The organism is Stenotrophomonas sp. STEN033 (genome assembly GCF_056856655.1).
In genome coordinates this window covers 1-57,270 of record NZ_JBXFWM010000006.1, presented here as the reverse complement: position 1 = coordinate 57,270, position 57,270 = coordinate 1, and the positions used below count along the sequence as shown (strand labels likewise).

Here is a 57,270-nt window from a genome sequence, read left to right as displayed (position 1 = left end):
CCATGAGCAGGCGAATCGTACCGCTGGAGGGGCTGGGTACCGGCCCGCGGGGACAGACGTTTCTCTACATGTTTCCGGTTGCTGGTGAGGATTTTGGCAAATTGGGCATCGCGCGGGATCCTCTGGTTCGGTTGCAGGCATTCTCCCGCAGGTATTACGACTTCTTCGATCTGACGCAAGGCTGGTTGGTGGAGGCCGAATCCATAGGCGAAGCGCGCAGCTGGGAAACTCGCTTGAAGCGGCTGTTGAGACTCCATGCAGCACCTGCGCCGATCGAAGTGCCTTCGCGCGCCGGTGGCAGGACGGAATGGTTTCGCGGCGCCTCCCCGCAGTTGGTAGAGGCGCGGGAGCAACTGGCGGCGCAGGGATTTCAGGTTCACGCGCCGCTAGCGAACTGGATTGCCGACCAGTTATTGCCCTGGCGCGATCAACTGGATGGGCTGGAACGTCGCATGATCGCAGAGCTTGGAGCCGTGGAGAACTGGCCTGCGGCATGGGCCCACCCGGTATTGGCCGCGCTGCGGGACGCGTTGGACGCCTGCGCCGTGATGCGGCTTTCGCTGGACGGCGTTGTCTCGCCATCCCTGCAGGCGTGGCATAGGCGCAACAGCCTTTCGCCCTCATGATCGAAATTCGTTCAAACGCCCAATCAGCCACTTTGTCGGCATTGGTTATCGCCAACTATCTGGGTGACCCCCATATTCCGAACCTCTCACGTTGTTTCTGCGTGACGCGCGAAAGGCAGGGCCTCATGAAGCCTTACCATCGCCATGGCACATTGTGGTCAGCTCAATCGTAGGAACGCGCGTGGCTAACGGCGATCTCATCGTACTGAGACCTGAAGGCATGTATTGCCCGGCAGGTGATTTTTACATTGATCCGTCCAGACCGGTCGGGTGTGCGGTCATTACGCATGGGCATGGCGATCATGCGCGGGCAGGCATGGGGTGCTATCACCTTGCCACCGCCGGCCTGCCTATCCTGGAGTGGCGCCTCGGTGTCCAGCACTACATCTGCCATGCCTACGGCGAGCATTTCAGGTTGGGGGCGGCGACGGTGTCCTTGCACCCGGCGGGCCATGTACTGGGCTCTGCCCAGGTGCGGATCGAGGTGGACGGGCAGGTGTGGGTCGCTTCGGGTGACTACAAGCGTCAGCCTGATCCGACCTGCACGCCGTTCGAACCGGTGCGCTGCGATACGTTCATCACCGAATGTACGTTCGGCTTACCGATCTATCGCTGGCCTGAAACCGCCGGGGTGGTCGCCGAGATCGCTGCGTGGCGAGATGAATGTGCTGCGCATGGAGAAGCGGCGATCCTGTACTGCTACGCCTTGGGCAAAGCACAACGGGTGCTTGCCGAACTGCTGTCCCTCGGTGAGGCAGCGCCGGTGTGGTTGCACGGTGCAGTGGAGGCGGGCGTGCAGGTTTATCGACGCGCCGGCGTTGCCATGATTGAGACCCAACGCGTGGCCGACGCAGCACGCGGAGCGGAGTTCGCCGGGCGTCTGGTCATCGCACCACCGTCAGCAGCAGGCAGCAGCTGGCTGCGTCGTTTCCGCCGCGCCCAGCAGGGTTTCGCCTCAGGGTGGATGCAACTGCGCGGCAACCGCCGCCGCGGCAGCTATGACCGCGGCTTCGTCCTGTCCGATCATGCCGATTGGCCTGGGTTGCTGCAGACCGTGCAGCAATCCGGTGCGCGCCATGTGATTGCTACCCACGGCAGTACCGATGCCTTGGTTCGTACGCTCAACGAAAAGGGACTGACGGCGACCACCTTTGCCCTGCCGCGTGGCGAGGAGGACTGATGCACGCATTCGCTTCGCTGTATCAGCGACTGGACCGCAGTACCTCGCTGCTGGAGAAACGCGCCGCATTGATCGACTACTTCCGCGTTGCGCCGATTGAAGATGCGGTATGGGCGTTGTGGTTGTTGACTGGGGGAAAGGTCGGCGGGGCGAAGGCGCGTATCGCCAGCAGTGCCGAACTGCGGCAGTGGGTGGCGCAGGAGAGTGGGCTGCCGGATTGGCTGGTGGAAGCCAGTTATGAGCAGGTGGGTGATCTGGCGGAAACGCTGGCCTTGTTGCTGGCTGATCCAGCTGCTGCAGCGGTGGATATGGGGCTTGGGCAATGGATCCAACAGCGCCTCCTGCCGGCGGCCAACGCGCCGCCGGAACAGCGCCGGGCGGTGGTCGTCGACGCATGGCGGCAGCTTCCGATGCGTGAGCGGTTTGTCTTCAACAAGCTGCTGACCGGCGCGTTGCGGGTCGGGGTGTCACAGGGCGTGGTGCAGCAGGCACTGGCGGAACTGACGGGGTTGGATGTCTCGTTGATAGCCCAACGTATGCTCGGCTTCAGCTCGCCAACTGTGGGCTTCATGCAAGCGTTGCTCGCGGGCGGGCCACAGCCCGGTGATAGCGCCTTGCCGTATCCCTTCTTCCTTGCCTCCGCACTGGAGGGCGAGCCTGCCTCATTGGGGGCCATCGACGATTGGTTGCTGGAGTGGAAATGGGACGGGATCCGTGTGCAGCTGATCCGCCGCGGCGCCGACATGGTTTTATGGTCCCGCGGGGAGGAGCGCATGGACGGGCGATTCCCGGAAATCGAGGCGGACCTGGCGCGGCTCGGCCAGGATGCCCTCATTGACGGCGAGCTGCTGGCCTGGCGGGGCGACGAGGACAAGCCGCTGCCATTCACTGCCTTGCAGACCCGCATACAGCGGCGCAAGCCCGGGCCGAAGGTGCTTGCGCAGACACCTGTGCGGGTGATGGCCTACGACCTGCTGGAGCTGGACGGGCGGGACCTGCGTGAACTGGAACTGCAGCGCAGAAGGCAGTTGCTGGCCGAACTGCTGAGCAGGCACGACTCGCCTCTGCTGCAACTCTCGCCGCAGATCCATGTTCAGGATTGGCATGCAGCCGCGCAGCTGCGCGATGAAGCGCGCCAGCGCGGAGTTGAAGGCTTCATGCTCAAGCGCCGACAGTCGCCGTATCGGCATGGGCGCAAGCGCGGCGACTGGTGGAAATGGAAGGTGGATCCGCTCACCGTCGACGCGGTGATGATTTACGCACAGAGCGGTCATGGGCGGCGCAGCACCTTGTACACCGACTACACCTTTGGCCTCTGGGATGGCGACAAGCTCGTGCCGGTTGCCAAGGCGTACTCAGGATTGAGCGACAAGGAGATCCTGGAGCTTGATCGCTGGATACGAGCACATACCACCGAGCGCTTTGGTCCGGTACGGGCGGTTGAGCCACTGCAGGTGTTCGAACTGGGCTTCGAGGCAGTCAATCTGTCGGCACGACACAAGTCCGGGGTGGCAGTTCGCTTTCCGCGCATCCTGCGCTGGCGCCGCGACAAGCCTGCCAACGAAGCCGATGTGCTTGAGAGCCTGCGTGGGGTGGCGCGGTGAGCGCCGGCCGCGTTGTCGGCACAAAGCGCTTCGAACAACCGTTGACGCAGTGGTTTGCGCTGCGTGGCTGGAAACCCGCCCCGTTCCAGCGGGAGGTCTGGCGGCGCTACCGCGAGGGTCAGTCTGGCCTGTTGGTGACGCCAACCGGTAGCGGCAAGACCCTGGCGATGATAGGCGGCCCCTTGCTGCAGGCGATGATGGAACTGACGGCGGTTGGAGAGAAACGGAAGCAACATCCAAGCACGGCCAACGCCCGCGTGCAGGTGTTGTGGATCACGCCGTTGCGGGCGCTGGCCAGCGACACGGTTCAGGCCCTGCGGCAGCCTATCGAGGGGCTGGGCCTGCCGTGGACCGTAGCCATGCGTACCGGCGACGCCAGTACCCGCGACAAACGCCTGGCACGGCAGGGGAAGGCGGATGTGCTGGTGATAACCCCCGAATCATTGGCGTTGCTGCTGAGCTACCCCGATACGCTGGAACAGCTCGCTCATCTCCAGGCCATCGTTGTCGACGAATGGCATGCGTTGCTGAACAACAAGCGTGGCGTGCTGCTGCAGCTGTGTTTGGCCAGGCTGCGTGAACGGCGGCCAGGCGTGCGCATCTGGGGGCTGTCTGCGACGCTGGGAAATCTTGAAGAGGCTCGGCAGGTATTGCTTCCGCATCTGCGCGATGCCGCGCTGGTGCGCGCTGCGGTACCGCGGACCCTGCACATGAAAACCCTGCTGCCGCCGCAGGGTGAACACTTCCCGTGGGCAGGCCACCTTGGTCTGTCACAGGTGCAAGCAGTGGTGGATCAGATCGCGCAGGCGCGCACCACCTTGTTGTTCACCAACACCCGCGCCCAGGCAGAGCTGTGGTACGAGGCGTTGCAGGCGGTATGGCTTGACGATGGCCAGGCGCTGGCGCTGCACCATGGCTCGCTGGATCCTAGCCTGCGCCAGCAGGTGGAGCAGGGCTTGCGGGAAGAGCGCGTCCGCTGCGTGGTAGCTACATCGAGCCTCGACCTTGGTGTTGATTTCCCCACGGTGGACCAGGTCATACAGCTGGGAAGTCCCAAGGGTATGGCACGGCTACTGCAGCGCGCTGGACGTTCGCGGCACCGGCCGGGTGAGGCAGGGAGCATCGTCTGCGTACCCACGCATGCGCTTGAACTGGCCGAGTTCGCGGCCGTGCGGCAGGCGCTGCGTGCAGGCGACGTGGAGTCCCGGCGGCCGTTGACATTGTCGCTGGACGTGCTCGCCCAACATTGCGTAACCCTTGCGTTGGCGGGTGGCTTCGATTCTGACCAACTACTGGCAGAGGTGCGAACAACATATGCTTTTGCCGATCTATCATTGGATGACTGGACGCAGGTGCTGCAGTTCATTACCCAAGGCGGCAACGCCTTGCAGCACTACCCTGAGTACTGCCGCGTCATCCGCGATGTGGAGGGTATCTACAAGGTGATTGATCGCCGTGTGGCGCTTCGACACCGGCTTTCCATTGGCACGATCAGCAGTGATGGTGCGTTGCTTGTACGCATGGCACGGGGTGGGGCACTCGGTAGCGTGGAAGAAAGCTTCCTGTCCCGTTTGCGGCCGGGTGATCTGTTCCAGTTTGCCGGCCGTACCCTGCGCCTGCTGCGCTTGCAGGACATGACCGCCTATGTGCGCCCAGCCAGGCAGAGCGGCGGCGTGGTCCCACGATGGCAGGGCGGGCGAATGCCGATGTCCACGGACCTGGCTGCACATGTGGCGGAGGTGCTTGCCAACCCGCCAGTGACGCCCGAGCTGCGCGCCTTGCGCCCGCTGCTGGCACTGCAGTCCCGCCTGTCTGCAATGCCAGCCCATGGCCAATTGCTGGCAGAGCAGATCAAGACGCGGGAAGGTTTGAACCTGTTCCTGTATCCGTTCGCGGGCAGGGCCGTGCACGAGGGACTCGCTGCCGTGCTTGCCTTGCGCTGGAGCCGGCGAGTAGCAGCTACCTTTTCATTCTCGGTGAACGATTATGGGCTGGTGGTGACCGCAACTTCGGTGCATGCGTTGGATGAAGCGGCCCTGGCCAGTCTATTGGAGCCGGACGCGCTGCTGCAGGACCTGAGTGAGGCAGTGAACATGAGTGAACTGGCACGAAGGCAATTCCGGGAAATTGCCCGGGTGGCGGGACTGTTGCCACCGTCCATTCCGGGGCGCGCCCTGCGCAGCCTTCGCCAACTGCAGGCGTCGAGCAGCCTGCTTTACGACGTGCTCCGTCAGTACGATCCCGGACACATGCTGCTGCGTCAGGCCGAGCGCGAAGTTCTGGAGCAGCAGTTGGAGGTGGCGACGTTGCAACAGGTCGTGGCCGAGTGTGCTGCCCGCAAGCTGTTGCTCACCAAACCACGCACGCTGACGCCCTTGTCTTTTCCGCTCTGGGCCGAATCCAGGCGTGGCAGTTTGAGCAGTGAGGATTGGAAGCAGCGGGTCCGCCGCGCAGCGCAGTTGCTGGAAGCGCGGCATGGTTGAACGCCTGCAAATGGTGCTCGCAGGCGAGGCGGTTACGCTGTTGGCGGACCGCGCGCTTTATTGGCCAGCGCGACAACGGCTGATCGTAGCCGACCTGCATCTTGGCAAGGGTGCGGTGATGCGGCGGGCCGGAATCGCCGTGCCCAGCGGCGGTACCCGCAGTGACCTTGCGCGTCTGACCACGTTGCTGGACGCTACCAGGGCGGACTCGCTATGGGTATTGGGTGATTTTCTACATGCTGCACGCTCGGAGGGCAGCGACGCGGCCTGGCAGCAGTTCCGTCAGGCGCACTCGCAGCTGGCAATGGCTGTCGTGCCCGGCAACCATGATCGTGCCCTGGATGCCGACGCTGCGGATGTGGAGCTGATTCCCGACGGTACCTGCGATGGTCCTTTCAATTTCCGCCACGCGCCTGGGGAGCCGGACGGAGCGTCTGGTTACACGCTTTGCGGCCATCTGCACCCGGTGTTCAAGTTGCCAGCGATGCGTGCGCATCCGCTGTTCTGGATCGGCGATCGATGTACCGTCCTGCCAGCGTTCTCGCTGTTCACTGGCGGATTGCGGGTCGAGCGCCGCCAGGTGCTGGGCAGCGTGCTTTGCAACGGACGGGATCTTCTGAAGCTGGAGTAATCGTGTTGGCCAGAGCACTGATCTCGATCACAGGGCAGCGGCCTGCCGTTTGTTCAAGTCTCCATCGAAGCAACTGTCGTTCGCCGCTGAGCACCTTCGCTTGACGCGAGGAATGTTGAGATAGATCACACATCGAGGTTTTTTCCAGCCATTTTTGCTCGACCTTCACATGCGCGATCCTATATACGACCAGCCGGAAAACAGGGGCAACATCAGGAGACTAAGCTGTGAAAAGCATGAAACTCTATCTGGAAGGGCCAGGGCGAGAGAGGCGTCCTGTCAAGGTCGTTTCGACAGAGAGAAAGAGCTTGAGAACCATGCTGGATGTACCCGGCAGGCGCGCAGTGGCCGCCGGATTGGGTCGCATGGTCGAGGTGAACACCTTGATGGACGACGAGGGAAACCTTGCACAGCAGATTGATAGCGAGGGCTTCAGATACAGGTTCAATGGATCTGAATTGCCTTGGTCATTGATCGTCGGTTGATTCTGGCGGGCCCCGGGAGGGGCCCGCTTTTCTTGCTCAGGTTACCAGCGTCGCAACGCGGAAGGCGATTGGAACTACAGATTGAGGTAGCTGAGTCCGAGTGCCAGCGCTCCCACATGAACGGCAGCCCTTTCTAAACGACGATATCCCGGTGATCGCAGTCCGGCGCTGAATTCAGGCGCGTGTTTGCTGTATACCAGTGATGCTAGTACAGGGTGGATCCCGCATAGGGAGAAGTATCTTGAACGGATTGAGCATGTTCCTGGAAGGTCCAGGGCTGGAACGTCGCGCGGTGCAGTTGCTGCGAACTGAACGCGTTCCGCTTGATACCTTGCTGCATCACGCGACAAGCAGGGCGGCGGTAGCGTTGATCGATCTCCATATCTTGATTGACAACCGGGGCAACGTCGCCACGCAGGTCGACCATGAAGGCCTGCGCTACCGCTTTCCCGAATCCAATGCCCCGTGGGCGTTGATTGTCGGCTGAAGTCCATAGGTAGCGGGTGGGATCCGCTACCGCTACCGCTGACGCGTTCAAATGCCGGGAGACCACCACCTGTCTTTACACCAAGGTTTGGGCCCGCGAGCTTTGGCTGCGTCGCCGTCACTCGGGCGTGTTTCCTTCATAGACCCGTTGATGGTGTAGAAAGCCATCGCCGCATCGCGCTGTTGGTAAGTGACCAAAGACTGGCGCGGGTCGCAGCCCCGACCCACGCCAATCTGGTCAATCGGGCGCCTTCGCAGGAACAAACGGAGACACCGGGTCGCTGGCCGGGAAAGTTTTCTCCAACGCCTCATCCTGATTTGAACTCTCATGATCTTTGCGCTTGCGACGCTCATGGCTTGACTCGGGGCAGTCACGTTCCTCGGAAGGCTCTGGCGGGTCCTTGCGGTCTCGTATCATTTTGATGGCTCCTGGCGTTGAACGGTGCCTGCAATGAGGTTGCGTCGCTGGCAACGCAGAATCTGATCTACGTGCTGCTAGCAATGTGTGGAGAACTGGCAGGGCGTTGTGAAGAGATCGCTCATTGACCGCAACCGGCCTTTATTCAGGGTTAGCACCTGACCGCGTAGGGTGGCAGCAAGGTCAATCAGAGGATACGGCGATGGCGCGTACGGCACCGCGGGTTCATACAGCTCAAGCAGACATAGAACAGCTCAAGGCCTTGCAGTTGCTGCTGGATGCAGAGCTGGTCGTCGAGCTCCGCATGAAGGACGAAAGCGTATTGAGCGGCACGGTGACGGAACGACCCGCCGTGCAGCAGTTTCGCGGCCCCGATGAGCAGGAAGGAACGAATGGCCAGGTTTCACTTGACGTGCCCGGTGAGGGCGTCAGGTTGCTATGGCTGGATGAGATTGAGCACGTAACGCGCTTGGGGAGCAATTGATCAAATGGCTCCGTCATCGGCGAACTGAGGTGGCGGAAAATTCCACGTTTGATATCTATCAGGTTGATCTATAGACGGACAATACTGATTAGACAAAGAGTGCCGTTTCGGTGACACCGAACTGCACTGCAAGCCTGGCCAGCTCATTGGCAGCGGCAGCTGCGTCACCATGCTGCGATACGGTATCAAGTATGTCGCGATAGGCTTCCCAGAACTCTGGCCCGCTTCCATGCTGTTTGTAGGATGCATGCAGATGCATCCACTGCTCGGTTGAAAGTACCTGTGCGCAGAGTCCCATGATCAGATGGCCTGGATGATCGATGCCAATGCTGCGCCGAATACGAAACACAACAGTGCGATTCTTCGCGGAAGGGTCCGTGCAGCAATCATGGTGCTGGCTCCGTTCGGGTTTACCAGCATGCTGCCAAGTGCGGGGTTAAGCGCTCGTCCCCGGCGCCCTCTGTTTTGCGAAGGCTTCTTCACACCTGGCGGCTGCCGACGAAGGCGCGGGTGGAGGCTAACGCTGGAACTTCACCCGCTCAGGACGATGCAGGCCAAAACCCTGGGCGTAGTCCACGCCCAGGGAACGCGTCGCCTCGCACAGATGCCCGGAGCTCACCCCTTCGGCCACGACCTTGAGGCCGCGCTGGTGGCCGATCTTGGCGATGGCGCTGATGATGGTATGGCTGATCGGATCTGTATCCAGGTCAACAATGAAGCTGCGGTCGATCTTGATCAGGTCCAAAGGCAGATTTTTGAGATAGCCGAAAGACGACATGCCCGCGCCAAAATCATCCAGGGCGATGCTGCATCCGGCACAGCGCAGGCGCTCAACGATGCTCGCCACTTTGACCAGGTTGCGGACTGCGACGGTTTCGGTGACTTCGAAGCAAAGCTGCTGTGGTGGTACCCCGTGTTCTGCGATGCAGCCCAGGATGAAGTCTGCCAAACCTTCGTCCTCGATGCTGGCGCCTGACAGGTTGATTGCACAGCTGCCCAGGGTCTGCGCGGTGGGGTGGAGGTTGCTGAAGTTTGATAGGGCTTTGCGGATCACCCAGCGGTCGATCGCCGGCATCAAGCCATAGCGCTCGGCGGCGGGGAGAAAGACGCCCGGCAGCACGATGCTGCCCTCTTCATCACGCAGGCGCAGCAGCAGCTCGATGTGGGTAGCGGTGTCCGCGCCGGTGAGAGAGATGATCTCCTGGTAGTCAAGCAGCAGGCGGTCCTGTTCCATCGCCCAGCGCAGCCGGTTGACCCATTCCATTTCCCCCTGGCGCCTGCTGGTCTCGTCGTCCTCACGGTAGACGTGGACGCGGTTGCGCCCGTTCTCCTTGGCCAGGTAGCAGGCTGTGTCTGCCCAAGCCAGCAGATCCTTCAGTGTGGGCAACTGCTGGTCGATCACGACCATGCCGATACTGCAGCTGACCTTGTAGCTGCGCTCCTGCCAGGCGAACAGCAGGGTTTCGATGCTCCTGCGGATCTGTTCTGCCAACTGCAGTGCCCCGTCGGCATTTGCGTGGAAGGTCAGCAATCCGAATTCATCCCCACCCAGACGAGCGAGGACGTCGCCGCTGCGCAGCTGCTGGCGCATGATCAACGCGAGTTGCTCCAGCAGCTGGTCGCCGGCCATATGCCCGGACACGTCATTGATAAGCTTGAACTGGTCAAGGTCGATGTACAGCAATGCCCACATGCCGTTGATCGCTGTTGCGGACCGGCTCTTCAGTATCTCTTCCAAACGTCGCTCGAACTCGCGGCGGTTGTAAAGGCCGGTCAGCGCATCGTGTGCGGCCTGGTAGCTCAGACGATCGGTCAGTTCGCGCTGTTCGGAGTTGTCGGTTGCCACCAACAATAGATGTGGGGTCCCATCCACATCCACTTCGGCCATGGAGGCATTTGCCCAGAAGCTGGCGCCATCTGCCCCTCGCAGCTCGGTCTCAAGCCTGTTCCAGCCGCTGCGCAGATCCGCCGGATCTAGGGCCCTGGCCTGCAGTTGTTGATCAAGAAACAGCGAAGACAGTTGCGAACCGGTGGGGTCACCCAGACGCTTGCGTGCTGCCTGGTTGGCGTACACGATCTTCCAGTCGCGGGCATCGACCACCAGCACCAGCGCTGGCAGTAGTTCATTCAACGCACGAAAGCGCAGCTCGCTCTCGCGGTAGCGGGAGCTCATCTGCGCCCCCAAGGCCAGTGCCTTGCGTCGCGTTACCGCCAGCGACCACAACAATGCCGCCAACAGCAGGCTGATGATGGTTCCGGCGATGATGATGGTATCCAGCCGGCCGAGGGCGAAGGGCTGCGGGCGGGGCTGCATCTCCAGATGCCAGCGTCTGCCGCCGAAATCCAGTTGACGGTGCTGCGCAGGCAAGCCGGCAGCGACCATCGTGCCGGAATCGTAGAATGGCAGGGCACGCACATCGGTATCGCGGATTCTTATCCGGAAGCCATCCAGGATGGGGGCTTCCAGCGCGCTTTCGATCAATGGCTGCAAGCGGATGCCGATGGCCAGTGCACCGATCTCCCGAGCCTGGCGCTCACTTGCCGACGCCGGCGTTGGACCTTTGGAATACACCGGCAGGCGAAGCGTAACACCCAGCGGACTCTGTCCTGGAGACGCGTGTTGGCGCAGGGCAAACGGGGCTGAAACAGTGACGGTGTCGGTATCCCTGGCGCGCAGCAGGGCTGCCAGGTTGGCCGGCTGGGTGACCATGTCAAAGCCCAACAGACTGGTATTGCTCTGATAGGGCGATACGAACTCGTAGCGGTAAGCCGCGTTGTCGGTTTGCGGTCGGTCGACCTGGGCACGCCGCGCAAACGCGATGGAAGTGTAGGCCTCGCTACCATCGTGCAAACGCGCGTAGTACTGGCTGAAGCCGGTCTGATCCATCCTGTCGTTGGCCAGAAAGACGGTCTGCATCGCGCGCAGGATCGATGCTGCACGTTCAAGCGGTACCTGCAGTTGCGCAACGCTGGTGTCGGCCAGTGCTCGGCGCGCGTCTGCGGCCCGATGCTGCAGATCGGACCATTCGCGATACGCGATGATCGCCGTGCAGGTCAGGCCGAACAACAGGCCTGCAACCGCCCACGCAAGCGGCGTAAAGGTGCCGCCACGAGCGGGCAAGGCATGCGCGGGTTCTTCTTGTTCTGGCTGGATGAAGTTCACTTGCCCGTCCGGCTCCTGCGCAATGTTGTGCCATGAGGAACATGCGGCCTGCCGTTTCCCGGCCAGCTGCAAAAAACAGTCAAAACAACGCGAAAGCCACTGTGACGAAACGCCCGGCCCGTCCAGGCCGAGTATGGATATCGGCGCAGGTCCGGCGATCTTGATGGAGCGACGGAGACATTTGCTACGAAGGGGGGGGCGTGAGGTCCGGGAACAAGGTAACGCAATTTGGCTCAAAGGCAGTCATCGCGCAGATACCTGATTTCACACCACCATAGCCACTCCTAGACTCGGCGCTGACGTTGAAGGCGTAGATTGCCTATCAAAGCATCCATCCAACCTGGATCGGACACCGTCTGGAGCGCCCCATGAGCGATGACAAACACGTCTTTGCCCGATCAGCTGGAGTCAGACCCACCCCAATCAGGTTGGTGAGGTCAAACAGGGGCGCAGCGCAGCGGATCCTGGCTACAAACGGCTGTGTCGAATTGTGGAGGCATCGAAACCCGGTGCTGCTGCAGTGCAGCGTTGCCTGCGCGAGATGGGCACCAAGATGAGCTTGATCGACTACCGTCGCAAACGCCGCTTCGAACATACGCGTGAACCTGAACCGGGCAAGTCGTTGCCAAAGGGACGACGTGCAATCTTCGTCGTGCAGCTGCACCACGCGAGTCGACGTCATTATGACTTCCGCCTGCAGGTTGGCGACACGCTGAAGAGCTGGGCGGTGCCCAAGGGGCCCAGCTACGATCCCTCGGTGAAAAGAATGGCGGTCGAGGTGGAAGACCATCCCGTCGCCTATGCAGATTTCGAGGGGGAAATCGCCAAGGGCCAGTATGGCGGCGGGCATGTGGCGCAGTTTGACCATGGCATCTGGGCAACCGAAGGCGACCCAGAGACGCAGTTGGCCAAGGGACATCTGCGGTTTGAACTGTTTGGCAACAAGTTGAAAGGCGGCTGGCACCTTGTGCGCTCGGGCAAGCCTGCGCGTCAACCGCAATGGTTGTTGTTCAAGGATCGTGACGCGTTTGCCGGTGATCTGGAAGCCGACGACCTGCTGGCCGATGTGACACCGGCGCCGGAAAGCGACAAACAACGCGCCGGGCGCGGCAAGACCGAAAAGCAGCAGTTGGTGACCGTGCCAGTGAAGTCGAGTCGGCGCAAGGATTGGTCGAAACGTGCATTGTCCTTGGAGGGCGCTCGCAGGGGCAGGGTGCCGACAGGACCTTTCCAACCGCAACTGGCAAAGCTGGGCCAGACTCCGCCCAAGGGAGAGCTGTGGCTGCACGAGCTCAAGTGGGATGGTTATCGCATCCTGGTCACCGTGGCAGACGGCAAGGTACGCCTTTGGTCACGCAATGCCCTGGAATGGACGGATCGACTGCCCGAGGTCCGCGAAGCACTGGAAGGGCTGCAGCTCGACTCGGCATCGTTGGATGGCGAGCTGATCGCTGCACGCGGGGCACAAGAGGATTTCAACCTGCTGCAGGCGACCCTCTCGGGAGAGCGGCACGGCCGGCTCACCCTGATGCTGTTTGATCTACTGCACCTGCAAGGCGTAGATGTCGCCAACGCGCCGCTGATTGAACGCAAGGCACTGTTGCAGGACCTGCTGAAGGGCGCATCGCCGCTTCTCGCGTTCAGCGCGCATGTGGACACGGATGGCGAGACGGCATTCCAGGTGGCGTCAGAACAGCACTATGAAGGGGTGATATCCAAGCGTTTGGATCAGCCCTATCACCCAGGTCGCAGCGACGATTGGCGCAAAACCAAACAGCTGGCATCGGATGAGTTCGCCGTGGTGGGTTTCACCGCGCCGAAGGGAGCGCGCACTGGTTTTGGCTCCCTGCTGTTGGCCAGCCCGGATGCCAGCCACGGCTGGCGTTATGCCGGCAGGGTAGGCACCGGGTTCGACGATGCGCTGCTGAAGCAACTGATGCGCAGACTCCGTGGAGGTGGCAGCAAACCGACCGTCCATGTCGGGACCACCGAAACCGATCTGCGCACGGCCAAGTGGTTTGCCCCGCGCTTCGTGGTCGAGGTGTTCTACCGCGGAAGGGGAGGCCAGACCTTGCTGCGGCAACCTTCGTTGAAGGCACTGCGGCTGGACAAGAACGTGAACGATCTCCTCGACAGTGATCGAATGCCCATGACGCGACAGAAAACCACTGGAGCCAAGCGCAGCAAACCGGCGACGAAGGCTGCGAAAGCCATGCTGCCAACGCTGTCCAGCCCCACCAAGCGACTGTTTCCAGCCGACAACATCAGCAAGCAGGACGTCTGGGACTACTATCTGGCAATTGCCGATCATCTGCTGCCGGAAATCGTCGGGCGCCCGTTGTCGGTGATCCGCTGCCCGGCAGGCATTGAACGCCAGTGCTTCTTCCAGAAACACATGACTGCCGGCATCGAGCGTGTATCCACCGTCAAGCTCAAGGAAGAGTCGGGATCACAGGCCGACTATCTGGTAGTCGAGGATCTTGCCGGCTTGATGGAGCTGGTCCAGTTCAACGCCTTGGAGTTCCACCCTTGGGGAGCGAAGGCCGACACACCGGATATCGCCGACAGAGTGGTGTTCGATCTGGATCCGGGGCCCGATGTGCCATTCGCTGAGGTCAAACGCGCCGCCGCGGACATACGAAAGCTGTTGCTTGGCATTGAACTGGAATCCTTTCTGCGCGTATCCGGTGGCAAAGGCCTGCATGTGGTGGTCCCGCTTGCACCGGGGTGTGATTGGGCGTTGACCAAGCGCTTCGCACACAGCTTCGCTGATGCATTGGCCCAGTCTCAGCCGGACCGGTTCCTGGCCACCGCCACCAAGAGCCGCCGAAATCGTCGCATCTTCATCGATTACCTGCGCAACGGGCGAGGTGCAACCGCGGTAGCGTCCTACTCGATGCGGGCGCGTCCCGGTGCGCCGGTGGCGCTGCCTCTTGCATGGAGTGACCTGCCGAAGCTGCACAGGGCCGATGCGTTCACCATCAAGGACGTGCCGACGAAGCTGAAGCGGCGCAGGAAGAATCCATGGGCCGACATGGATACGCTGAAACAAAACCTGTCGCGCTGGGCCAATGACACATAGCCGCAGGCTTCGTGTCACGTTTATCCGGCGCAAAGAGCAAAGAGACTGCGGCCGCTGCACACGAAAGCGCAGCACCTTTCAATCGAGGAAATCACAATGGCGAACAACAAGCCCGCCGTCGGACAGAAAGAGGAAAAGACGCGTGCCGACGGAACCCCAGGTACCGATGCAGCACGCGACCAGGACATGAAGGAGCAGGCCGACCAGAACAAGCAGGAGGAGAAGTTGCGACAGTCCAACCAGATCGACAAGGGGCCATCAGCGTGCAATTCAGGTGGGCGCCGATAGTCGCACCTGCAAGCGTGATCGGCCGGTTCTTGGCGGCGGGCCAGTGCGGCGGTGTTGAAGTATCCGGGAACAGGACGCTCTATTCCGGTTCGGCCAGATGCACCGAAGCAATCCAAACTCGCGCGGCTTCAAGGAAGGCTGACTTTGCCTGCGGATAGCTTGTTTACTTCTCAAGTGGGCTACGCCTCATGGTCAAGCACTGGCGTAAAAAACGAATGATCTAACGGTTCAGAACCGGACGTGTCGCACGCTGCTGGTCATCGATCGCCGGGTGGGGTTTTTTCCGGTGGAGTAGGGGCGGCAACCAATGGCGCGGGCATGCCCAGGACAGCGAGCACTGGCGCGGCAAGCATTTCAAGTTGAGGGCAGGTACACCATGCGATGTGGGTGTAGCGAGCGTTGAGAAGGAAAAATGATCGGGATTTTCATTCTTCCCATCAAATCGCAGCAGTGACAAATGAACTGCAGTGAGTTTTCTTCACATTGCATGACTGCAGACTAACGTTGGCGTGCGCAATGTAGGTGCTGCGATATCACCATCGCGCTGTTAGATGAGGTGAGTTGTGAGCACCCCCACGCCAACCGACCCGAATGCACCTCGCGAACCGGGCACTCCTGACCCGATGCGGGATCCTCGGAATCCTGATCGTCCGAACCCTGATCTGCCAGGCAACGACAATCCCGACTTGCCACCCGATGATCCGGAAAGAGAACCTCCAGTCCCGGACCATCCAGACAAAGACGGCGCAACTTGAGCCCCCTTCCGAGGCATTTGCCAACTGATGCCTGGAAGGCCGAATCAGGTCTGAGTCCAGGAAGTCCGCTGCCAAATCAGCTTTTAGAAAGATGTCGAAGAAGACACTAGGAACGCCCATTGCGACGCGCGGTGAGAGTGAAGGCGGCCGCCGTGCCGCGACGAGCCGCTGATCGACTATTCCTGGGCAAAGGTTGCGATTCATGCCTTCACCAAGGCGCCGGTAGCCGAGTTGCGGACGAGCGGAATGCGTGTGAAAAGGATTTTCCCAGGCCCGGTATGGAAGCCGGTGAACCCTGCTGATAAGCCAGCGAATAATGTCGCTGAGTTCGGTGCTGACAGTGACATGAAGCGACCAGCTCAGTGTGAGGAGTTGTCGCCGGTATACGTGTTTCTGGCCTCTCCTGTTACCACCAGCTACATCAATAGCGTTGTGCTGCCCGCGAAGGGTGTGCCGCATTGGTTATAGATTCTTGGGTATATCCTGTGTCAGGACGGTGCTTCCCACTTGATCGGCCAGCTTGGCACATTCCTTCGAACACTATCGAGAGAGCCGACGCACATGCAGATTCAGAAATACGAAGAGCGACTTCGAGTTGCCATGCTGCAAAGTGATGTAGCTGCGCTCGACGAGCTGATTGACGATGATCTGCTGTTCGTAGGGCCTGGAGGCCAGATCTATACGAAGCAAGATGATCTCCAACTGCATCGCTCGGGCACCCAGCGGATGTCTCAAGCCGACTGGTTGGCTGTCGAAGTGCGCCACTACGGTGCGGTTTGCATCACTGTAGTGACTGCGCAGCTCTCTGGCACGTTCTTGGCGCAACCTTTCTCGGGGCGGTTCCGCTACATCCGCACCTGGGCAGAGCGTGAGGGCATCTGGCGTGTAATTGCAGGTAGCGTGTCCGTCGTTACCGCGGAGAGCCCGTAACAGGTACCGGGGTGCAGCATCCTGCTGCAGTTGATCGCTAGTATTGACGACTTGGATAGTACTACGGGCAGGACGTCATGAAGAGCGTATTGGTGGTATTGCTGCGAGTGGGGCGGCGATGGCGGCGGCTGCGCAACTCACCGACCCGCAGCGATTTCGGGCTGCTCGCCAGGAAATATTCGAGCGGTTTCGGTTTCCATCGCGCGATGGTGCTGCCTTCACCGTTGCTCAGGTGCGAGTGGTGAAACAGCTGCACGGACGGTTCGATGGTATGCAGCAACCTGGGCCGCGCTGAATGGCACAGGCTTCAGACGATGCATTCCGGTACTGCGTAGGGCCTGGGCCAAGTTGGTATCTGGCCATTTCGGTTTCAAGACGCAATGGCTTCCAATGAAATGTCGACTGGGTGGTACGCCCTTTGGACGAGGGCCGCATGCGTGCCGCGCTGAGCGGCGACACTGAATCCTTGCGGTTGGTCTTTGGCGAACAGACCGCACGGGGATGGGTGGAAATCGAGCACGGCGCGTATGCAGATTATTGTAGAGACGGAATTTTGAGTCGCGTCGGTTTGAAGTCAGCGGGCATCAGCGGCCATGTTCGTTACTGGCCAATAGCGGGCACGTGGCAAGGCGGGGAATAGATTGATTTGTCGGGGGTAGGGAAGGGCGGCTTCCGACCCGAAGTGAACACTTTGCCCGTAGCCCGATCGCTTCCCATCAAAACGCACTTCTAGCCGGACGATTTGGAATCGGGAGAGGGGGCAGGTTGCTCCAGCACTCGCCCACATTTGCCAGCAGCGGATCGTTACCCTGGGGCATAAAACGCGTGTATGCCAGACTCATCGCGTCGAGCTCAACGACAAGTCAGCGGTACAGGTCCGGGGCTTACTCGTCCTCGTCAATACCTTCTAGAAAAAATGGGCGGGCTCCCAACGCGGGAAGGAGACACAAGCCTGTTGATTGCAGTAGGATTCCTCCCGCCGCGCCGCGGCTGATGAGGATCGCATCGATGCGCGGATCACCGGTTGAATGGATGCTTGTGATCGCCGGGCTGCTGGGCGTGGCCGGATTTGCGATTTCGGATTTTCAACCCAGCAGTGGATTGTTGTTCGCAGCCGCAGTCATCGCGGTGCTAGTAGCCTTCTGGGCCGTACGGGCGCAGCCCAGATCCGAAGGGACTTACTCGCCCCTTCTAGGCAGGCGGAGGTTAGCGCGTTCGCCGTATGCTCCTATATGGGTGGTACTCCCCCTGGCATTGGTGGCCGGATGGGTTTTCACCGTCTACGGGGCGGGCATGATCCTAGCCTCCGCCGTCGGGGTCGAGCACACCCGAAGCGGGATCCTGATCTACAGCGCGAGACATGAGCCATCCGCGCGCTCGCGCCGACGTCCCTGCACAGTGCTCTCTGTTGTATTGAAGACAGAGCGTGGACCGGTGTACATCAGGCATTGCGATGCGTATCTGGCGGGTAACATCCTACCTGCTGGCATGGGCGTAACGTACCGCACGCGCGAATCGGCGCTTGGGCTGTTCGCTGATCGGGACCTCGCCTTGCGGCAGGTGGAGTCAGCTCTGGAGATGGCCAATCGTGCAGAGCAACAAGCGGCACGCGCCGCCGAACGACACTAGGTTTTGTGAGCAGGGCGATCATGTTCGGCATCCCTGGGCTGACCCGCGCTTACTTCTTCCTGAGTTTCTTCTTAGAGTTCGGCAAGGACTTGGATGCAGAAGCCGCTACGGCCTCTGCGTCAGCCGGTGCTGAGCCGGTCATGGTCTCTTTGATGCAGATGGGCGGTACGTGCGCAGAGAGGGCGAGGGCGGAGCCGGCAGCAAGCTTGTGGAGAAGGCCAAGCCGGACCCTTATGTCGAGCTGACGCCGGATCAACGGTATGTGGCAGAACTCAAGGATCTCGGCCGCGTAAAGCTTGCGGCTCGCGCAGAAATCGGCGGCCGCGTTCTTGGTTGGCTGGAGTGGATCGACGATTCCGGCGAATCGGTGGAATACCCGGTGCTGCCGCTGCTGGTGGGATTATTGGATACGCGCCCGGATAGGGTGCGGATGTTCTCCCGCAGAATCCGGCCAAGACGATCAGTGGCTACACGCCGCCCAACCAGCACGCCTTTATCAAGGTTTTTCCTGCAGGAAAATTTGCCCTGCAGGAAAACCTGCCCGGAAACCATTGTCCTGTAACGCTTTCCAAAAGTACCGATCGAGCACGACCTGGCATTTTTGGGGTTCTGATACTCTTCGCACGGGCGCAGGGGGCGCTCGCTGCGTAGTTATCGCTATGAAGGAATACAGGTTCGCGCTGGCGTTATCGCTGATCGTTTTGGGGTTTACCCAAGAAGCGCTGTCTCAGACCATGAAAAGCGCGACTGGTCGCAGTGAGCCGCGCATCACCAGCTCGCCGACAGCGGCTTACAACTCGATGGGAAAGACCACGACACCCTTCAACTGCGAGCAGTATCGGGCGCATCCTCATCCATCGATGAAGGGATTTTGCGACGGGTTGGAGGCCAGTACGCTGCAATCGGAGGCCCGTCGAGCTGGTAGGCCCGGGCCTAGTAGCGAGGTCATAGAGTTACCCAGCATGGGGTCTCAGGCCGCGAAATCATCAGGCTATGCCTGTATCGGAGGTCAAGCGATGCGGAAACTGCCGAATGGGTGGGCGCAGGTCTCGTCGCCTAATGGCGGCTGGCAGCGTTGCCGGGAGCAGTGATTGGGGTGCAGGGGCATTGCCCCTGCAGTAGCGCTGTTATCCGGCGCGGGTTCCGAAGTGGCGTTCCCGCCATTCGTCCACGACAACGACCTTGACCATCGACTGCTGACGGGCCTTTCGGGTAGCGTTCCTTTTACGTGTCGCGTCACGTAAATCAGAGGCATCAGCGCGCCAGAGCAGGCCACGCAGCCGGCGCTCTGGGATACGTTCGCCGGACGGTGCCACCAGGTCACGGCCAGCCAGTCGCCATCCAGCCCAAGGTCCGTGGAGCTCGACATGGTTCTCGATGACGTGCCTGTGGTGCGCAGATGCACACGCATTCGGGCATTGTTCGCCGGTCGGCCAGCATGGCGGCCTGCGGTCAATGTTGTAGCTGTCACTCATGCGTCAATTTCCCCCTGATCCTTAGGAGGCCGGGATGGTAGGTGAGATGAGATCCAAAGCCAGATCCAGCGCAGGCGCTTCATTACGCCATTTCGCATAATGTATAAACGGTGGGCGCTTGATGGCCCATTTCCGCCGCGTGAGCGCGCCCAGGGGAGGCGAACCCGACCCCTATCGCTAGGGCAATAGCGGCTGCGCTCAACTTCCGCGCAATCTGTTCCCAGCGCGTCTTAGCTTCCCCTTCGGTTCTCGCTGCCTGGGCTATAGCGAGCCACTTATCGGCGTTCTCCCCGGCCATCCGCGCCAGCGCCAACACGTCGCCATCGGTGGGAACCTTCTTCCCAGATTTCCAATTGGTAATCAATTGCTTGGAGCGATCCAAGCGTTCGCTGATGTCCGTGTACGTGGCTCCAGTTCGCTTGCGTGCCGCTTCGATCAGGTCAGCGATGGTATCCATGAGTATTCCCGTGGGTTGACTTTCGTTTCCCCGTCAGGATACTGCCGCCTTGTATTCCGCAGGGGATACCCCGCCCCGGTCTCCCCTAGAGCCGGGAGCGGGTCTCTAGGGTAGGGGAGGGGATACACGCATGACCGACTTTGTCCGGCAACTCGCTGGTTATCCGCTCTGGAAGCTTTACCGCGCTCGCAAGGGTTGGGCTAAGTCCGGCAACCCGGATCTGGTTGCTCTCGCCAATGAGGTGATTGATATCCGCATCCAGCGCATCGGCGGTGCCAATTGATCGCTGTTCTCCTCTTCCTGGCATTGGCCACCACCTGTATCGGCGGCGCCCGCCTGGTTGCTGCCGTCCTCGATTACCGCGACGCCCGCAGGCTTGCCGCTTTCCGCGCTGAACAACTGGTTGCCGCTGCGCGCCTGCAGGTGCTCCGTGGCTGATTCCCTGGGCATGACCATCACTGACCGCGAGCGCGCCTTCTGGGGCCGTTCTGGTGCCGTAGAACACCCCTTTTCACCGGCCACCATCTGCAATCAGGACGACGACACAGGCCCGGCGCAGCCGGGTGGCCCGAGCAGTAACACGGGCCAAAAGTCTCCGAAGGTCAGCAGTCTCACGGCCCCGATAATCGATTTCTGCACTTTGGTTCTGGACTCTGAAAAGGCCATCAAGACCTTCCGGAAGATGCACGCTTCGGAAGTGCTGTCCTACGTGTTCGGCACCTCGCGCTCGATCATCTGCGGCCCGATCGCAGAGAAGCTTTGGAATTTCCGCTACGAATACAGCGCAACGCTGATCGACGAAACCTCAACCATCTGCGGAAAAATCGGCATCACCAAGGATGGCGAGTACTGCATCAGCCTGACAGGGCAGGGATGCCAGCACGTTTCCAACTGGCGCTACGTCGAGCGCATCGCAACCGACCTCGACGCCCATCTCACGCGCCTGGACATCGCCGTAGATGACCTGACCGGCGAAACCTTCGATATCCATCACTTCCACGATCTCTATCTACAGGGCGATTTCACTATGAACGGCCGTCCTCCTGAGGGTCGCTGGGTCGATGACATGGGCAGTGACAAGGGCTGCTCCCTGTACGTCGGCCAGAAGGGCCACAAGCAGCTCAACGTGTACGAAAAAGGCAAGCAGCTTGGTGACCCCGAGAGCGGTCACACCCGTTGCGAATTGCGCCTGTACGCGAAGCGTTTTGATCTTCCCCTGGATGCGCTCAGCAATCCCGGCAAGTACTTCGGCGCTGCGTACCCGATGTTGGCTGCGTTTGTCATCGGCGAGTGCGAACGCCTGCAGCTCAAGGAACGCATGGTCAATGCCTCTGCGAAGGCAATGCTGCGCTTCCTGCACACGCAAGCAGGTACGCCCATCCAGCTTGTTCTGGATGCCCTGGGCGAAGAAAGAGGCATCGCTTTAATTCAGCAGTATGTCGCCCGGCCCGGTCGCCCTGGTCGATTCAAAGCTGTAACTGGTGACCTCCATGGCCTAGTCCGAACCCAGCTCGCTGAGTACTTGGACAACGCCGCATAGGCACCGTGTCGCTTGCGGCGCGGGGCCATTTCGTAACACCTCACTTTATCCATTCAATCCGAGGATCTATCCGATGAAAGTCACGATCACCAGCAAGGACGTACAGGAAAAGCGTTGGGAGAAGGGCGGTCGCTCCGGCACCATCCGCACGCAGGAAGCCATCGCCGAATGCCCCAAGTTCCGCCAGCGCATCAAGCTTGACCTGGGCAGCTCCATCGCCCACGAGCCCGGCGAATACACCGTCGATCTGGAGGACTCGCTGGTGGTCAATCAGTTCGGCGATCCCAAGCTGGGGCGTCTTGTCCTGGTTCCCGTCGCGGCCAAGGCTGCCGCCGCTCCCGTCGCACGTACGGCCTGACCCATGGCCGATGACACCGTTTTGGTTGCGTACTGCAAGGCGCAGGACTACGACGCGTCGACCGGTGTCTGTAGTGCTGTTTTCTTCGGTCCCGCATCGAGTTTTCCGCCGCCTCTCGATGTGGGCGAGGGCCTCCTGATCAGTGCTGCAATCGTGGGCGCTTGGTCAGTGGGTTACATGATCCGGCAAGCCCGCCGGGCATCAGGTGGCTAATTTCAAGGAGTTTGCTATGCGACGTTTCTTCAACCTGCCGGCTCGCGCCAAGCAGATCGCCCAGGGCGCTTCCGCTCTGGCCCTCACCGCAATGGTTGCACCGGCCTTCGCTGGTGATCTGGCCAGCGCCGTCACGGAAGGCATCGACAAGGCCGAGCTGATGTTGATCGGTGCTGCTGTCCTGGCACTGGCAGGCGTCATCGCCCTGATTCGTGCGGGCAAGAAGGCTGCGGCCTAAACCGCAAGTGGCAGGGGTAGGGCGGGGAAACCCGCCCTTTCCTTTTTGTAACGAATCACTAAAAGGGGTGTGCTATGGCTTACGCAGGTTACTTCGTCATGATCGGAATGCTGGGGGCTGTGTGGCTCGCGCTCGATTCGTGATGGCTCACATCTGCAGAATCGCCCAGGGCGTTCGGTTTGCTTCGATCGCCCTGTTTGCTGCGCTATTAATGCTCGTTATTGAGCCTGCGCATGCCGCCGTTTATCCCGATCAGGGCTCTGCTTACAGTGCATGCAACGCTTCCAACGCCGATACCCTCGCGCGCCTTAAAAGCAGCACTGATCCTGTCTCTGCTCAAAAATTCACTGGCAAGTGCGTTGTCGGTTCCGGTCAGTCGCCGCAGTTGGGCCGCTACACCTCGCAGATCCTTTACGGCGGCGGTTACTACGCAAATTACGGTGATTTCGATTACGGCAAGGACAACACCTGTCAGACGCGCGGCGATTGGAACGGGCCTTATCCCTATCTCTCTGGCGGCATTCCCCGTAATGGATCCGTTACCTGCAACGATGGTTGCAAACAAGCTTGGTACTCCACCGGCGATGGATACTTCAACGGCAAATACACGTCTGTAGCTGGCACATGCAGCAACTACGATGACGCAAAGTGCAAGAATGATTTCGGCAGCGGCTACTACTTCAATAGCGCCATGTCGTCTTGCGAGCCAGAGGAAGGCAAGTGCAAGGATGGTGCTGAGCAGAACTCACAGGGCCAATGCAAGCCTGAACCATGCCCGGAAGGTAAAGTTCAAAATGCTGATGGATCCTGCGAAAACAAAAAGAATGAGTGTCCCGCTGGCAACGTAAAAGCGCCTAGCGGTGAGTGCTTGCCCGGCGACGGTCAATGTGCGGCAGGCGAAGCCAAGGGCAAGGATGGCACCTGCAAGCGCGACAGCAATGGTGATGGGAAGCCTGATAGCGAAGAGGGCGACGATGATCCGAATAAGGATTCTGCGTCGGGTGGTGAGAACTGCTCATCTCCACCAACTTGCAACGGTAATCCGGTCATGTGTTTGCAGCTGCGCACGCAATGGCGCATCGACTGCAATACACGCCGTGATCGTAATGTCACTGGTGGCTCATGCGGTGCTATGCCTGTCTGTGTCGGCAAGGACTGCGATGCTACTGAGCATGCCCAGCTGATCCAACAATGGAAATCCGCTTGTACGCTGGAAAAACTGGCTAACAAGAGCGGCAACGGTGATGGTGACGGTGGCCAACCTGAGTGGACCAAAGTTGGCGGCATGGGCCAGGACCCGGGTTCGGGTGAAACCGCCCAAGATGCCCCTAAGGTCCACAACAAAAAATTCGACACTGGCGACTTGGATCAGAGCGGATTCGGTGGCGGCAGCTGTATCGGTTTTGCTTCCAGTGGCGGACAAGGCGTCAGCTCCGGCTTCCTTGCCACGCTCGCATCACCGCCGCCTATTTGGTGCAACTACATCAGCGCGTTGAAGGCAATCTTCATTCTGTGCGGCGCTGTGGCCTCAGTCTTTATCCTCGCTAGGAGCGCTTGATATGCCCATGATTATTGGAGCGTTGGTCACGCTGTTGATCAATGCGTTGCGCCAGTGGCTCCCTGGCATCCTTGGCCGCGTCTTGCTCGCCTTCGGCATCGGCTTGTTCACTCATGAGGTGGCTTTGCCTGCCCTCAAATCCTTCATCCAGTCCAAGCTGCCCGCGCTCGGCTCCGTTGGTGTCGCCTACTGGGACGCCACCGGCATCGGGATCATGGTCACCATGATCCTGTCCGCGATCGCTGCCGCGAAGGCGCAGAAGGTCATCCTTTCCAAGCTCGGGAGCAACTGATGGCGCTTTACCTGGTAACCGGCCAGCCTGGCCACGGCAAGACCGCTTACGCCCTGGATAAGGCGTTTGAGTTCAAGAAGCAGGGAAGGGAGGTCTACGCTCACGGCATCAAGGACTTTGACTTCGCCAAGGCGGGCATGCACTTCTTGGAGGATCCCACCAAGTGGCAGGATCTGCCTGACGGCTCCGTTATCCTCCTGGATGAGTGCTACACGGTTTTTCCGAACCGCAACCCTGGTGCCAAGGTTCCCGACCATGTGGAGGCGATGGCGCGCCATCGTCACCGTGGTTTCGACTTCATTCTCATCGCGCAGCAAGGCCTGCAGCTGGATCCGTTCCTGCGCGGCCTCTATGAGGAGCACTGCCACGTCCGGCAGACGTCGATCATCAAGAGCAAGACCAAGCTCAAGCGCTGGAACCAATACCAGGGCAATGTCCAGGGCGCTTGTAATGACGTTTTGGACTGGGTGCGGCCGAAGTACGTCTTCGACTACTACACCAGCACCACGCTTGTTACGACGAAGCGCCGCCTGCCGATGTGGCTCGTTTGGCTTGGTTGCGGCGTCCTGGCATTGATCCTTCTCCTGCTCGGTTTGAAGTGGAACTTTGACCGCAGAATTGAAGGTTTCGAAGCCGAGAAGGCAGCCGCTGGATACTCGGTACTGAATGCCCCAACCGCCCCCGGAGGGACGACCGGGGCGGGTGGGGCATCACCACAGCGCACGTATGCAACTCCGACGGATTACGCCAAGGCGCATCTACCGCGCTTCGCTTCGATGCCCGAGACCGCCCCCATCTTCGATGAGCGCGCTCCTGTGTCGCAGCCTGCGCTCTACTGCATGTCGTCTATGCCTGTGCCTGGTGATGATCGCGAAGCGTCGTGCACGTGCATAACGGAGCAGGGCACCAAGTACGACATAAGCCAGCCGGAATGCCGCACCCTGGCGCGTTTCGGCCCTGTCTATAACCCGTACAAGGCACCCAAGGTGGAGATGGCCATGGTGGCTCCTGTGGCCGTTCCTGCCGCGCCTGCGCGATCTGCTGCTGCCGGTGTGCCAGGTTCGGTTATTGGCCGCTCTCAGCGAGCGCACGGCACGTTTCCAGAGAACGAGGCCTATCAGTCGCAGAGCTACAGCACGATCCAGCCGCGGCCCGGCTTCATGTAATGCGTAACGCGTTACATAAATAATCAAGGGGATAGAAATGCGAGACATCAACGATCCGGGCACGCTTGAATTGCTGCCACCCAAACGCGGTCGTCCTTGCCTGGACAACGACCAGGGCCCGATGACTGCGGCTCAGCGCCAGGCGCATTATCGCCAGCGCAAGTCCAAGGATCTGCGGCTACTCAGCTCGGTGGCTGTCAGGGAGACTGCCTATGTGCGTCAGCAGTCGGATTCCGACATTCTGGCCATCCTGCGTAAAGACCTGGCGTTTCTTGGCTACGTATCGGGCACCGTCGCTGCCAAGCGGTGCAACACGTCGGGTATCGCCAAGCGTGTTTCTGCCCTGGTTGCCGAGCTGGCCAGACGTTACCCACAAACGTAACGCGTCACGTAATTACGGGGTGCAGGGGCGTTGCCCCTGCGGTGACGCTCCACGCTTTACCCGCGCCCAGGGCGTTTCGGCCCCAGCTGATCCCGGTCTGTCATTCCGGGTTCGGCGAACCTGGCATCGCGACCTCCTGATAACCGCTTTTCCTGCCGTCGACGGAGCACGTCCTGCAGATAGATCACGTGGCCACCTGGTACGCCGGCATTGGAAACCGTTGCAGCACAAGGATTTTCGGGCAGCGCCGATCGAGAAACAGGATCTCTCGCCGCGGCCATCATCGATCGCCATTCCCTGGCAATGTTGCAGGTCAGCGACCACCAGACCATGTCTTCGGGAAAGAGCGTGTGGCCTTCGGGCGTCCACATGTGGCCGCCCTGGAAACCAAAACCGGCCCAGGGGCCGGTTAGTTCGATACGTTCATGCGGGTCGTGCTTCATGCCTCGATTTCGTCCTTGCGGGGTGGACGAGGTGGCAGGCAAGAGGTGATCCAGAGCCAGACCCAACGGATCCGCCGATAGGCAATTTCGCATAATGTATATTATGTTCAAAAGAGTTCCATGAAAGATCCGAAGGCTCCCTGTGGCCCGGCGCCTTTTTTTCGCAACGAGCGCCCTGACTTCGTGCTGGAACTGCGGCCGTATGTATTCGTTTCCTGCGAAGTCCGCATCAGAACAGCTCCTGTCGCCATTCCCAAGGTTTGGTTTGCAGTACTTTGCCGATCCTCTGTGAGGCACATGCTCTGAAGGACGACATCTTTCGCCACTGGCGCGGCTCGTTTATCCCCGGCCGTGTCGATGCATGTAGCCCTGTTTGAATCCTTGAAATCTGGCCTGCCCAGTAGCCGAGAACGCGCCAGATTTGAAGTCATGGCCTTGCGGTCTGTGGGCGTGAGCCGTCCTTGTTGAAGCTATTGCGGATCCAATGCTTATTTAGTGACTCGTCACGATTAAATGCCAGCTGGCAGCTGAAGCAACGCTGTGAGCAGTAGCCTGCAGGCGTGTTGAAGAGTTCCAATTCAGTACCGTGCGTTCGACTTGGTTGACAGCCGCCACGGTCGCATGAAGGTCAGAGCCTCGATCAGCTAAGGTCGGCTGTGGGCAAGAGAAGCCTGACTTCGTATTTAAAGTGACGCGTCACCTTAACAAGAGATTGAATGGATATTGATCCGGCCAGGTGCGGCTCCGCTGACAGTCGTCCATCGATACGCACAATTAAAGTGTTACGTCACTTTAATTGATCAGGTGCCAGCACACGCAGCTTCAGCTGATGGCATCCAAGGCCTGCCGCAGGGCACCGACCAGGTCGGCCTGAGTCTGGATCCAGTCGTTTTCCAAACCCTTGAGTGCCGGGTTTTGATACGCCATCCCTGATCGCTGTCTGCTCTTGGCCGATGCATGCAGCTGCAGGCAGCCCGATTGCTGCGCAACCTCTGCAATGTTTTGGGGGTTCAACCCAGCCCCGGCCATCAACTGCAGGCGCGATCCGGCTTGTTTGACCAGCTTGGCAAGCGTTGCGCTACCTTCGGCGGCATCGGCATGGCCCCCCGAACTGAGGATGCGTTTGATGCCAAGCTCAACTATCTGTTCCAGCGCTGCAGGTAGATCGCGTGCCGCGTCGAATGCGCGATGAAAGGTGATGTCCAGCGGCCCGGCAACACGAACGAGTTCGCGACACAGCGCTACATCTATCTCGCCGTCTGCATCCAGTGCCCCTATGACCACCCCGTCGCAGCCCAACTGCCGACAATGGGCAATGTCCCGCAGCATGATCTCCGTTTCCATCGATCCGTAATGAAAGTCACCCGGACGCGGTCGTATCAATACGTATAACGGAATGTGCAGACGGTCACGCGCTACTGCAATGCTACCGAAGGACGGTGTCGTGCCGCCCTGCTCCAGGTTTTCGAACAGCTCAACGCGGTTGGCCCCACCTTGCTGAGCTGCTACGGCCGACATTGTCGAATTGCAGGCGATTTCCAGCAGATATGGCGAACTCATGCCTGGGTGCTCGTGTACACCGAAGCTGATTCGAGCAACGCATCCTGCTTGCTGCTGTCGCACACGGCGTAGACGAAGCCACGATGCAGCGCATACGCGCCAACTTCGCCACGGCGGTTCATTGCCAGGAAACAGACCTGCAAGGTACGGCTGGCTTCGGGGCGTTTACGTACTACACGCTGGATGGCTTCACGGCAGGCTTCCGCCGGCGTACGGCCTTGCCGCATCAATTCGACCACCAGGAAGGAGGCCGCATTGCGGATCATTTCCTCACCCATGCCGGACGCCGTGGCTGCCCCTACTTCGTTGTCGACGTACAGGCCGGCGCCGATGATCGGGCTGTCGCCGACGCGGCCATGCATCTTGAAGGCCATACCACTGGTGGTGCAGGCACCGGCCATCTCGCCCTTGGCGTCGATGGCGATCATCCCCAGCGTGTCGTGGTTGTCCTTGTCGCCGGGAATACCGCGACGCTCGGCGTTGATCTGCGGCGCGTAGTGCTCGGTCTTCAACCACTCGCGCCAGGCTTTCTCTGCTTCCGGCGTCAGCAGATTGCGGCGTTCATGTCCTTGCTGCACGGCAAATTGTTGGGCGCCCTCCCCCACCAGCATGACGTGCGGGGTCTTCTCCATCACCGCGCGGGCGACGGTGATCGGGTGCAGGATATCGGCCAATGCCGCCACCGAGCCGCAGCGACCATCGCCAGCCATGATGCTGGCGTCCAGGCTCAGTACGCCATCGCGATCAGGATTGCCGCAGCGACCGACAGTGGGGTTGCAGAGTTCGCTTTCCGCCCAGCGGGCGCCGGCTTCCACCGCATCCAGCGCATTGCCGCCGGCGGCCAGGATCTTCCATGCAGCCTGGTTGGCGCCGACGCCGAAGTCCCAGGTTGAAACCACGCGAGCGCCGCTGGCAGCTGCCGGCGACGCCAGCAGGCCGGGCGCAGCGCTGCCCAATGCACCGATAAGTGCGGACGATTGCAGGAACTGTCTGCGGGTACTCATGGCGGGAACCTCCTGGGTTGGGCTCAGCGTGCGGTGAGTTTGTCCACGTGCCAGGCAAGGGCACCGAGCACGCCGAGCTCGCCGTGTTCAACGCGCCAGACCGGTACGTGCCGCAACGCCTGTGACAAGCGGTCCTTGGCAAGGAAACGTTGCTGGAAGCCGCCTGCGTGCAGGAAATCACTGATATGACCAGTGATACCACCGGTCAAATAGACGGCGCGTGCACCGAAGGTCAGCGCCAGATCGCCAGCCAGGCTGCCCAGCCATGCGCAGAATACGTCAACGCTTTCTGTCGCCAATACATCGCTGCCGCTGCGTGCGGCAGCAACCAGTTCGGCTGGCGATTGCCATTGCGGGACGCTGCCGCGCAACTCGCACAAACAGGTGTAAAGCGTGATCAAGCCCGGACCAGACAGGATCCGTTCGTTGTCGATATGGGTGTATCGCCGCGACAGCAGGCGCAACACGTCCTGCTCCAGTGCGCTGGAACCAGCCAAGGCGGCGTGCCCTGCTTCGCTGGGCAGCACCGAAGGCTTTCCACCCGGCAGGTATACCGCCACGCCCAAACCGGTTCCTGGGCCGAGCACCACGGCTGGGCCAGGTGCTACCTGCTCGGGATCACCGCAGATCAGGTGCAGCGAATCGGCCTCGGCATGTGCCATCGCTTGAGCGACGGCGACAAAGTCGTTGATCAGCTCCAGCGTTTGCATGCCCGACTCGCGGCGGGTTGCCGCCAGCGATACCGGCCAGGCCAGATTGGTATTCAGCAGCGTATTGCCGTCACCATCGAGGACGCCGGCAATGGCGACGACCGCGTGCGCGATGGGGGGCGCATCGGTCTCGCGGGCCAGCCAGTCGGCGTAGTCGCGCAGGATCGCGGCAAGGCTGGGATGCTCGGCGCAGGTGTACTTGCGAAAGCCGCGGACGCTCAATGCGCCGTTGCCATCCAGGCGGGTCCAACCCAGGCGCGCATAGGTGCCGCCGACATCCGCACCGATGATGGCGCTGCCCGGTTCAGAATCCTGGATTGCTTTGCTGCGGGCCGCGTCATCCGACGCTGGTCTGCTCATTCGTGTGCCCGCTTTTGCTGCATGTCCAGGAAACGCTCAATTTGTGGTGGGCGCATGATGCGGTATCGACTGCGGCATTGAAAGCGACCTCAAGTCAGGTGCCGCAAAGCGCGCCAGGTCCACCAGCCCAGGGCGGTCATGGACAGCGAACCGATCAGATGCAGGCCAATGGTCAGCAGGCCCCAGCCCAGTTGTTGGCGCTGCAGCAGGTAGACCACTTCAGCGGAGAATGTGGAGAACGTGGTCAGCCCTCCCAACAGCCCCGTGACCACGAACAGCCGCCATTGCGGTGAGAGCTCGGGCCGGGTGGCGAAGAAAGCCAGTGCAAGCCCGATCACGTAGCCGCCCAGCAGGTTGGCGGTCAAGGTCCCGAGCGGCACCGTGTTGTGCACGGGGTTGAGCCAGAGGCTCAGTCCGTACCGCAGCCAGGCGCCGAGCGCTGCGCCAACGCCGATGGCCAGGAAAGAAAGCCACATGGGTTCAAGCTCCAGGCATTGGGTGGCGGATGGCGGTCATTTGCGCTGTGCGCGGGCCTGCTCGCGGGCGGTGCGCAGGCGATCAAGCTTGTCTTTCAACTTGATCTCCAGGCCGCGCTCGACCGGCTTGTAATAAACCTGTTCGCCCATGGCATCCGGGAACGCCGTCTGGTCCAGCGCGATACCGCCTTCGACGTCATGGTCGTACTGGTAGCCCTGGCCATAGCCCAGGGTCTTCATCAGGCGCGTGGGTGCGTTGCGCAGGTGCATCGGCACCGGCTGGGTGCCGTACTTGGCGATGTCGGCGCGGGCCGCATGCAAGGACATGTAGGCCGCGTTGGATTTGGCGGTACTGGCCAGGTACACGACCAGGTTGGACAGGGCGATATCGCCTTCCGGTGCGCCGATGCGGTCGTAGGCGTTCCAGACATTGATCGCCATTTCCAGCGCCCGCGGATCGGCCAGGCCCACGTCTTCCACCGCCATGATGGTCAGCCGACGCAACAGGTAGGACGGATCACAGCCACCATCGAGCATGCGCGCCAGCCAGTAGATGGCGCCGTCCGGGTTGGAGCTGCGCACCGACTTGTGCAGCGCCGAGATCTGGTCGTAGAACTGCTCGCCATTCTTGTCGAAGCGGCGGGTGCGGTCGGCCAATACCTGCAGCAGGGTTTCCGGGGTGATTTCACCGCCCTCGCCTGCGGCCAGTTCCGCGGCGATTTCCAGCAGGGTCAGGGCGCGGCGCACGTCGCCGTCGGCGGCGCGGGCTATCTCCAGCAGCGACTCGGCCGAGACCGTGATTTCCTGCTCGCCCAGCCCGCGCTCGGTATCTTCCAAGGCCCGCTGCAGCGCTTCCACCACGTCTTCGGGCGAGACCGACTCAAGTACGTGCACGCGACAGCGCGACAACAGTGCCGAGTTCAGCTCAAACGAAGGATTTTCGGTGGTCGCGCCGACAAAAATGATCGTGCCGCGCTCGATATGCGGCAGGAAGGCATCCTGCTGGGCCTTGTTGAAGCGGTGCACTTCGTCGACGAACAGCACCGTGCGTCGCCCTTCGGCGAAACGCTGCGCGGCTTCGGCCAGCACCTGGCGCACGTCGGGCAAGCCGGACAGCACGGCCGAGATGGCACGGAATTCGGCATCGGCATACTGGGCCAGCAGCAAGGCCAACGTGGTCTTGCCACAGCCCGGCGGGCCCCACAGGATCATCGAATGCACGCGCCCGGATTCGACCGCGCGGCGCAGCGCCGTGTTGGGTGCAAGCAAACGCTTCTGGCCGACCATCTCGTCCAGTGCACGCGGACGCATGCGCTCGGCGAGCGGACGCATATTGTCCCGGTCCGCTGTCAGCAGATCGGCGGGAGCTTCATCAAGAAAGATATTTCGGGATCTGGCCACGCCCACATTCTAGCAGCGTGGCCGCCCTGCCCCGGTCTCAAAAAACGGCGGCTCCGGGTTCAGCGTTCGCCGACCACGTCGACGTCCTTGCCCGGCACGAAACGGAAGGTGCCGGCGGCAAAGCTGGGGTTCTTCTTCCAGCCGCTGAAGTTGATGATGGTGCGTTGGCCCACCGCGTCGGTCAGTTCCATCCGCGACAGCGCGCCACCGGAGAAGCCCAGTGCAGCGACATCGAAGCTGGCCTGGGTATCGCGCTTGGGGGTGAGCGACAGCCACTGCATGCCGTCGCGCGGTGCGGCTTCCTCGCTGATGTCGTACTGCTGCTCCAGCAGCGCCGGGTTGATCAGGGCGGTGAGCGGATTGTTCTGCTCCTCGGTGCCCTGCGGGCTGACCCGGGCCTGCTCCAGGTCCGGCTCGTAAACCCACAGCTTGCTGCCGTCGGCGATGATCAGCTGTGGATGCGGACGGGTGTACTCCCAGCGGAACTGGCGCGGTGCCGACAGCGCCACGCGGCCGCTGGAGGATTCCTTGACCCGGCCACGTTGATCCACCACCTGCTGCGCGAACTGGCCATCGAGGCCGCGCAGGCCGCTGGTGAAGGACTTCAGGTCGTCGCGGGCGCCGGCATGGGCATCGGCGGCAAGGCCGGCGCAAGCCAGGGCAACAGCAAGAACGGAGTGGCGCAGGAATGCAGTCATGGCGGCTTGGAATGGTTGTGTCGTTGGTGAGGCAGAGTCTGCCTCTTGCAAACTGAATGGGCGGCAATCAATCGCTGAATGCTGCCCTTTCGTTCAGTGCTTGGGCGGCGGCGGAGCCAGCACGGTGCGGTCGCCGTTGTGTTCGGGCGCGGTGACCACGCCGGCCGCTTCCATTGCCTCGATCAGGCGCGCGGCGCGGTTATAGCCGATCTTCAGGCGACGCTGCACGCCGGAAATCGAGGCGCGGCGGGTTTCGGTGACGATACGCAGCGCCTCGTCGTACAGCGGGTCGGACTCGTCACCGCCCCCGCCGCTGGCTTCCGGCAGGCCGTTGGCCCCCACCACCACGCCATCGCCCATGGTCTGCACTTCGTCCAGCACGCCCTCGATGTAATCGGTGGGACCACTGGCCTTGAGGTGCTCGACCACGCGGTGCACTTCCTCGTCGGAGACGAAGGCGCCGTGCACGCGGTCCGGCATGGCTGTGCCCGGCGGCAGGTACAGCATGTCGCCGTTGCCCAGCAACGCTTCCGCGCCGGACTGATCGAGGATGGTGCGCGAGTCGATCTTGGAGCTGACCTGAAAGGCGATGCGGGTCGGGATATTGGCCTTGATCAGGCCGGTGATCACGTCCACCGACGGGCGCTGCGTGGCCAGGATCAGATGGATGCCGGCCGCGCGTGCCTTCTGCGCCAGGCGCGCGATCAGCTCTTCGACCTTCTTGCCGACAATCATCATCATGTCGGCGAATTCGTCGATGAAGATGACGATGAACGGCAGCGGTTCCAGCGGACGCGGCGCCTCGCCCATCTCCGGGTTGGGCTTGAACAGCGGGTCCATCAGCGGCTGGCCAGCGTCGATGGCGTCCTTCACCTTCTTGTTGAAGCCGGCCAGGTTACGCACGCCGACCGCGCTCATCAGCTTGTAGCGGCGCTCCATTTCGGCCACGCACCAACGCAGGCCGTTGCCGGCCTCCTTCATGTCGGTGACCACCGGCGCCAGCAGGTGGGGGATGCCCTGGTAGACGCTGAGCTCCAGCATCTTCGGGTCGATCATCAGCATGCGCAGGTCTTTCGGACTGGCCTTGTACAGCAGGCTCAGCACCATCGCGTTGACCGCAACGGACTTGCCCGAGCCGGTGGTACCGGCCACCAGCAGGTGCGGCATGCGCGCCAGGTCGGCCACGCTGGGGCGGCCGGCGATGTCCTTGCCCAGAGCCAGCGTCAACACGCTGGCCGACTTGTCGTATTCCTTGGAGCGCAGCAGCTCGGACAGGAAGATCATCTCGCGGGTGACGTTGGGGATTTCCAGGCCGATCACCGACTTGCCCGGAATCACATCAACCACACGCACCGACTTGACCGACAGGCCGCGGGCGATGTCCTTGTCCAGCGAACTGATCTGGCTGACCTTGATGCCCGGCGCCGGTTCGATCTCGAAACGGGTGATCACCGGACCCGGATAGGCGCCGACGACCTGCGCATCGATGCGGAAGTCCTTGAGCTTGAACTCGATCTGCCGCGACAGGGTCTCCAGCGTCTGTTCGTCGTAGCCCTTGGCTTGCGGTTTCGGGTCGTCGAGCAGGGCCAGCGGCGGGATGTCCGAGCCATCGCCATTGACGCCCTGGAACATCGGGATCTGCGTCTCACGCTTGGCACGGTCGCTCTTCTCTATGATCGGTGTGGGGCGCGGTTCGATCTTCACCGGCTCGCGCTTGGCGCGGACCTCGGCATCGACCTTGCGCACTTCCTCGCGTTCCTCACGCAGCACGCGGGCCTGCTGCCACTCATTGGCCTGTTCTTTCTTCTTGTTGAGCATCGGCCCCAGGGCCAACACCCACTTGCCGATTTTCTCCATCACCGCAAACCACGACAAACCGGTGGCCAAGGTGATCGAGGTCAACAACAGCACCAGCAGGAACAGATTGCTGCCCACCGGGCCAAAGCCGGTCTGCAGTGATTTGCCTACCAATACGCCCAAGCCACCACCGGCACGGGCGACATCACCCGGCGGCAGGCGCAGGTACAGGAAACCGGTGGCACCAATCAGGAAACCGACGATGCCGACCAGACGCAGCGCCGGGCCCAGATCATCCTGGCCGCGCTCGTCGGTCTTCTTCAGGCCGAACATGGCGATCCACGCCACCGCAGCCAGCATCACCGGGATCAGGTAGGCCACATAGCCAAACAGCTGGCGCAGCACATCGGCAATCCACGCGCCGACCTTGCCGCCCATGTTGTGTACGGGCGCAACCACCGAACCCGACTGTGACCAGCCCGGATCCGTTGGCGAATACGTGAACAGACTGGCCAGCAGGTACAGCAGCGCGGGCGCGATCGCGATCAGCGCCAGATCACGCCAGAGCTTTTGACGACGCGGATTGTCTACTGCTGCAGCCGCCGACTTGCGCGCATCAGCGGCAGCCTTGGGGCTTTTGTCGCGTTCCGGGACCTGTTTCGCCACCTTTGACCAGACCTTAAAAATGCACGGTTAGTGATTGATATTAAACGACAGATCGTCGGGTTTCACCCGCTTGCAGCGCATTGCGGTACGGCTGACAGACAGAAAACGTCAAAAAGCCGCCAGACAGCGGCGGCAGCAATGAAGGAAACAGCGGAGTTGTATCCAACGGGCCGCGCAGTTCCATTCACGTGCCTTGATTCACCGGGGTCCGACCGCCACTCTATTGGCTTGCCCGGACAGTTGCAGACTGCCGCGTTCGGGCCACCAATCCTGACTTTCGCGAGTATACATGAGCACTTCCAGCCTCCCGACCAAGCACACCCGCCTGTTGATCCTCGGCTCTGGCCCTGCCGGCTGGACCTCTGCCGTCTACGGCGCGCGCGCAAACCTGAAGCCGTTGGTCGTCACCGGCCTGCAGCAGGGCGGCCAGCTGATGACCACCACCGAGGTCGACAACTGGCCGGGTGATGCCCACGGCCTGATGGGTCCGGACCTGATGGCGCGCATGCAGGCGCATGCCGAGCGCTTCGAAACCGAAGTGGTGTTCGACCACATCCATACCGCCGACCTGTCCAAGCGCCCGTTCACCCTGACCGGTGACAACGCCCAGTACACCGCCGACGCGCTGATCATCGCCACCGGCGCCACCGCCAAGTACCTGGGCATTCCGTCCGAGGAAGCCTTCAAGGGCCGCGGCGTGTCTGCCTGCGCCACCTGTGACGGCTTCTTCTACCGCGACCAGGACGTGGTCGTGGTCGGCGGCGGCAACACTGCCGTTGAGGAGGCGCTGTACCTGTCCAATATCGCCCGCAAGGTTTACCTGGTCCACCGCCGCGACACCTTGAAGGCGGAAAAGATCATGCAGGACAAGCTGTTCGCCAAGGTCGCCGCCGGCAAGATCGAGACCGTGTGGCACCACCAGGTCGACGAAGTGCTGGGCAATGACGCTGGTGTCACCGGTGTGCGCGTGAAGTCCACCCTGGACGGCAGCACCCGTGATATCGAAGCCCACGGCTTCTTCGTCGCCATCGGCCACCAGCCCAACACCGAGTTGTTCACCGGTCAGCTGGCGATGAACAACGGCTACCTGGAAATCCGCTCCGGCCTGGGCGGCAATGCCACCATGACCTCGGTCGAAGGCGTGTTCGCCGCCGGCGACGTCGCCGACCAGCACTACCGCCAGGCCATCACCTCGGCCGGCTTCGGCTGCATGGCCGCACTGGACGCCGAGCGCTTCCTGGACGAAAAGGGCGCCTGAGCGCCCCGCTCCGCCTGCCTGCCATGGACAAGCTGATGATCAAGCAGCTGCTGTTCCATGGCAGCTGGCTGGTCTTTCCTGTCATCGCCTGGCTGCTGTGGCGTTGGCGCAATCCGCGCCACCGGCCGGTGCTTGCGGTGCTGCTGCTTGGCTGCAGCGTGTTCGTCTGGGCACGCTTCATCGAGCCGCAGATGATCGTGATCAGGCACACCACGCTGGAAGGTACCGGCACCGCTGGCCGCATCGCCCTGGTCGGTGACATCCACCTGGGCGTCTACAAGGATCGGCGCTTCCTGGAGCGATTGGTGGCGCGCATCAACGATCAGGATGTCCACGCGGTGGCGATCGCCGGCGACCTGACCTACGAGCCGCAAGGCCAATCGCTGCAGGAGTTGTTCGCGCCGCTGGCGGACCTGCGCGCGCCTGCGTTTGTGGTGCTCGGCAACCACGACCAGCAACAGCCCGGCCCGGACATCGACAAACCCCTGCGTGCCGCACTCGCCGCGCATGGCATGAACGTCATCGAAGGACGCCTGCTCCGGGATACCAACGGCGTGAACTGGGCGGGCCTCGGCGACCGCTGGGCCGGCCGGGATGACGCGCGCTTCCTGCTCGGGGGCGGGGCATTGCTCGGACCCACGATCATTCTTGCCCACAACCCCGACAGCGCCATGCAGGTCTGCACCGGCAATGTGGCCGTTGTTCTCGCTGGGCATACGCATGGCGGACAGATCCGCATCCCCTGGCTGTACCGCAAGGTCATTCCGAGCGCTTATGGCTTCGATCGCGGTGAGCAGGTCATGCAGGGCGCCTGCGGTCCGATACGGGTTTTCACCACCAGCGGTACCGGAGAGATCGGCCTGCCATTGCGCCTGTTCAACCCACCCGTCATCGACGTATTGACGCTGGAACCATGAACCTGCGTTTGCAACCTCGTGTCCTGCACAGCCTTGCAGCGTTGCGCGCCGCGCAGTGGGATGCCCTGCATGACGGCAGCAACCCCTTCGTCGGCCACGCCTTCCTCAGTGGGCTGGAGCAGCATGGCTGCCTGCGCCCGGAATGGGGCTGGCAGGCCCAGCACCTGAGCCTGTGGCGCGACGACGAACTTGTTGCTGCCGCCCCCGGCTACCTGAAGCAGAACTCGCATGGCGAGTTCGTGTTCGATCATGCCTGGGCCAACGCGTATGCACGCCATGGCCTGGCGTATTTCCCGAAATGGCTGTGCGGCGTGCCCTATTCACCGGTCACCGGGCCGCGCCTGTTGGCCCGCAGCGAGGCTGATCGGCAGGCATTGATCGAGGCCATCGTTGGCCATGTGCAGGACAATGACTTGTCGTCTGCGCATATCAACTTCCATCTGGCCGATGAGAACCCATTGTTCGACGCGCAGTGGCTGCAGCGCGATGACGTGCAGTTCCAGTGGCAGCGCCAGCCGGGCTGGAAGAGCTTTGATGACTTCATCGGCGCGATGGATCACAAGCGGCGCAAGAACATCCGCCAGGAGCGCGCCAAGGTCGCCCGCGCCGGCATCCGCTTCGTCGTGCGCCATGGTGATGAGGCCAGCGCGGACGAATTGCGCGCCATGCACGGTTTCTACCTGCAGACCTTTGCCGAGTACGGCAACGCGCCGGCGCTGACCCTGGCTTTTCTGCGCCATATGGCCGAGCAGATGCCGCGTCAGCTGGTGTTGTTCCTGGCGATCCAGGATGGCGAGCCGATTGCTGGTGCGCTGTGCCTGCGTGGCGCGGATACGCTGTACGGACGCTACTGGGGCGGCGCCGCCCTGCCCGGCCTGCACTTCGAGACCTGTTATTACCAAGGCATCGACTACTGCCTGCGCGAAGGCCTGCAGCGCTTCGAACCCGGCGCCCAGGGCGAGCACAAACTGGCGCGTGGCTTTCTTCCAACACAGGTGCGCAGCCATCATTGGCTGGCCCATCCGCAGTTCCGCGAGGCCGCACGTGACTGGTGCGCCCGCGAGCGCGAGGATGTCGCGACCTATGGCGCAGACCTGCTGCGCCATTCACCCTTCAAGCTGGACGATCCATCGCAATGAGCAACAAGGGCCCGTTCCTGCTGGACAGCGCCAGCGATGCACCATTCCCGCCCGCCGAGCTGGCCTTGCAGGAGCCCGATGGCCTGCTTGCCGTCGGCGGCGATCTCAGCCCGGTGCGCCTGCTCAATGCCTATGCCGGCGGCATTTTCCCGTGGTTCTCCGAGGGCCAGCCGCTGCTGTGGTGGTCGCCGGACCCGCGCATGGTGTTCCGCACCGACAAGGTCCACCTGTCCTCGCGCTTCCGCCGCGGACTGCGCAACAGCAAGTGGACCATCCGCGCCGATACCGCGTTCTCGGAGGTGATGCAGGCCTGCGCCTCAGCCCCGCGTCCCGGCCAGGATGGCACCTGGATCACCCCCGCCATGCACCAGGCCTATGTCACCCTGCATCACCTCGGCTACGCGCATTCGGTGGAAGTATTTGACGAGGAGGCGTTGGTAGGTGGCATCTATGGTGTCGCCATCGGCCAGATGTTCTTCGGCGAAAGCATGTTCAGTGGCCGTAGCGGCGGTTCCAAGGTGGCACTGGCGGCCTTGGCCGGGACGTTGGCCCAATGGGGCTGGCCGTTGATGGATGCACAGGTGGAGAACCCGCACCTGCTGCGGATGGGCGCCGAGCATCTACCCCGTTCGGCGTTCCTCGAAAGCGTCCGGGAGCTGGTGCAACGACCCGGGGACGCGGGGGGCTGGACGCGCCGGTTTGGCGAGTTGGCTGCAGCGGCATTGGCCTGAATACCGAGGTTTAACGCAAACTTTGCATCCCGGCCCGCGAAAGCGTAAAATGCCCGCCCTTAGGCCCAATGGCCGTCCGCAGAACCGCACAGGACTACATGTCGAAAGACGACTCCATCGAGTTCGAAGGCACCGTCAGCGAGACGTTGCCGAACACCACTTTCCGTGTTCGCCTGGAAAATGGGCATGAAATCATTGCTCACATTTCCGGTCGCATGCGCAAGAACTACATCCGCATCCTGACCGGCGACCGCGTCAAGGTTGAGATGACGCCGTACGACCTGACCAAGGGCCGTATCACCTACCGCATGAAGTAATGCGGTAAGTCGAGCGTTAGCTGAAAGCCAGCCTTCGCGCTGGCTTTTTCGCGTGGCCAGGATTCCATGTAGTGCCGAGCCATGCTCGGCAGAAGCGTTACCGGAAATGCCCCAGTAGTGCCGAGCCATGCCCGGCACTACAAAATAAAACCCCGCATCGCTGGATGCGGGGGTTTGCGTGTGCCGAAACCATCCTGGCTTCGCGGCTTACGCCACTCCTGCAAGCGCAGGCTTACACCGTTGCCGGCAACAGATGCTCCGGCTCGGCTTCGGTCTCCACGATCAGTTCGCCGTCGCGGACGTCGATGCTGACCTTGCCGCCATTCAACAGCTTGCCGAACAGCAGTTCGTCGGCCAGCGGGCGCTTCACCTTGTCCTGGATCACGCGGTGCATCGGGCGTGCACCCATGTCCGCATCGAAGCCGTGGTGAGCCAGCCATTCGCGCGCGGCAGGGGTGGCCGACAACGAAACGTGCTTGTCCTGCAGCAGCATCTCCAGCTCGATCAGGAACTTGTCCACCACCCGCAGGATGTGATCGAAGCCCAGCGGCTGGAACTGCACCACGGCATCCAGGCGGTTGCGGAACTCCGGGGTGAAGCTCTTGCGGATCACCTCCATCGCGTCGGTGGCGTGGTTCTGCTTGGTGAAGCCGATCGAGCGCCGCGCGGCCTGGGTGGCACCGGCATTGGTGGTCATCACCAGGATCACGTTCTTGAAATTGGCTTCACGGCCATTGGTGTCGGTGAGCACGCCGCGATCCATGACCTGCAACAGGATGTTGAAGATGTCCGGATGCGCCTTCTCCACCTCGTCCAGCAGCAGCACGCAGTGCGGGGTCTTGACGATCTTCTCGGTCAACAGGCCGCCCTGGTCGAAGCCCACATAGCCCGGAGGCGCACCGATCAGGCGACTGACCGAATGCGGCTCCATGTACTCGGACATGTCAAAGCGCACCAGCTCGATACCCAGCTGCAATGCCAGCTGACGGGTTACTTCGGTCTTGCCCACGCCGGTGGGGCCGGCGAACAGGAAGTTGCCGATGGGCTTGTCCGGACTGGCCAGCCCGGAACGCGACAGCTTGATCGCGGATGCCAGCGATTCAATGCCCTGGTCCTGGCCGAAGATCACCATCTTCAGGTTGCGCTCCAGGTGCTGCAGCACGTCCTTGTCGGTAGCGGTGACCTGCTTGGCCGGGATGCGCGCCATCTTGGCGATGATGGCTTCGATCTCCTCGACGTCGATGCGCTCCTTGCGCTGCCCTTCCGGAAGCAGGCGCTGGCGTGCGCCGGCCTCGTCGATCACGTCGATGGCCTTGTCCGGCAGCAGGCGATCGGCAATGTGCTTGACCGACAGGTCCACCGCCGCCTGCAGCGCATCATCGGCATAGGTCACGCCGTGGTGGGCCTCGTACTTGGGCCGCAAGCCCTTGAGGATCTCGTAGGTCTCGCCAACGGTGGGCTCGACGATGTCGATCTTCTGGAAGCGCCGCGCCAGGGCACGGTCCTTCTCGAAGATGCCGCGGTACTCCTGGAACGTGGTCGAACCGATGCAGCGCAGCTCACCGGAAGCCAGTGCGGGCTTGATCAGGTTGGACGCATCCATGGTGCCGCCCGATGCCGAGCCAGCACCGATGATGGTGTGGATCTCGTCAATGAACAGCACCGAGTTGGGGATCTTCTTCAGTGCGGTGATCACGCCCTTGAGGCGCTTCTCGAAATCGCCGCGGTACTTGGTGCCGGCCACCAGTGCGCCAAGATCCAGCGAATAGATCACCGCATCGGCCAGCACGTCCGGCACTTCGCCATCGACGATGCGCTTGGCCAGGCCTTCAGCGATGGCGGTCTTGCCCACGCCGGCTTCACCGACATACAGCGGATTGTTCTTGCGACGACGGCACAGTACCTGGATGGTGCGCTCGATCTCATCGCGACGCCCCACCAGCGGATCAATCTTGCCGGCCTTGGCCTGCTCGTTGAGGTTGCTGGCGAACTCGGTCAGCGAATCGCCCTTGCCCTCGCCGTCGCCGCCCTCGACGCGACCCTCACCTTCAAGTGGGGAGGACATCTCCGGATCGTCGCCACCCTTGCCCACGCCATGCGACAGGTAATTGACCACATCCAGGCGGGTGACATCCTGCTGGTTGAGGTAATAGACCGCATGCGACTCCTTTTCGCCGAAGATCGCCACCAGTACATTGGCACCGGTGACCTCCTTCTTGCCGGAGGACTGCACGTGGTACACCGCCCGCTGCAGCACGCGCTGGAAGCCAAGGGTCGGCTGGGTGTCACGCCCATCGTCTTCGGCCAGCAGCGAGACCGAGGCATTGATTGCCTTTTCAAGCTCGCGCCCCAGTCGCTCCAGATCCGCGCCACACGCCTTCAGTACCGCTTGTGCCGAGGCATTCTCCAACAACGCCAACAATAGATGTTCAACCGTCATGTACTCATGACGGGCTTCTCGGGCGCGCTTGTAGCACTGACCAATGGTCTGCTCGAGGTCTTTACTGAACATAAGGCACTCCGGTTGCGGTTGGAGACAATATGCGGCCTGGCAACGATTTTTCCAGCACCCTAGCGACGAAGATGTAGACGCCGTGTCAGCAAGCCCGACAAATCGCCCCTGGCCATGAATCCTGCATTCAGTTTCAACGTAAGAACAGTGCCGACGCTGCTGCCGTAGCTATCAGGGCGCAACGCACCGTTCCGCTTTTCGCAGACCTTGCAGCTTTCCACTACCGGGGTTTTACACTGCCTGCACCGTTCGTGCGGCGCTGGCGCTGATAACCATGTCGCATGGTCAGCAGGGCGCGCGCAGACGCCCTGGCGCTGGCTCAGGCCCGCTCCATCGTGCACAGCAACGGGTGCTGGTTCATCCGCGAGAACTCGTTGACCTGGGCCACCTTGGTTTCGGCGACCTCACGGGTATACACCCCGCAGATGCCGCGGCCGCGCGTATGTACATGCAGCATCACCTGGGTTGCCTTGTCCATGTCCATGGAAAAGAAACTCTGCAGGACGGTCACCACGAAATCCATCGGGGTGTAATCGTCGTTCAGCAGCATCACCTGGTACTGCGGCGGGGGCGCAACCTCGGGTTTGCCGGGGGCAACCAGCAGGCCGTGTTCGCTGTCATGTTGGGTCTTTTGGGACATGTGTCGATTATAGCCGTTCCAGGTGGCCGTCTTTTGACCATTGGACGGCGGGCCCCCTGCCCCCGCACAATTTACAGGCTAACCATCCATTCCTTGGGGAAAACATGAAGAAATCCGTACTCAGCATCGCCTTGCTGGCCCTGGCTGGCGCCACCGCCGGGAGCGCGTTCGCCGGTGAACCCGACCGTGCGGTCGGCCGCCTGCTCGACACCTTGAAGTACAAGTACGAGGTGGACGCCGATGGTGACTACCAGTTGGTCTTCGAAATGGACGACGACCGCACCCAGCTTGTATTCGTGCGTTCCAATGTCGAGACCTATGGCAGCCATCATGTCCGTGAAATCTGGTCGCCGGGTTACAAGTCCTCCGGCCCGCAGTTCCCGGCGCTGGTTGCCAACCGTCTGCTGGAGGATTCCAACGACTCCAAGCTGGGCGGCTGGGTAAAGCAGGGTGAGGTTGCCATGTTCGTGGTCAAGATCGATGCCGATGCCAGTTCCGAGGTGTTGTCCGACGCCATCGACGCTGCCGCCAAGAGCGCCGATGCGATCGAACTGGAAATGACGTCCAAGGACGAGTACTGAGCGTGAATGCATTGCAGTCCCAGCGATGGGCGCCACATGTAACCGTGGCCACCGTGGTCTCCCGCGCAGGGCAACTGCTGCTGGTAGAGGAAGAAAAGAACGGCCGGCGGGTATTGAACCAGCCGGCTGGCCACCTCGAGCCGGGTGAGAGCCTGCTCGAGGCGGCTGTACGCGAAACCCGCGAGGAGACCGGCTGGGACGTGCGCCTGACCGGTTTCATTGGCAGTTACCAATGGACGGCGGCTGACGGCACGCCGTTCCTGCGCTTTGCCTTTGCCGCCGAGCCACAGCAGCACCACCCGCTGCAGGCGCTGGACACCGGCATCGTGCAGGCACTGTGGATGAGCCCGGTGGCCCTGCAGGCCGAGATGGCAAGGCTGCGCAGCCCGCTGGTCTGGCATACGATTTCCGATTGGCTGGCTGGCCAGCGCTACCCGCTTTCGATCGTGCGACAGGTGGCACCGTGACTACTCCAAAGATCGTGGTCGGCGTTTCCGGCGGCGTGGATTCGTCGGTGGCCGCGCTCACCCTGGTCCAGCAAGGCCTGGATGTGGCCGGTCTGTTCATGCAGAACTGGGCCGACGATGGCAGCGGCCATTGCCGTGCCGAGGATGATCGCCGTGATGCGGTCGCGGTCTGCGGCAGGCTGGACATTCCGTTCCATTTCCGCGATTTCTCCAGCGAATACTGGCAAGGGGTGTTCGAGCACTTCCTCGCCGAATATGCTGCCGGCCGCACACCCAACCCGGACGTGCTGTGCAACCGCGAAGTGAAGTTCAAGCACTTCCTGGACGCGGCCCGTGAGCTGGGCGCCGAGCGTATCGCTACCGGCCACTATGCCCAGGTCGACCACTCCGGCGGCCGCTGGCGGCTGCTGCGCGGCGCCGACCGCGGCAAGGACCAGAGCTACTTCCTGCACCAGCTGGGCCAGACCCAGCTGGCAGCGACATTGTTCCCGATCGGGCACATGGAAAAGAGCGAGCTGCGGCATATTGCCCGCGAGGCGGGACTGCCCACGCATGCCAAGAAGGATTCCACTGGCATCTGCTTCATTGGTGAGCGTGACTTCCGTGAGTTCCTGGGCCAGTACCTGCCCGCCCGCGAGGGCGAAATCCACGACCCCGATGGGCAGGTCATCGCCCGCCATCCCGGCGTGTTCTATTTCACCCTGGGCCAGCGCGAGGGCCTGAACATCGGCGGCGTACGTGGGCGCCCGGCCGCGCCGTGGTTCGTGGTTGGCAAGGACGTGGCACGCAACATCCTGTACGTTGACCAGGGGCATGACAGCCCCTGGTTGCAGTCCAACTGGCTGCGCAGCGAGACCATGCACTGGATTGCCGGTACCCCGCCCGCCCGGGAATTCGCCTGCACCGCGCAGACCCGCTACCGCCAACCGGACGAAGCCTGCACCGTAAAGGTGCGCGATGACGGCACGTTGGATGTGCATTTCGCGCGCCCGCAACGCGCCGTCACCCCCGGCCAATCGCTGGTGCTCTACGACGGCATGGAGTGCCTGGGTGGTGCGGTGATCGCTGCGACCGATGCACCTTTGGAGCGCCGCCTGGGCGCCCCTGTTTCCCCTTGAGAGATGACCATGACCTTTTCCATCGATGACCGTGTACTTGCCCTGGCTGGCATCGCCCAGGCCTTGCAGCAGGTACGCCGCATCGCAGAAACCGGCCATTCGGAGAGCGCCGTGGTGCGCACCGCGATGGACAGCGTAATGCGTATTGATGCCAGCTCGCCTGCCGCGGTCTATGGCAGTGCAACCCAGGTCGAGCCCGGCCTGCGCCTGCTGCGTGACTACTTCCGCAACCAGGGCAAGGACGACCTGCTGCCGCGGCTTGCCCTGTCGGTGATGCAGCTGGAACGCCGTTTCGTGCGCGAAGGCGCGACGATCGACAAGGTGGATGCCGGCATCGAGCGTGCTGCCGGCATCGCCCGTGAGCGCGGCGACAGCTGCCACCCGGACGTGCTCAATGCGATGGGCGCGCTGTATGCGGAGACCATCAGCCAGCTCAAGCCCAAGATCATGGTGCAGGGCAACCCGCACTACCTGGGCCAGGCGATGGTGGTGTCGGAGATCCGTGCGTTGCTGCTGGCAGCGGTGCGTTCGGCGGTGCTGTGGCGGCAGCTGGGTGGCGCGTACTGGGATTTCCTGTTCTCACGCAAGGCCATGCTCGAAGCCATCGAGCGCCGCCTGCGCTGAATGGCGACGCCCGCAGCCGCCGTGGTTGCGGGCTACGTCGCAAAACCTCCGGGGATTCGCGCCAGCAGGGCTAAAGACCCCCTGCCCACTGCCGATACTGCATTCGTGACTCTCCCGAGAACGTCCATGTATTCACGTATTGCAATCCGTTTGGCAGCCCCACTGGTCCTCACCCTTCTGGTCGTGGTTGCTGCTGCCCTGTCCTGGCCCTCGGCGGCCCTGTGGGCGATCCTGACCACCATGGTGTTGAGCTGGCTGGTGTTTGCCTGGTGGAGCGTGCATTCGCAAGCCCAGCGCTCGCCCGAGCATGCCAAGGTGCTGAAAGAGCAGGACCAGTTGCTCAACGAGCTGCGCAACTTCGTCAGCAACGAGATCGACGGCTCGCGCAGCGAGATCGAGCGCGCCCGCGAGCTGATCCGGCAGGCGGTCGGCGGCCTGGGCGGCAGCTTTGATGCGATGAGCCGCAAGTCGCGCCAGCAGAGCCAGGCGCTGGCCCGCATCGTTGACCGTGCCGGCGATGAAGGTGGCGGCGGTGTCGATGTTGCCCGCTTCGCCCAGAACGCCAGCCACCAGATGGAACAGCTGGTGGAAGCACTTGAGCAGGTCAGCGGCCAGAGCAGCAATACCGTGCAGCACATCGACCAGATGGCACAGCACCTGGACGGCATCTTTGCCCTGCTCGAAGACGTCAAGTCAATTGCCGACCAGACCAACCTGCTGGCTCTGAATGCGGCCATCGAAGCGGCGCGTGCCGGTGAGGCAGGTCGTGGCTTTGCGGTGGTGGCCGACGAGGTGCGCAACCTCTCCGAACGTTCCACCACCTTCAACGAGCAGATCCGCAAGCTGGCCCACAGTTCCAAGGACGCGATCGCCAAGGTGCGTGAAACCGTCACCCATATGGCGTCGCGCGACATGGACCGCTCCCGTGAGGCGCGCCTGGAAGCCGCCTCGATGTTGGACAGCGTGGCCGCCATCAATGCCTCGCTGGGCGATGGCATGCGTGAGATCTCCGAGTGCGGCCGCGCCATCGACGGCAGTGTCGCCGAAGCCGTGCGCGCCCTGCAGTTCGAAGACATCGCCACCCAGGCGCTGGGCGGCGTGCATACCCACCTGGACCGCCTGGGCGCGATCAACCGTGAAGCGGTCGCCCTGCAGGAACTGTTGCACCGCAATGGCGGCGTGTTCGACGGCGAGATGGTCAGTGCGCTGCAGCGTACCGGCAGCCGTCTGCGCGAAATGCGCGTGGAATGGGAGCGTCCGCCGCACAAGCCGGTTTCCCAGCAGAGCATGGGCGCAGGCACGGTGGAATTGTTCTGATTCCAGCCTGCTCCCGTTTTGCATGCAAGCCCCGGTCTTCGACCGGGGCTTTGCTGTTGCCTCGTCCACATTGATAGATGCTCAACCAGCGCCCCCCTGCCGACACGAATCCGGAGCCAGCATCGCAGCTGGCCGCCACCATGCCGCCAGTCGCCCCGGTCAGCGGCCCGGCGCTGAACCGCCGCGCGCAACTCGCTCAGCTCGAGCACAGCGCGCAGCAGGAAATAATGGCCTTGCGTGCGCGCCGCGATGGCGAGGGACATCCTGCGGGTGCAGAAACAGCCGACTGGCTGACATCCAGCATCGATTGGGACCTGTCTGTCCCCTGAAACACCCCCCCCAGCCGGTCAACATGCGTGCAAGCACAATGCCTTTCTTGTGGGAGCGGCGTAAGCCGCGAAGCACGCACATCATCAGATCAAGGCCTCCCAGCAACACCAGTTTCGCGGCTTACGCCGCTCCCACATCCAATGAGCAACCTGGCTCGGTGAGGGCAGAAGCAGCCGAGAGCTGATGTTGTGCAGCCGCTATCGGGTCACATGTCCTCGCACAGCGCAGCTGTTTTGCAGGAGCAGCGAAAACAGCGACGCACGGACATCACCAGAACAAGGTCTGTGAGAACACCAGCGTCGCGGCTTGCGCCGCGCCCCAGGACGAAAAAAGCCCGGCTGCGGATCAGGCAGCCGGGCTTGTATTCGTTCTTGCCGTCGGTCAGTGGGTTGCGCTGATCGTCGTCATCGCGGTGATGTTCGGCAGTTCAAGCAGTTCGGTGGGGCCGCTGCGCAGCCATTGCACCATTTCACGCGGGCGCAACGGCCGCGAGAACAGATAGCCTTGCAGCTCATCACAGCCCTGCTGGATCAGCATGGCCGCCTCTGCCGGGGTCTCGACACCTTCAGCAACCACACGCATGCCCAAGGCATGGCCCAGATGCACGATGGCCTGGGTAACCTCGGCGGTGCCTGCGTCGTGCAGCATGCCTTGCACGAAGCTGCGGTCGATCTTCAGCCGCTGCACCGGAAACCGATTGAGGTAATGCAGGTTGGAGAAGCCCGTGCCGAAGTCATCCACCGCGAGCGGGATGCCATGTTGCTCGAAAACATCGAAGCACTGCCTCAGCGCATCGGTGTCGCGGATCAGCGCCGACTCGGTCAGCTCCAGTTCGAGGCGCTGCGCTGGCCAGCCTGATTGCTGGCAGATACTGACCACACGTTCGGCGAAACCACGGTCCCGCAGCTGCAATGCCGAGACATTGACCGCGATACGCTCGAACTTCAGCCCTGCCTGCTGCCATACCGCAGCCTGCCGGCAGACTTCCTGCAGCACCCAGTCGCCGATATGGATGATTTCGCCACATTTCTCGGCAATTGGAATGAACTCGGCCGGGCTGCAGGAACCGATCTTGCCACTGTTCCAGCGCAACAAGGCCTCGATCGAAGGCGTGGCATCGCCATTGGCATGCACCAGTGGCTGATAGACCAGGCTGAACTCGTCGCGCTCGACCGCACCATGCAGGGCATGTTCAATTTCAACCCGACGCTGGGTACGGGCCAGTGCGTCCTGGCTGTAGTACTGGTAGGTGTTGCGCCCCGCCTCCTTGGCGGCATGCATGGCGGCATCGGCAGCACGCAGCAGGCTGTCGAAGTCGTTGCGACCCTCATCGAGCAGGGCGATACCCACGCTGGCACCGACCTTCAAGGTGACGTCCTCGCGGTATAGCGGCTCGGCCAGCGAGGCAATCAGCTTGCGGGCCACATGCCCTGCATCGTCCGGTTCCACCAGGTTGCGCAGGATCACGATGAACTCGTCGCCATTGAAGCGGGCGAACAGGTCCGCTGTGCGCAGATTCTGGTGCAGGCGTGCCGCAGCGGCCTTCAGCAACATATCGCCGGTAGCGTGACCGAAGGTGTCGTTGATGCTCTTGAAACCATCCAGGTCGATGAACAGCATTGCCAGGACGGCACCGCGCTCACGCGCCTCGATGATCGCCTCGGAACCTTGCTCACGCAGCAACATGCGATTGGGCAGGCCCGTCAGCAGGTCGTAGTGTGCAAGCAGTTCCAGGCGTTCATCGGCCTCGCGTTCGCGGGTGATGTCGCGGAACAACACCACGTAGCGTTCCGGCAGGCCGTCGCGCTGATCCAATTCGATCAGGACCTGCACCCACACCCGTTGCCCGGAGGGGCGGTAAAAGCACAGGTCCAGCTGTTCCGGAAGCCCACCCTCGGCGATGCGCGACAACGCGGCTTCAAAGCTGTCACGCGAATCTGGAATGTACAGATCCAGCGCCTGGTCCAGGGTTACCGGCTCCTTGCGCAGGCCATGGATGCGGTAACACTCCTCGGTCCATTGCATGGCACGGGTGCTGACCTCGATCTCGCAGCCGCCGATGCGGCCCAGCGCCGACACCCGGTTCAACAACTCGGTGCGCCAGCGGATCAGCGCGTCTGTACGACGCTGATTGCTGATGTTCTGCACCTGACCCAGCACCCTGTGCAGGGCGCCGGTAGCGTCGTAATCCAGCTCCACCCAGATGCGCAGCTGTTGCTGGGTGACCGGGTCACGGCCCCAGGTGATGTCAAAGCTGCCGCCCTTGGCCTCATCCAGCAGGCGCCGCCAACTGCAGAACAGATGCGTGCGGGCATCGCTGGACAGGTTGCGCAACCATTGCCGCCCGCTCGGCAACGTGGTGTTGCTCCAGCCGATGGCGGCGGCGAATTCCTCGGACCACTGCACGCGATTGCGCTGCGGCTCCCACACCCAACTGCCCATGCCGGCGACGCGTTGTGCCCGTCGCAGCAGGGCCTGCTGCGAGCGCAGTTCGTCCTCCAGCGATTTCTGCTGCTGGATGTCGGTATAGGTGCCGACCATCCGCAACGGTTGGCCGTCGGCCGCGCGTGCAATCACCTGCCCCCGATCCAGTACCCAATGCCAACTGCCATCGGTCTGGCGCAGGCGGAACTGACACGCAAACGGGGTCTGTGGATCGTGCAGATGTGCGGCAATCGCCTGGCGCAGCTGCAGCTGATCTTCCGGGTGAACTTCGTCCAATAGTCCGATGTCGGGCGGATCTACGTTGCCACCCGGGGTGGCACTGGTACGGATGACGGCATCGCTGACGATGTCCCAGTCCCATAAACTGTGACCTGCCGATTCCATCGCCATCGCCCAACGTGCATTGCGCGCCTCGGTGTCACTGGCCACCGAATACAGATAGCCCAGGGGAGCCGCCGAAGGCGATTGCACCGCGCTGAGCCAGCCCTCGAGTCGATGGCCGTCCCCCGGCAGCGGGCAGGCGACCGCATCCTGTTCGGCCAGTCGCTGGCGGATGCCAGCCAACTGCGGGCAGTAACGTGACAGACGTTCGGGCAGGCCCAGCTCCCTGGCCATGCCATTGGCGGCCAAGGGTTGCCCGTCCGTGTCCAACAGCACGACGGCCGCATTCAACGGATGACGAAGCAGGCTAGCTATGACGCCGCGATCCACGCGTTCTATCTCCAAGCCCGACAAACCGGGTACCCATTCGATAACGGCACCAACTCGGCAGAATTGAGCACTTCGTCGCCCGCCATGTGCACAAGCCGTTAAACTTGGGCGACGCTTGTCCGAAACCTCCTCCCAGCATGCGAGCCGATCCGGCAACTTCCGTTCCCTCCGTGTCCGTCGCATCCCTGCGGCGACGCGCTGGCACGTTCTGGTTGCAGGCACTGGCGGGTTTGCTGGCGATAGCCCTGCTGGCCTTGCTTGTAATTGCGGGTGATTTTTCCAGTTGGCAGGGAAAAAGTGTGATGGCCATCGCTATCGCGCTTTGCGGGACGCTTGCTCTGCTGTGCTGGCGCCTTCGCGCGACGCGATCATTGACAGAGGCCCGGCAGCGGCTGCCTGACGGTTTACAGCAACTGGCGGAACTACTCCCGGATGGGGTGATGATTGCCGAAGACAACACCGTTCTATATGCCAATGCCGCAGCAAGCAGCATCCTGGGCATCGCTGACGGCCGTAGCGACACGGCGGCACAACTGCTGATCAGTCTGCGCACGCACGCACCGCCTACGCACAATGGCGAGTTGCCGGTCCAGCTGCGTCGATCGGGGGGCGAGCCCTTCCATGCCATGGTGATCACCCAGCAGCTGCGGCACGCCGGCAAGACATGTCAACTTTTCGTCATCCGCGACCTGAGCGAGCTGGAGCATGGCCGGGCTGCGCTGGCCGCAAGCAACAGCGAGTTGCAGGCCATGGCAGGCCGCCTGTTCTCCTTGCAGGAAGATGAGCGGCGCTCGATCTCGCGTGATCTGCACGATGATATCGGCCAGGCCATCACCGCGATGAAACTGGCGGCCTGTGCCGCACGCGACGAAGACAGCAAGCCACGGCGGCAGGACGATATCGACCAGATCATCGAACTGGCGGACAGTACGGTGATCAAGCTGCGCAACCTCTCGATGCTGCTGCGCCCCCCGCAACTGGACGCGCTGGGCCTGGAGGCTGCCTTGCGCTGGCAGGCCGGCCTGCTGTTCCGCTCCACCGAGGTCGAGCTGTTGCTGGATGTGGACGCCCTCCCCCGCCGGCCCAGCAACGAAGTGGAACAGGCCTGCTTCCGGATTGCCCAGGAAAGCCTGACCAACGCGCTGCGCCACGCCAGTGCCAGCCAGGTGTCACTGTCGCTGCGCGACGGCAGCAACGGCGACCTTCACCTGCAGGTGGTGGACGATGGCGAGGGCTTTGATCCCGCCGGCCCGCGTGGACTGGGCATGATCGTGATGCGCGAACGTGCACAGAGTGCCGGCGGCAGCCTGCACATCGAGACCGCGCCGGGAGCAGGCACCCGTATTGACCTGCGCCTACCCTACGCAATGGCCGCACAGTGACCCCGCAAGGACCCCGCCCGATGTGGAATGCCACTCCCTCTTCGCTTGGTGATCGCGGCGACGCGCGCCCAGCCCGGCTGGGTGCCGGCAACCCGGAACTGGCCACCCTGGTGGATGCCGCCAATCGCACCGGCACCTCGCTGATGCTGTTGCATCTGGATATCGACCACTTTGCCTCGGTCAACGAGAACATGAGCGCCGAGGTCGGTGACCAGGCATTGGTACTGATTGCCGAACGCCTGCGGGGCTTCCTCGGCGATCGCGGCAGGCTATGGCGGCACGGCAGCGACGAGTTCCTGATCGCGGTGCCCCGCAGCACCCAGACGCCTTCGCCCGAAGACTTGGCAGAACAGATCCGCCAGCAGATCGAGCTTCCGCTCTCGGTACTGCCCTACACCCTGTTCCTGACTGCCAAGATCGGCGTCAGCCTTTGCCCGGAACACGCCAACACGGCCACCGGTGTGCTGGATCTTGCCGAGGACGCACTGCACCAGGCCGGCCGCGAAGGGGGAAACTCGGTGCATGTGCATGTGCTGCACAAGCCCAGCAGCGCCCACAGCGAAAGCATCATCTCGCGCCAGTTGGTGGATGCCATCGACAACGGCGAGCTGCGCCTGCGCTACCAGCCGCTGGTCAGCGCCCGCGATGGCCACGTGATGGGCATGGAGGCGCTGTTGCGCTGGCAATCGCCCACCCTGGGCATGCTGGTGCCGGAACGCTTCATGCGCACCGCCGAGCGCCTGGGCATCATCGTGCAGATTGGCGCCTGGGTGCTGGAAATGACCTTGCGCCAGGCCAAGGTGTGGCGCGACCAGGGATTCGAGGACTTCAACGTCGCGGTCAATGTATCGACCCTGCAGCTGTTGCGCCCGAACTTCTTCACCGAAGTGATGGCCATGCTGCAGTCGATTGGCGTCCCCGCGCGGATGTTGACGCTGGAAATCAACGAAAGCGCCCTGACCAACAACGTCAACTTCGTCCATGAGACGTTGGCCAACCTGCGTAACGAAGGCATCAGCCTGTGCCTGGACAACTTCGGCACCGGTGACTCCAGCCTCAGCGCATTGGTTCGCTACCCGGTGGACAAGCTCAAGATCGACCGCAGCTTCATCAAGAGCGCGCCGGCCGCCAACCGCGAGGCGGCCATCAGCCGCGCCATCATCGCCATGGGCCATCAGCTGGGCATGACGGTGATCGCCAATGGCGTGGAATCGCAGGCACAGCTGGGCTTCCTGCGGCGCAATGACTGCGATGTCTTCCAGGGGTATCTGTTCGGCGAGCCAATGTCGGCCGATGCTGCCGGCATGACCTTGCGCCGGCGCTACCTGCGCCCGGAGGCGTTTGCCGAAACCCGTCCGGATCGCACCTTGTTGCTGCTCGACGACGAGGAGAACGTGCTGCGCTCGCTGGTGCGCCTGTTCCGTCGCGACGGCTATCGGATCCTGGCCGCCGGCAATGTGCGTGATGCCTTCGATCTGCTGGCGATCAATGACGTGCAGGTGATCCTGTCCGACCAGCGCATGAGCGACATGAGCGGCACTGAATTCCTGGGCCGGGTGAAGATGTTGTACCCGGATACGATCCGCTTGGTGCTGTCCGGCTATACCGACCTGAACACGGTCACCGACGCGATCAACCGTGGCGCGATCTATCGCTTCCTGACCAAACCCTGGAACGACGACGACCTGCGTGAACACATCCGTCAGGCCTTCCGCACCCATGATGAGAAACAGGGTGTGGGCGCTTCGTAGGGTTGAGCCAGGTCGTTGCAGCTTTTGTGGGAGCGGCGTAAGCCGCGAGGCCGCTGATGGCCAAACCCCTATGCACTGGTTGCAACTGCGCGATGCACTTCTGCGTTCGCAGATAGGCGAGGACTGACACGGCATCAGCTTCGCGGCTTACGCTGCTCCCACAATCCTGCAATCCAACAATTCGGCAGCACCCATCCGCCTATTTCGGCTGGCGGATCGGCAGCACGATGCGGAAGCAGGAACCCTCGCCTACGGTGCTGTCCAGGTCGATGCGACCGTGATGCTTGTTGATGATGCCGTAGGAGATCGACAGGCCCAGCCCGGTGCCGCTGCCCACCGGCTTGGTGGTGAAGAACGGATCGAAGATGCGCTGGCGCAGTTCCGGCGAGATGCCTGCACCGTTGTCCTTGAACTCGACCCAGACCTCGTCGCCACTGACGCCGGTGCTGACCACGATGTTGCCGCGTTCGGCGATGGCATGGCCGGCGTTGAGCAGCAGGTTCATATAGACCTGGTTGAGCTCGGAGGGCAGGCATTCGATCATCGGCAGTTCGCCATAACGGCGTTCCAGCGTGACCTTGTACTTGAGCTCGTTCCAGATGATGTTGATGGTCGATTCGAGGCCGGCGTGCAGATCGACCAGCTTCCATGATTCATCGCGGCCGGAGTACGAGAAGTCCTTGAGGTCGCGCACGATGCGGGTGACCCGCTCGATACCCTCGCGTGATTCGGCCATCAGCTGCGGCAGGTCGCGGCTGATGAAATCGATATCCAGACGATCACGGATGTCGTCGATCTCAGGGATCAATGCCTTCGGGTCGGGCGCGCGCAAGGCACGCTCGTAAGCCTCGATCACGGTGAACAGGCTGCGCAGGTACTCCTGCAGGCTGCCCAGGTTGGAGTGGACGTAGCCGATCGGGTTGTTGATCTCGTGCGCGACGCCCGCAGCGAGCTGGCCGATGGAGGCCATCTTTTCCGACTGCAGCAGTTTTTCCTGGGTACCATTCAGCCGCAGATAGGCCTGGCGCAGCTCGGCGTGGCGCTGCTGCAATTCGCGCTCGTAGTCTTCCGGGCCGTCGATATGCTGGAACAACGCCAGGAAGGCTTCGCCAGCGGCATCGCTGTGATGATGCAGATGCAGGGTGATGACGCGCTCGCCGATCGGCAGGCTGCCGATCCAGCTACCCGAATCGCGGGCCTGCGACAGCGCGAACGGCGGCAACAAGGCCTCGAGCTGGCGGCCAAGGTCGGCACTGCCTGCTCCATCCACGCCAAACAATTCACGTACCAGGCCGTTGGCGATGCTGACTTCAAACTTGCCGCTGAACACCAGCATCCCGTGCTGGACGCGTTCGCCCAAGGCTCGCAAGGTGGACGCCGAGGGCGGTGGCGTGAGGAGGCTGCTATCGGTCTGGGTCACGGCGGTCGGTGCAAACGAGGACAGACCGCCACTATAGCCGGATGTGGGTATCCCATCGCGCCCCCAAGGCGCGATACCTGCTGGGTCAGGCGACGGCGAGTGGCCGCCGTGCGTGTACGGTCTGCGCCTGCCCCTTGGCGTCGTAAGCGGGCGCGCTCTCGCTGCGGCCCAGTTGTCGCAGGGCCCAGTTGACCTCGCGCCGGCGTCGCGCCAGCAATACCCCGTTGGCGTGGTTGCGTTCGGCCAGCTCCTTGAGCTTTTCGGCCTCATGCAGCGGCGGCTGCCGCTCCAGTTCGCGCAGGGCGTCCAGCTTCCTGCCGGTGGCGGCAACCAGGGCCGCCACATCGTGCTCGGCCAAGGCGCGCTGTTCGCGGTCCAGCGCTTCGCTCAAACGCTGCAACGGGTCGCCCATGGTGAGGTTCATCCCTGCAACTGCCGGTCCAGGCCCAGCATGCGCGTCGCGATGGCGTCGGGGTTGATCTTGTAACTGCCGTTCTCCAGCGCCTCGCGCACGGCTTGTACGCGTGCCTGGTCAATGGCCGGAGCGGCGCTCAGCTCGCGCTGTACCGCCTGCAGCTGGGTGGCCTCTCCGGTCAGGCGCACGCTGTCGGCTGCCTCAACCGGCTTGGGCTTGGCATCGCCTGCTGCGGCCACTTTGGTGTTGACGGCCACACTGCGCAGTTGCGCTGCGGCTGCAATACCACCGTCGATTTTCTGGCTCATGTGATGGAGTCCTGATTCGGTTCAAAAACGATAACGGCCGCTTCGGGCAGTTCTTTAGCAATTTATCGGCTTACCAGCACATCGCCGCCGGGGGTGGCGACACCTTGCATTACCCGGCGTGAAGACAGGTTCTCGACGGAGACCCGCTCGCCTTCACCGGCGTCCCCCAGCGCCTTGCCGGCCATCCGCACCTCGACCCCGCCGCGACGGGACACCAGGGCGACATTGTCGCCACGACGCACCGTGCGCGGTGCCACCAGATCAGTCGCCGACAGCAGGCTGCCCGCGCTCAATGCGCGTCGGGCCACCCTGCCCACTGCTGCCTCCGGCTTCAACAGTACCGCACCGGCCAAGCGCGCCGTATCGCGTTTGACCGTACTTATATCGGCAGCCGCCAGCGTTTCTCCAGCGGCCACGCCACGCGCCAGCACCAGCACCTGCTGTTCACGCCGCACCTTCACCGGTACGAACAGGCGCCAGCCACCGGCTTGCGGACAGGCCACTTCCACCGTGGTGTTGGCGGTGACCCTGGCCTGCAGCGCCTGCGTGCAGGCGGGCAGGCGCAGGTTCGCGTCGAGATTGGCCTCGCCACTCTCCCCTTCCCCCAAGGTAGCCAGGGCAGCTGCACGGATGGACTCCACCGACTGGAAAGTGGTGGCTCCGGCCAGTGACGGCAACAACAGGCAGATATAAAGGAGTAAGCGCATCGGCAGCGGCCGCCCGGTCCAGGATTGATTCGACAGGCTTCGGTGCAAGTGCCGTGCCAACTCCCGTCAAGACCGGCGCTCAAGTTGTCATACCTTGCCGCCGATACAGCACACATGTCACAAGACCTGCTCAACCGAATTGACCAGCGCACCCGGCTGGCCGGCCACAACCGTCTCGCACTGCTGCTGTTCCGCCTCGGCGGCCGTCAGCTTTTTGGCGTGAATGTCTTCAAGGTGCAGGAGGTGCTGCGGCGCCCGGCATTGTTTCAGGTGCCAGGCTTGCCAACCCAGTTTGCCGGTGTCGCCGACGTCCGTGGCCGCTCGGTGCCGGTGCTGGACCTTGGCCTGGCCATTGGCCACCCCGAACGCGAGCCTGAGGCAGACACCTCGCCAGGCTATCTGGTGGTAACCGAGTTCAACCGTTCGGTGCAGGGATTTCTGGTCAGCGGGGTTGAGCGCATCGTCAACATTGCGGTGGAAGATATCCACCCACCGCCGGAGTTGGGCGCCGAATCGACGTATTTGACCGCCGTTACGCGCTTCCAGGGTGAGCTGATCCAGGTCACCGACGTGGAAAGCGTACTGGCCGATATTGCCCAGGTACGCAGCGAGGCGGTGCTGGATCCGTCGATGGCGCTGCCTGCCGATGCCCCGGCGATGCAGGTCCTGGTGGTCGATGATTCGCGGGTGGCACGGCAGCAGATCCGCAGCGTACTGGACCAGTTGGGCGTCAGCGCCACCCTGCTCTCCGACGGCAAGCAGGCATTGGAACACCTGCTGCAGATCCATGCCTCGGGTGAGAACCCGGCTGAGCGCTATGCCATGGTCATTTCCGACATCGAGATGCCGGCGATGGATGGCTACACCTTGACGACGGAAATCCGCCGCCATGCAGGGTTGGCGGGCCTGTATGTGCTGCTGCATACCTCCTTGTCGGGCGTGTTCAACAACGCCATGGTGGAACGCGTGGGCGCCAATGCCTTCGTGGCCAAGTACAGCCCGCATGAATTGGCGGATTTCGTCCTGCAGCGCCTGCGCCATGTGGCTCAGACCCAATACGCGTATAACTGAGCCGGCTCCACGGTAGTGGGGGGGGGGGGGGGGGGGGGGGGGGGGGGGGGGGGGGGGGGGGGCGGGCGGGG

General features: G+C 62.3%; 54 protein-coding genes and 1 pseudogene. 36 read left to right on the top strand and 19 right to left on the bottom strand.

Annotated elements, in window-relative coordinates; genetic code table 11:
- Positions 1-2: 2 nt before the first annotated feature.
- From AC1VXC_RS03790 to AC1VXC_RS03755, 8 genes are all read left to right on the top strand, one after another.
- Entirely contained in the window at positions 3-626 is a 624-nt protein-coding gene (locus tag AC1VXC_RS03790) for a GIY-YIG nuclease family protein (RefSeq protein WP_313493411.1), read from the top strand.
- 154 nt (positions 627-780) lie between these two features.
- Positions 781-1,806 (top strand): ligase-associated DNA damage response exonuclease, encoded by a 1,026-nt coding sequence (locus tag AC1VXC_RS03785; RefSeq protein ID WP_313493427.1) that lies wholly within the window; start codon positions 781-783, stop codon positions 1,804-1,806.
- Positions 1,806-3,410: an ATP-dependent DNA ligase gene (locus AC1VXC_RS03780; RefSeq protein ID WP_313493412.1), complete on the top strand. Its 1,605-nt coding sequence runs from the start codon at positions 1,806-1,808 to the stop codon at positions 3,408-3,410. Before AC1VXC_RS03785 ends, AC1VXC_RS03780 begins: the two co-directional genes overlap by 1 nt.
- A complete protein-coding gene (locus AC1VXC_RS03775; RefSeq protein WP_481538065.1) occupies positions 3,407-5,893 on the top strand; it encodes a ligase-associated DNA damage response DEXH box helicase in 2,487 nt (828 codons plus the stop codon). The genes AC1VXC_RS03780 and AC1VXC_RS03775 overlap by 4 nt, the downstream gene beginning before the upstream one ends.
- On the top strand, positions 5,886-6,524 hold the full coding sequence (gene pdeM / locus AC1VXC_RS03770; RefSeq protein WP_481538064.1) for a ligase-associated DNA damage response endonuclease PdeM: 639 nt from the start codon (positions 5,886-5,888) through the stop codon (positions 6,522-6,524). Before AC1VXC_RS03775 ends, pdeM begins: the two co-directional genes overlap by 8 nt.
- A 236-nt stretch (positions 6,525-6,760) precedes the next feature.
- Positions 6,761-7,009, top strand: a complete 249-nt coding sequence (locus AC1VXC_RS03765) for a hypothetical protein (protein ID WP_313493416.1) — start codon at positions 6,761-6,763, stop codon at positions 7,007-7,009.
- 256 nt (positions 7,010-7,265) lie between these two features.
- Positions 7,266-7,496, top strand: a complete 231-nt coding sequence (locus tag AC1VXC_RS03760) for a hypothetical protein (protein ID WP_481538063.1) — start codon at positions 7,266-7,268, stop codon at positions 7,494-7,496.
- Positions 7,497-8,115: 619 nt separating this feature from the next.
- Positions 8,116-8,397: a DUF3247 family protein gene (locus AC1VXC_RS03755; protein WP_481538062.1), complete on the top strand. Its 282-nt coding sequence runs from the start codon at positions 8,116-8,118 to the stop codon at positions 8,395-8,397.
- 88 nt (positions 8,398-8,485) lie between these two features.
- Here the strand turns inward: AC1VXC_RS03755 and AC1VXC_RS03750 are convergent, their stop codons facing one another.
- Together AC1VXC_RS03750 and AC1VXC_RS03745 are read right to left on the bottom strand one after the other, a co-directional pair.
- Entirely contained in the window at positions 8,486-8,746 is a 261-nt protein-coding gene (locus AC1VXC_RS03750; RefSeq protein ID WP_481538061.1) for a hypothetical protein, read from the bottom strand.
- Between the two features lie 168 nt (positions 8,747-8,914).
- Positions 8,915-11,560 carry a bifunctional diguanylate cyclase/phosphodiesterase gene (locus tag AC1VXC_RS03745; protein WP_481538060.1) on the bottom strand — a complete coding sequence of 882 codons (2,646 nt, stop codon included), beginning with the start codon at positions 11,558-11,560 and terminating at the stop codon, positions 8,915-8,917.
- Between the two features lie 553 nt (positions 11,561-12,113).
- Here AC1VXC_RS03745 and ligD point away from each other — a divergent pair.
- The 4 genes and pseudogenes from ligD to AC1VXC_RS03725 all read left to right on the top strand — a co-directional run bounded on the left by ligD (position 12,114) and on the right by AC1VXC_RS03725 (position 16,615).
- The gene (ligD, locus tag AC1VXC_RS03740; protein WP_481538105.1) at positions 12,114-14,642 is read left to right on the top strand and encodes a DNA ligase D; all 2,529 of its coding nucleotides are present in this window, start codon (positions 12,114-12,116) and stop codon (positions 14,640-14,642) included.
- A gap of 96 nt (positions 14,643-14,738) precedes the next feature.
- Positions 14,739-14,930, top strand: a complete 192-nt coding sequence (locus AC1VXC_RS03735) for a hypothetical protein (protein ID WP_313171938.1) — start codon at positions 14,739-14,741, stop codon at positions 14,928-14,930.
- 923 nt (positions 14,931-15,853) lie between these two features.
- Positions 15,854-16,153 (top strand): annotated as a pseudogene (locus tag AC1VXC_RS03730) (SDR family oxidoreductase); the annotation flags it as partial.
- 93 nt (positions 16,154-16,246) lie between these two features.
- Positions 16,247-16,615, top strand: a complete 369-nt coding sequence (locus AC1VXC_RS03725) for a nuclear transport factor 2 family protein (protein ID WP_481538059.1) — start codon at positions 16,247-16,249, stop codon at positions 16,613-16,615.
- Between the two features lie 61 nt (positions 16,616-16,676).
- Here the strand turns inward: AC1VXC_RS03725 and AC1VXC_RS03720 are convergent, their stop codons facing one another.
- Entirely contained in the window at positions 16,677-16,871 is a 195-nt protein-coding gene (locus tag AC1VXC_RS03720) for a hypothetical protein (RefSeq protein WP_481538058.1), read from the bottom strand.
- A gap of 1,581 nt (positions 16,872-18,452) precedes the next feature.
- On the opposite strand from AC1VXC_RS03720, the gene AC1VXC_RS03715 reads away from it, so the two are divergent.
- Positions 18,453-18,806, top strand: a complete 354-nt coding sequence (locus tag AC1VXC_RS03715) for a hypothetical protein (protein WP_481538057.1) — start codon at positions 18,453-18,455, stop codon at positions 18,804-18,806.
- Between the two features lie 995 nt (positions 18,807-19,801).
- Here AC1VXC_RS03715 and AC1VXC_RS03710 read toward each other — a convergent pair.
- Positions 19,802-20,176 carry a helix-turn-helix domain-containing protein gene (locus AC1VXC_RS03710; protein WP_481538056.1) on the bottom strand — a complete coding sequence of 125 codons (375 nt, stop codon included), beginning with the start codon at positions 20,174-20,176 and terminating at the stop codon, positions 19,802-19,804.
- A gap of 130 nt (positions 20,177-20,306) precedes the next feature.
- Between AC1VXC_RS03710 and AC1VXC_RS03705 the strand changes: the two genes are divergently transcribed.
- The 9 genes from AC1VXC_RS03705 to AC1VXC_RS03665 all read left to right on the top strand — a co-directional run bounded on the left by AC1VXC_RS03705 (position 20,307) and on the right by AC1VXC_RS03665 (position 25,923).
- Positions 20,307-20,459 (top strand): hypothetical protein, encoded by a 153-nt coding sequence (locus tag AC1VXC_RS03705; protein ID WP_481538055.1) that lies wholly within the window; start codon positions 20,307-20,309, stop codon positions 20,457-20,459.
- Entirely contained in the window at positions 20,456-20,614 is a 159-nt protein-coding gene (locus AC1VXC_RS03700) for a hypothetical protein (protein WP_481538054.1), read from the top strand. The genes AC1VXC_RS03705 and AC1VXC_RS03700 overlap by 4 nt, the downstream gene beginning before the upstream one ends.
- Entirely contained in the window at positions 20,607-21,716 is a 1,110-nt protein-coding gene (locus AC1VXC_RS03695) for a replication initiation factor domain-containing protein (RefSeq protein WP_481538053.1), read from the top strand. Before AC1VXC_RS03700 ends, AC1VXC_RS03695 begins: the two co-directional genes overlap by 8 nt.
- 73 nt (positions 21,717-21,789) lie before the next feature.
- On the top strand, positions 21,790-22,074 hold the full coding sequence (locus tag AC1VXC_RS03690) for a hypothetical protein (RefSeq protein WP_481538052.1): 285 nt from the start codon (positions 21,790-21,792) through the stop codon (positions 22,072-22,074).
- Between the two features lie 229 nt (positions 22,075-22,303).
- Positions 22,304-22,525: a hypothetical protein gene (locus AC1VXC_RS03685; protein ID WP_481538051.1), complete on the top strand. Its 222-nt coding sequence runs from the start codon at positions 22,304-22,306 to the stop codon at positions 22,523-22,525.
- Positions 22,526-22,667: 142 nt separating this feature from the next.
- Complete coding sequence (locus tag AC1VXC_RS03680) at positions 22,668-24,083, top strand: hypothetical protein (RefSeq protein ID WP_481538050.1); 1,416 nt, start codon at positions 22,668-22,670, stop codon at positions 24,081-24,083.
- Position 24,084: 1 nt separating this feature from the next.
- Entirely contained in the window at positions 24,085-24,375 is a 291-nt protein-coding gene (locus tag AC1VXC_RS03675; RefSeq protein ID WP_482995004.1) for a hypothetical protein, read from the top strand.
- The gene (locus tag AC1VXC_RS03670; protein WP_482995003.1) at positions 24,375-25,541 is read left to right on the top strand and encodes a zonular occludens toxin domain-containing protein; all 1,167 of its coding nucleotides are present in this window, start codon (positions 24,375-24,377) and stop codon (positions 25,539-25,541) included. The genes AC1VXC_RS03675 and AC1VXC_RS03670 overlap by 1 nt, the downstream gene beginning before the upstream one ends.
- 37 nt (positions 25,542-25,578) lie before the next feature.
- The gene (locus AC1VXC_RS03665) at positions 25,579-25,923 is read left to right on the top strand and encodes a hypothetical protein (RefSeq protein WP_481540002.1); all 345 of its coding nucleotides are present in this window, start codon (positions 25,579-25,581) and stop codon (positions 25,921-25,923) included.
- Positions 25,924-25,979: 56 nt separating this feature from the next.
- On the opposite strand, the gene AC1VXC_RS03660 is transcribed toward AC1VXC_RS03665, so the two are convergent.
- The 8 genes from AC1VXC_RS03660 to AC1VXC_RS03625 all read right to left on the bottom strand — a co-directional run bounded on the left by AC1VXC_RS03660 (position 25,980) and on the right by AC1VXC_RS03625 (position 35,038).
- Entirely contained in the window at positions 25,980-26,366 is a 387-nt protein-coding gene (locus AC1VXC_RS03660; RefSeq protein ID WP_481540001.1) for a DUF3653 domain-containing protein, read from the bottom strand.
- 822 nt (positions 26,367-27,188) lie between these two features.
- Positions 27,189-27,926, bottom strand: coding sequence for a copper homeostasis protein CutC (locus AC1VXC_RS03655; protein WP_313172035.1), 738 nt, complete (start codon positions 27,924-27,926; stop codon positions 27,189-27,191).
- Positions 27,923-28,930 (bottom strand): glycosylasparaginase, encoded by a 1,008-nt coding sequence (locus AC1VXC_RS03650; protein ID WP_313172037.1) that lies wholly within the window; start codon positions 28,928-28,930, stop codon positions 27,923-27,925. The genes AC1VXC_RS03655 and AC1VXC_RS03650 overlap by 4 nt, the downstream gene beginning before the upstream one ends.
- A 23-nt stretch (positions 28,931-28,953) precedes the next feature.
- Positions 28,954-30,000 carry a glucokinase gene (locus AC1VXC_RS03645; protein ID WP_313492846.1) on the bottom strand — a complete coding sequence of 349 codons (1,047 nt, stop codon included), beginning with the start codon at positions 29,998-30,000 and terminating at the stop codon, positions 28,954-28,956.
- 89 nt (positions 30,001-30,089) lie between these two features.
- A complete protein-coding gene (crcB, locus tag AC1VXC_RS03640) occupies positions 30,090-30,476 on the bottom strand; it encodes a fluoride efflux transporter CrcB (RefSeq protein ID WP_313172041.1) in 387 nt (128 codons plus the stop codon).
- 36 nt (positions 30,477-30,512) lie between these two features.
- Positions 30,513-31,808, bottom strand: a complete 1,296-nt coding sequence (locus tag AC1VXC_RS03635) for a replication-associated recombination protein A (RefSeq protein WP_481539431.1) — start codon at positions 31,806-31,808, stop codon at positions 30,513-30,515.
- Between the two features lie 128 nt (positions 31,809-31,936).
- Positions 31,937-32,575, bottom strand: a complete 639-nt coding sequence (gene lolA, locus AC1VXC_RS03630) for an outer membrane lipoprotein periplasmic chaperone LolA (protein ID WP_313172045.1) — start codon at positions 32,573-32,575, stop codon at positions 31,937-31,939.
- 93 nt (positions 32,576-32,668) lie between these two features.
- The gene (locus tag AC1VXC_RS03625) at positions 32,669-35,038 is read right to left on the bottom strand and encodes a DNA translocase FtsK (RefSeq protein ID WP_481539430.1); all 2,370 of its coding nucleotides are present in this window, start codon (positions 35,036-35,038) and stop codon (positions 32,669-32,671) included.
- Between the two features lie 289 nt (positions 35,039-35,327).
- Here AC1VXC_RS03625 and trxB point away from each other — a divergent pair, with 289 nt between their 5' ends.
- The 5 genes from trxB (at position 35,328) to infA (ending at position 39,400) form a co-directional block, all read left to right on the top strand.
- Entirely contained in the window at positions 35,328-36,296 is a 969-nt protein-coding gene (trxB, locus tag AC1VXC_RS03620) for a thioredoxin-disulfide reductase (RefSeq protein WP_313172049.1), read from the top strand.
- A gap of 35 nt (positions 36,297-36,331) precedes the next feature.
- Entirely contained in the window at positions 36,332-37,213 is an 882-nt protein-coding gene (locus AC1VXC_RS03615; RefSeq protein WP_481539429.1) for a metallophosphoesterase, read from the top strand.
- Positions 37,210-38,352, top strand: coding sequence for a GNAT family N-acetyltransferase (locus tag AC1VXC_RS03610; protein ID WP_481539428.1), 1,143 nt, complete (start codon positions 37,210-37,212; stop codon positions 38,350-38,352). Before AC1VXC_RS03615 ends, AC1VXC_RS03610 begins: the two co-directional genes overlap by 4 nt.
- A complete protein-coding gene (aat, locus tag AC1VXC_RS03605) occupies positions 38,349-39,083 on the top strand; it encodes a leucyl/phenylalanyl-tRNA--protein transferase (protein ID WP_481539427.1) in 735 nt (244 codons plus the stop codon). The genes AC1VXC_RS03610 and aat overlap by 4 nt, the downstream gene beginning before the upstream one ends.
- A gap of 98 nt (positions 39,084-39,181) precedes the next feature.
- The gene (infA, locus tag AC1VXC_RS03600) at positions 39,182-39,400 is read left to right on the top strand and encodes a translation initiation factor IF-1 (protein ID WP_005409596.1); all 219 of its coding nucleotides are present in this window, start codon (positions 39,182-39,184) and stop codon (positions 39,398-39,400) included.
- A 232-nt stretch (positions 39,401-39,632) separates the two neighbouring features.
- On the opposite strand, the gene clpA is transcribed toward infA, so the two are convergent.
- Together clpA and clpS are read right to left on the bottom strand one after the other, a co-directional pair.
- A complete protein-coding gene (gene clpA, locus AC1VXC_RS03595) occupies positions 39,633-41,912 on the bottom strand; it encodes an ATP-dependent Clp protease ATP-binding subunit ClpA (RefSeq protein WP_481539584.1) in 2,280 nt (759 codons plus the stop codon).
- 319 nt (positions 41,913-42,231) lie between these two features.
- Positions 42,232-42,552 carry an ATP-dependent Clp protease adapter ClpS gene (clpS, locus tag AC1VXC_RS03590; protein ID WP_313172055.1) on the bottom strand — a complete coding sequence of 107 codons (321 nt, stop codon included), beginning with the start codon at positions 42,550-42,552 and terminating at the stop codon, positions 42,232-42,234.
- A 104-nt stretch (positions 42,553-42,656) separates the two neighbouring features.
- On the opposite strand from clpS, the gene AC1VXC_RS03585 reads away from it, so the two are divergent.
- The 6 genes from AC1VXC_RS03585 (at position 42,657) to AC1VXC_RS03560 (ending at position 46,988) form a co-directional block, all read left to right on the top strand.
- A complete protein-coding gene (locus AC1VXC_RS03585; RefSeq protein WP_313172057.1) occupies positions 42,657-43,133 on the top strand; it encodes a hypothetical protein in 477 nt (158 codons plus the stop codon).
- 2 nt (positions 43,134-43,135) lie between these two features.
- Entirely contained in the window at positions 43,136-43,600 is a 465-nt protein-coding gene (locus AC1VXC_RS03580; RefSeq protein WP_313172059.1) for an NUDIX hydrolase, read from the top strand.
- Positions 43,597-44,718 (top strand): tRNA 2-thiouridine(34) synthase MnmA, encoded by a 1,122-nt coding sequence (gene mnmA / locus AC1VXC_RS03575; protein ID WP_313172061.1) that lies wholly within the window; start codon positions 43,597-43,599, stop codon positions 44,716-44,718. Before AC1VXC_RS03580 ends, mnmA begins: the two co-directional genes overlap by 4 nt.
- A gap of 9 nt (positions 44,719-44,727) precedes the next feature.
- Entirely contained in the window at positions 44,728-45,342 is a 615-nt protein-coding gene (hflD, locus tag AC1VXC_RS03570) for a high frequency lysogenization protein HflD (protein ID WP_481539583.1), read from the top strand.
- Positions 45,343-45,468: 126 nt separating this feature from the next.
- Positions 45,469-46,659 (top strand): methyl-accepting chemotaxis protein, encoded by a 1,191-nt coding sequence (locus tag AC1VXC_RS03565; RefSeq protein WP_313172065.1) that lies wholly within the window; start codon positions 45,469-45,471, stop codon positions 46,657-46,659.
- A gap of 140 nt (positions 46,660-46,799) precedes the next feature.
- Positions 46,800-46,988, top strand: coding sequence for a hypothetical protein (locus tag AC1VXC_RS03560; protein WP_482995002.1), 189 nt, complete (start codon positions 46,800-46,802; stop codon positions 46,986-46,988).
- Between the two features lie 382 nt (positions 46,989-47,370).
- Here the strand turns inward: AC1VXC_RS03560 and AC1VXC_RS03555 are convergent, their stop codons facing one another.
- Positions 47,371-50,145 carry a bifunctional diguanylate cyclase/phosphodiesterase gene (locus AC1VXC_RS03555; protein WP_313172291.1) on the bottom strand — a complete coding sequence of 925 codons (2,775 nt, stop codon included), beginning with the start codon at positions 50,143-50,145 and terminating at the stop codon, positions 47,371-47,373.
- A gap of 137 nt (positions 50,146-50,282) precedes the next feature.
- Here AC1VXC_RS03555 and AC1VXC_RS03550 point away from each other — a divergent pair, with 137 nt between their 5' ends.
- Complete coding sequence (locus tag AC1VXC_RS03550; RefSeq protein WP_481539582.1) at positions 50,283-51,527, top strand: sensor histidine kinase; 1,245 nt, start codon at positions 50,283-50,285, stop codon at positions 51,525-51,527.
- Positions 51,528-51,547: 20 nt separating this feature from the next.
- Positions 51,548-53,278: an EAL domain-containing protein gene (locus AC1VXC_RS03545; protein WP_313172069.1), complete on the top strand. Its 1,731-nt coding sequence runs from the start codon at positions 51,548-51,550 to the stop codon at positions 53,276-53,278.
- A 199-nt stretch (positions 53,279-53,477) separates the two neighbouring features.
- On the opposite strand, the gene AC1VXC_RS03540 is transcribed toward AC1VXC_RS03545, so the two are convergent.
- The 4 genes from AC1VXC_RS03540 to flgA all read right to left on the bottom strand — a co-directional run bounded on the left by AC1VXC_RS03540 (position 53,478) and on the right by flgA (position 56,128).
- Complete coding sequence (locus tag AC1VXC_RS03540) at positions 53,478-54,698, bottom strand: ATP-binding protein (protein ID WP_481529140.1); 1,221 nt, start codon at positions 54,696-54,698, stop codon at positions 53,478-53,480.
- Positions 54,699-54,783: 85 nt separating this feature from the next.
- Positions 54,784-55,122 carry a flagellar protein FlgN gene (locus tag AC1VXC_RS03535; protein ID WP_313172071.1) on the bottom strand — a complete coding sequence of 113 codons (339 nt, stop codon included), beginning with the start codon at positions 55,120-55,122 and terminating at the stop codon, positions 54,784-54,786.
- Positions 55,119-55,421 (bottom strand): flagellar biosynthesis anti-sigma factor FlgM, encoded by a 303-nt coding sequence (flgM, locus tag AC1VXC_RS03530; RefSeq protein ID WP_313172073.1) that lies wholly within the window; start codon positions 55,419-55,421, stop codon positions 55,119-55,121. Before flgM ends, AC1VXC_RS03535 begins: the two co-directional genes overlap by 4 nt.
- Positions 55,422-55,483: 62 nt before the next feature.
- Positions 55,484-56,128: a flagellar basal body P-ring formation chaperone FlgA gene (gene flgA, locus AC1VXC_RS03525; protein WP_313172075.1), complete on the bottom strand. Its 645-nt coding sequence runs from the start codon at positions 56,126-56,128 to the stop codon at positions 55,484-55,486.
- 114 nt (positions 56,129-56,242) lie between these two features.
- Between flgA and AC1VXC_RS03520 the strand changes: the two genes are divergently transcribed.
- A complete protein-coding gene (locus AC1VXC_RS03520) occupies positions 56,243-57,199 on the top strand; it encodes a chemotaxis protein (RefSeq protein WP_481539580.1) in 957 nt (318 codons plus the stop codon).
- Positions 57,200-57,270: the final 71 nt, after the last annotated feature.

Coding starts and splice junctions, on each gene's coding strand:
- AC1VXC_RS03535 (WP_313172071.1), bottom strand. CDS start 55,122: ATGAACCTCACCATGGGCGACCCGTTGCAGCGTTTGAGCGAAGCGCTG.
- ligD (WP_481538105.1), top strand. CDS start 12,114: ATGAGCTTGATCGACTACCGTCGCAAACGCCGCTTCGAACATACGCGT.
- AC1VXC_RS03660 (WP_481540001.1), bottom strand. CDS start 26,366: ATGAAGCACGACCCGCATGAACGTATCGAACTAACCGGCCCCTGGGCC.
- AC1VXC_RS03550 (WP_481539582.1), top strand. CDS start 50,283: ATGCGAGCCGATCCGGCAACTTCCGTTCCCTCCGTGTCCGTCGCATCC.
- AC1VXC_RS03705 (WP_481538055.1), top strand. CDS start 20,307: ATGACCGACTTTGTCCGGCAACTCGCTGGTTATCCGCTCTGGAAGCTT.
- AC1VXC_RS03675 (WP_482995004.1), top strand. CDS start 24,085: ATGCCCATGATTATTGGAGCGTTGGTCACGCTGTTGATCAATGCGTTG.
- AC1VXC_RS03755 (WP_481538062.1), top strand. CDS start 8,116: ATGGCGCGTACGGCACCGCGGGTTCATACAGCTCAAGCAGACATAGAA.
- AC1VXC_RS03610 (WP_481539428.1), top strand. CDS start 37,210: ATGAACCTGCGTTTGCAACCTCGTGTCCTGCACAGCCTTGCAGCGTTG.
- infA (WP_005409596.1), top strand. CDS start 39,182: ATGTCGAAAGACGACTCCATCGAGTTCGAAGGCACCGTCAGCGAGACG.
- AC1VXC_RS03560 (WP_482995002.1), top strand. CDS start 46,800: ATGCCGCCAGTCGCCCCGGTCAGCGGCCCGGCGCTGAACCGCCGCGCG.
- AC1VXC_RS03650 (WP_313172037.1), bottom strand. CDS start 28,930: ATGAGTACCCGCAGACAGTTCCTGCAATCGTCCGCACTTATCGGTGCA.
- hflD (WP_481539583.1), top strand. CDS start 44,728: ATGACCTTTTCCATCGATGACCGTGTACTTGCCCTGGCTGGCATCGCC.
- AC1VXC_RS03520 (WP_481539580.1), top strand. CDS start 56,243: ATGTCACAAGACCTGCTCAACCGAATTGACCAGCGCACCCGGCTGGCC.
- AC1VXC_RS03655 (WP_313172035.1), bottom strand. CDS start 27,926: ATGAGTTCGCCATATCTGCTGGAAATCGCCTGCAATTCGACAATGTCG.
- AC1VXC_RS03735 (WP_313171938.1), top strand. CDS start 14,739: ATGGCGAACAACAAGCCCGCCGTCGGACAGAAAGAGGAAAAGACGCGT.
- trxB (WP_313172049.1), top strand. CDS start 35,328: ATGAGCACTTCCAGCCTCCCGACCAAGCACACCCGCCTGTTGATCCTC.
- clpA (WP_481539584.1), bottom strand. CDS start 41,912: ATGTTCAGTAAAGACCTCGAGCAGACCATTGGTCAGTGCTACAAGCGC.
- AC1VXC_RS03710 (WP_481538056.1), bottom strand. CDS start 20,176: ATGGATACCATCGCTGACCTGATCGAAGCGGCACGCAAGCGAACTGGA.
- AC1VXC_RS03680 (WP_481538050.1), top strand. CDS start 22,668: ATGGCTCACATCTGCAGAATCGCCCAGGGCGTTCGGTTTGCTTCGATC.
- AC1VXC_RS03685 (WP_481538051.1), top strand. CDS start 22,304: ATGCGACGTTTCTTCAACCTGCCGGCTCGCGCCAAGCAGATCGCCCAG.
- AC1VXC_RS03725 (WP_481538059.1), top strand. CDS start 16,247: ATGCAGATTCAGAAATACGAAGAGCGACTTCGAGTTGCCATGCTGCAA.
- AC1VXC_RS03585 (WP_313172057.1), top strand. CDS start 42,657: ATGAAGAAATCCGTACTCAGCATCGCCTTGCTGGCCCTGGCTGGCGCC.
- AC1VXC_RS03645 (WP_313492846.1), bottom strand. CDS start 30,000: ATGAGCAGACCAGCGTCGGATGACGCGGCCCGCAGCAAAGCAATCCAG.
- AC1VXC_RS03565 (WP_313172065.1), top strand. CDS start 45,469: ATGTATTCACGTATTGCAATCCGTTTGGCAGCCCCACTGGTCCTCACC.
- AC1VXC_RS03765 (WP_313493416.1), top strand. CDS start 6,761: ATGAAACTCTATCTGGAAGGGCCAGGGCGAGAGAGGCGTCCTGTCAAG.
- flgM (WP_313172073.1), bottom strand. CDS start 55,421: ATGAGCCAGAAAATCGACGGTGGTATTGCAGCCGCAGCGCAACTGCGC.
- AC1VXC_RS03670 (WP_482995003.1), top strand. CDS start 24,375: ATGGCGCTTTACCTGGTAACCGGCCAGCCTGGCCACGGCAAGACCGCT.
- AC1VXC_RS03690 (WP_481538052.1), top strand. CDS start 21,790: ATGAAAGTCACGATCACCAGCAAGGACGTACAGGAAAAGCGTTGGGAG.
- AC1VXC_RS03545 (WP_313172069.1), top strand. CDS start 51,548: ATGTGGAATGCCACTCCCTCTTCGCTTGGTGATCGCGGCGACGCGCGC.
- AC1VXC_RS03780 (WP_313493412.1), top strand. CDS start 1,806: ATGCACGCATTCGCTTCGCTGTATCAGCGACTGGACCGCAGTACCTCG.
- AC1VXC_RS03760 (WP_481538063.1), top strand. CDS start 7,266: ATGTTCCTGGAAGGTCCAGGGCTGGAACGTCGCGCGGTGCAGTTGCTG.
- AC1VXC_RS03635 (WP_481539431.1), bottom strand. CDS start 31,808: ATGCGTCCGCTCGCCGAGCGCATGCGTCCGCGTGCACTGGACGAGATG.
- AC1VXC_RS03790 (WP_313493411.1), top strand. CDS start 3: ATGAGCAGGCGAATCGTACCGCTGGAGGGGCTGGGTACCGGCCCGCGG.
- aat (WP_481539427.1), top strand. CDS start 38,349: ATGAGCAACAAGGGCCCGTTCCTGCTGGACAGCGCCAGCGATGCACCA.
- crcB (WP_313172041.1), bottom strand. CDS start 30,476: ATGTGGCTTTCTTTCCTGGCCATCGGCGTTGGCGCAGCGCTCGGCGCC.
- pdeM (WP_481538064.1), top strand. CDS start 5,886: ATGGTTGAACGCCTGCAAATGGTGCTCGCAGGCGAGGCGGTTACGCTG.
- flgA (WP_313172075.1), bottom strand. CDS start 56,128: ATGCGCTTACTCCTTTATATCTGCCTGTTGTTGCCGTCACTGGCCGGA.
- lolA (WP_313172045.1), bottom strand. CDS start 32,575: ATGACTGCATTCCTGCGCCACTCCGTTCTTGCTGTTGCCCTGGCTTGC.
- AC1VXC_RS03665 (WP_481540002.1), top strand. CDS start 25,579: ATGCGAGACATCAACGATCCGGGCACGCTTGAATTGCTGCCACCCAAA.
- AC1VXC_RS03615 (WP_481539429.1), top strand. CDS start 36,332: ATGATCAAGCAGCTGCTGTTCCATGGCAGCTGGCTGGTCTTTCCTGTC.
- clpS (WP_313172055.1), bottom strand. CDS start 42,552: ATGTCCCAAAAGACCCAACATGACAGCGAACACGGCCTGCTGGTTGCC.